Source organism: Syntrophales bacterium (assembly GCA_023229765.1).
In the GTDB taxonomy this organism is placed as follows: Bacteria; Desulfobacterota; Syntrophia; order Syntrophales; family UBA5619; genus DYTH01.
The window spans coordinates 1-57,671 of the sequence record JALNYO010000015.1 but is presented as its reverse complement, the minus strand read 5'-3'; the positions used below and the strand labels follow the sequence as shown (position 1 = coordinate 57,671).

49 protein-coding genes and 1 pseudogene (1 of these 50 running past the window's edge) are annotated in these 57,671 nt (G+C 51.3%); 34 read left to right on the top strand and 16 right to left on the bottom strand.

Features of this window, described 5'->3' with window-relative positions:
- The 9 genes from nuoH to M0P74_09690 form a co-directional block, all read left to right on the top strand.
- Positions 1–313, top strand: partial view of an NADH-quinone oxidoreductase subunit NuoH gene (nuoH, locus tag M0P74_09730; protein MCK9363859.1) — the 3' portion only. The gene continues 680 nt to the left of window position 1, outside the view; 313 of the gene's 993 nt are visible here — the last part of the coding sequence; its start codon lies off the left edge, out of view; its stop codon occupies positions 311–313.
- Positions 310–765 carry an NADH-quinone oxidoreductase subunit I gene (locus tag M0P74_09725; GenBank protein MCK9363858.1) on the top strand — a complete coding sequence of 152 codons (456 nt, stop codon included), beginning with the start codon at positions 310–312 and terminating at the stop codon, positions 763–765. The genes nuoH and M0P74_09725 overlap by 4 nt, the downstream gene beginning before the upstream one ends.
- Positions 762–1,265 (top strand): NADH-quinone oxidoreductase subunit J, encoded by a 504-nt coding sequence (locus tag M0P74_09720; protein MCK9363857.1) that lies wholly within the window; start codon positions 762–764, stop codon positions 1,263–1,265. The genes M0P74_09725 and M0P74_09720 overlap by 4 nt, the downstream gene beginning before the upstream one ends.
- Entirely contained in the window at positions 1,262–1,585 is a 324-nt protein-coding gene (gene nuoK / locus M0P74_09715; GenBank protein MCK9363856.1) for an NADH-quinone oxidoreductase subunit NuoK, read from the top strand. The genes M0P74_09720 and nuoK overlap by 4 nt, the downstream gene beginning before the upstream one ends.
- A gap of 3 nt (positions 1,586–1,588) precedes the next feature.
- On the top strand, positions 1,589–3,058 hold the full coding sequence (locus tag M0P74_09710; GenBank protein MCK9363855.1) for a monovalent cation/H+ antiporter subunit D family protein: 1,470 nt from the start codon (positions 1,589–1,591) through the stop codon (positions 3,056–3,058).
- Positions 3,059–3,133: 75 nt separating this feature from the next.
- A complete protein-coding gene (locus tag M0P74_09705; protein ID MCK9363854.1) occupies positions 3,134–3,382 on the top strand; it encodes a hypothetical protein in 249 nt (82 codons plus the stop codon).
- Positions 3,375–5,132, top strand: coding sequence for a Na(+)/H(+) antiporter subunit D (locus M0P74_09700; protein ID MCK9363853.1), 1,758 nt, complete (start codon positions 3,375–3,377; stop codon positions 5,130–5,132). Before M0P74_09705 ends, M0P74_09700 begins: the two co-directional genes overlap by 8 nt.
- A gap of 53 nt (positions 5,133–5,185) precedes the next feature.
- On the top strand, positions 5,186–6,670 hold the full coding sequence (locus M0P74_09695; GenBank protein MCK9363852.1) for an NADH-quinone oxidoreductase subunit M: 1,485 nt from the start codon (positions 5,186–5,188) through the stop codon (positions 6,668–6,670).
- A 12-nt stretch (positions 6,671–6,682) separates the two neighbouring features.
- Positions 6,683–8,068, top strand: a complete 1,386-nt coding sequence (locus tag M0P74_09690) for an NADH-quinone oxidoreductase subunit N (GenBank protein MCK9363851.1) — start codon at positions 6,683–6,685, stop codon at positions 8,066–8,068.
- Between the two features lie 15 nt (positions 8,069–8,083).
- Here the strand turns inward: M0P74_09690 and M0P74_09685 are convergent, their stop codons facing one another.
- Both M0P74_09685 and M0P74_09680 read right to left on the bottom strand, forming a co-directional pair.
- The gene (locus M0P74_09685) at positions 8,084–8,689 is read right to left on the bottom strand and encodes a TetR/AcrR family transcriptional regulator (protein MCK9363850.1); all 606 of its coding nucleotides are present in this window, start codon (positions 8,687–8,689) and stop codon (positions 8,084–8,086) included.
- Between the two features lie 100 nt (positions 8,690–8,789).
- Positions 8,790–9,095 (bottom strand): annotated as a pseudogene (locus tag M0P74_09680) (ISKra4 family transposase).
- Here M0P74_09680 and M0P74_09675 point away from each other — a divergent pair.
- The 9 genes from M0P74_09675 (at position 9,076) to M0P74_09635 (ending at position 19,757) form a co-directional block, all read left to right on the top strand.
- A complete protein-coding gene (locus M0P74_09675) occupies positions 9,076–9,348 on the top strand; it encodes a hypothetical protein (protein MCK9363849.1) in 273 nt (90 codons plus the stop codon). The pseudogene M0P74_09680 and the gene M0P74_09675 overlap by 20 nt on opposite strands.
- Before the next feature lie 161 nt (positions 9,349–9,509).
- The gene (locus M0P74_09670; protein MCK9363848.1) at positions 9,510–9,872 is read left to right on the top strand and encodes a GAF domain-containing protein; all 363 of its coding nucleotides are present in this window, start codon (positions 9,510–9,512) and stop codon (positions 9,870–9,872) included.
- Between the two features lie 17 nt (positions 9,873–9,889).
- Entirely contained in the window at positions 9,890–10,027 is a 138-nt protein-coding gene (locus tag M0P74_09665) for a hypothetical protein (GenBank protein MCK9363847.1), read from the top strand.
- 11 nt (positions 10,028–10,038) lie between these two features.
- The gene (locus M0P74_09660) at positions 10,039–11,973 is read left to right on the top strand and encodes a response regulator (protein MCK9363846.1); all 1,935 of its coding nucleotides are present in this window, start codon (positions 10,039–10,041) and stop codon (positions 11,971–11,973) included.
- 22 nt (positions 11,974–11,995) lie between these two features.
- Positions 11,996–13,483 carry a PAS domain S-box protein gene (locus M0P74_09655; protein MCK9363845.1) on the top strand — a complete coding sequence of 496 codons (1,488 nt, stop codon included), beginning with the start codon at positions 11,996–11,998 and terminating at the stop codon, positions 13,481–13,483.
- A gap of 38 nt (positions 13,484–13,521) precedes the next feature.
- Positions 13,522–15,033 (top strand): response regulator, encoded by a 1,512-nt coding sequence (locus tag M0P74_09650; GenBank protein ID MCK9363844.1) that lies wholly within the window; start codon positions 13,522–13,524, stop codon positions 15,031–15,033.
- A gap of 407 nt (positions 15,034–15,440) precedes the next feature.
- Entirely contained in the window at positions 15,441–17,039 is a 1,599-nt protein-coding gene (locus M0P74_09645) for an acyl-CoA dehydrogenase family protein (protein MCK9363843.1), read from the top strand.
- 74 nt (positions 17,040–17,113) lie between these two features.
- Positions 17,114–18,328 (top strand): ABC transporter substrate-binding protein, encoded by a 1,215-nt coding sequence (locus tag M0P74_09640; GenBank protein MCK9363842.1) that lies wholly within the window; start codon positions 17,114–17,116, stop codon positions 18,326–18,328.
- A gap of 178 nt (positions 18,329–18,506) precedes the next feature.
- Positions 18,507–19,757 carry an acyl-CoA/acyl-ACP dehydrogenase gene (locus M0P74_09635; protein MCK9363841.1) on the top strand — a complete coding sequence of 417 codons (1,251 nt, stop codon included), beginning with the start codon at positions 18,507–18,509 and terminating at the stop codon, positions 19,755–19,757.
- Between the two features lie 7 nt (positions 19,758–19,764).
- On the opposite strand, the gene M0P74_09630 is transcribed toward M0P74_09635, so the two are convergent.
- The 6 genes from M0P74_09630 to M0P74_09605 all read right to left on the bottom strand — a co-directional run bounded on the left by M0P74_09630 (position 19,765) and on the right by M0P74_09605 (position 28,774).
- Complete coding sequence (locus M0P74_09630; protein ID MCK9363840.1) at positions 19,765–21,183, bottom strand: efflux transporter outer membrane subunit; 1,419 nt, start codon at positions 21,181–21,183, stop codon at positions 19,765–19,767.
- Positions 21,184–21,542: 359 nt separating this feature from the next.
- On the bottom strand, positions 21,543–24,704 hold the full coding sequence (locus M0P74_09625; protein ID MCK9363839.1) for an efflux RND transporter permease subunit: 3,162 nt from the start codon (positions 24,702–24,704) through the stop codon (positions 21,543–21,545).
- Between the two features lie 12 nt (positions 24,705–24,716).
- Entirely contained in the window at positions 24,717–25,904 is a 1,188-nt protein-coding gene (locus tag M0P74_09620; GenBank protein MCK9363838.1) for an efflux RND transporter periplasmic adaptor subunit, read from the bottom strand.
- Between the two features lie 30 nt (positions 25,905–25,934).
- A complete protein-coding gene (locus M0P74_09615) occupies positions 25,935–26,516 on the bottom strand; it encodes a TetR/AcrR family transcriptional regulator (protein MCK9363837.1) in 582 nt (193 codons plus the stop codon).
- 86 nt (positions 26,517–26,602) lie between these two features.
- Positions 26,603–28,183 (bottom strand): ATP-binding cassette domain-containing protein, encoded by a 1,581-nt coding sequence (locus M0P74_09610; protein ID MCK9363836.1) that lies wholly within the window; start codon positions 28,181–28,183, stop codon positions 26,603–26,605.
- A 294-nt stretch (positions 28,184–28,477) separates the two neighbouring features.
- Positions 28,478–28,774: a hypothetical protein gene (locus tag M0P74_09605; GenBank protein ID MCK9363835.1), complete on the bottom strand. Its 297-nt coding sequence runs from the start codon at positions 28,772–28,774 to the stop codon at positions 28,478–28,480.
- A 334-nt stretch (positions 28,775–29,108) separates the two neighbouring features.
- Between M0P74_09605 and M0P74_09600 the strand changes: the two genes are divergently transcribed.
- Genes M0P74_09600 through M0P74_09570 form a run of 7 tightly spaced genes read left to right on the top strand, consistent with a single transcriptional unit; the run spans position 29,109 to position 38,448 of the window.
- Positions 29,109–29,645 carry a hypothetical protein gene (locus M0P74_09600; protein MCK9363834.1) on the top strand — a complete coding sequence of 179 codons (537 nt, stop codon included), beginning with the start codon at positions 29,109–29,111 and terminating at the stop codon, positions 29,643–29,645.
- The gene (locus M0P74_09595; GenBank protein ID MCK9363833.1) at positions 29,642–32,182 is read left to right on the top strand and encodes a hypothetical protein; all 2,541 of its coding nucleotides are present in this window, start codon (positions 29,642–29,644) and stop codon (positions 32,180–32,182) included. The genes M0P74_09600 and M0P74_09595 overlap by 4 nt, the downstream gene beginning before the upstream one ends.
- Positions 32,175–34,292 (top strand): DEAD/DEAH box helicase family protein, encoded by a 2,118-nt coding sequence (locus M0P74_09590; protein ID MCK9363832.1) that lies wholly within the window; start codon positions 32,175–32,177, stop codon positions 34,290–34,292. Before M0P74_09595 ends, M0P74_09590 begins: the two co-directional genes overlap by 8 nt.
- Entirely contained in the window at positions 34,285–34,485 is a 201-nt protein-coding gene (locus M0P74_09585) for a hypothetical protein (GenBank protein MCK9363831.1), read from the top strand. Before M0P74_09590 ends, M0P74_09585 begins: the two co-directional genes overlap by 8 nt.
- Positions 34,482–36,518 carry an AAA family ATPase gene (locus tag M0P74_09580; GenBank protein MCK9363830.1) on the top strand — a complete coding sequence of 679 codons (2,037 nt, stop codon included), beginning with the start codon at positions 34,482–34,484 and terminating at the stop codon, positions 36,516–36,518. The genes M0P74_09585 and M0P74_09580 overlap by 4 nt, the downstream gene beginning before the upstream one ends.
- Positions 36,518–36,982, top strand: coding sequence for a hypothetical protein (locus M0P74_09575; GenBank protein MCK9363829.1), 465 nt, complete (start codon positions 36,518–36,520; stop codon positions 36,980–36,982). The genes M0P74_09580 and M0P74_09575 overlap by 1 nt, the downstream gene beginning before the upstream one ends.
- A gap of 59 nt (positions 36,983–37,041) precedes the next feature.
- A complete protein-coding gene (locus tag M0P74_09570) occupies positions 37,042–38,448 on the top strand; it encodes a hypothetical protein (protein MCK9363828.1) in 1,407 nt (468 codons plus the stop codon).
- 148 nt (positions 38,449–38,596) lie between these two features.
- On the opposite strand, the gene M0P74_09565 is transcribed toward M0P74_09570, so the two are convergent.
- Entirely contained in the window at positions 38,597–38,833 is a 237-nt protein-coding gene (locus tag M0P74_09565) for a hypothetical protein (protein ID MCK9363827.1), read from the bottom strand.
- A 253-nt stretch (positions 38,834–39,086) separates the two neighbouring features.
- Between M0P74_09565 and M0P74_09560 the strand changes: the two genes are divergently transcribed.
- Positions 39,087–39,596, top strand: coding sequence for a DNA-deoxyinosine glycosylase (locus M0P74_09560; protein ID MCK9363826.1), 510 nt, complete (start codon positions 39,087–39,089; stop codon positions 39,594–39,596).
- Positions 39,597–39,635: 39 nt separating this feature from the next.
- On the opposite strand, the gene M0P74_09555 is transcribed toward M0P74_09560, so the two are convergent.
- The 6 genes from M0P74_09555 to M0P74_09530 form a co-directional block, all read right to left on the bottom strand.
- Positions 39,636–40,286, bottom strand: a complete 651-nt coding sequence (locus M0P74_09555; protein ID MCK9363825.1) for a lysophospholipid acyltransferase family protein — start codon at positions 40,284–40,286, stop codon at positions 39,636–39,638.
- A gap of 1 nt (position 40,287) precedes the next feature.
- Complete coding sequence (gene ltaE, locus M0P74_09550) at positions 40,288–41,331, bottom strand: low-specificity L-threonine aldolase (protein MCK9363824.1); 1,044 nt, start codon at positions 41,329–41,331, stop codon at positions 40,288–40,290.
- A 108-nt stretch (positions 41,332–41,439) separates the two neighbouring features.
- Positions 41,440–41,760 carry an AzlD domain-containing protein gene (locus tag M0P74_09545; protein ID MCK9363823.1) on the bottom strand — a complete coding sequence of 107 codons (321 nt, stop codon included), beginning with the start codon at positions 41,758–41,760 and terminating at the stop codon, positions 41,440–41,442.
- On the bottom strand, positions 41,757–42,476 hold the full coding sequence (locus tag M0P74_09540) for an AzlC family ABC transporter permease (GenBank protein ID MCK9363822.1): 720 nt from the start codon (positions 42,474–42,476) through the stop codon (positions 41,757–41,759). Before M0P74_09540 ends, M0P74_09545 begins: the two co-directional genes overlap by 4 nt.
- A 42-nt stretch (positions 42,477–42,518) precedes the next feature.
- Positions 42,519–42,941 carry a ParB N-terminal domain-containing protein gene (locus M0P74_09535; GenBank protein MCK9363821.1) on the bottom strand — a complete coding sequence of 141 codons (423 nt, stop codon included), beginning with the start codon at positions 42,939–42,941 and terminating at the stop codon, positions 42,519–42,521.
- Positions 42,942–43,293: 352 nt separating this feature from the next.
- A complete protein-coding gene (locus M0P74_09530; GenBank protein ID MCK9363820.1) occupies positions 43,294–46,083 on the bottom strand; it encodes an Ig-like domain-containing protein in 2,790 nt (929 codons plus the stop codon).
- 337 nt (positions 46,084–46,420) lie between these two features.
- Here M0P74_09530 and M0P74_09525 point away from each other — a divergent pair, with 337 nt between their 5' ends.
- From M0P74_09525 to M0P74_09510, 4 genes are all read left to right on the top strand, one after another.
- Positions 46,421–47,788 (top strand): CoA-binding protein, encoded by a 1,368-nt coding sequence (locus tag M0P74_09525; GenBank protein MCK9363819.1) that lies wholly within the window; start codon positions 46,421–46,423, stop codon positions 47,786–47,788.
- Positions 47,782–48,456 carry an acetate--CoA ligase family protein gene (locus M0P74_09520; protein ID MCK9363818.1) on the top strand — a complete coding sequence of 225 codons (675 nt, stop codon included), beginning with the start codon at positions 47,782–47,784 and terminating at the stop codon, positions 48,454–48,456. The genes M0P74_09525 and M0P74_09520 overlap by 7 nt, the downstream gene beginning before the upstream one ends.
- 303 nt (positions 48,457–48,759) lie before the next feature.
- Positions 48,760–50,406 carry a peptide-binding protein gene (locus tag M0P74_09515; protein MCK9363817.1) on the top strand — a complete coding sequence of 549 codons (1,647 nt, stop codon included), beginning with the start codon at positions 48,760–48,762 and terminating at the stop codon, positions 50,404–50,406.
- Between the two features lie 91 nt (positions 50,407–50,497).
- On the top strand, positions 50,498–50,800 hold the full coding sequence (locus M0P74_09510) for a hypothetical protein (GenBank protein MCK9363816.1): 303 nt from the start codon (positions 50,498–50,500) through the stop codon (positions 50,798–50,800).
- A gap of 40 nt (positions 50,801–50,840) precedes the next feature.
- Here the strand turns inward: M0P74_09510 and M0P74_09505 are convergent, their stop codons facing one another.
- Positions 50,841–51,866: a phage integrase N-terminal SAM-like domain-containing protein gene (locus M0P74_09505; GenBank protein MCK9363815.1), complete on the bottom strand. Its 1,026-nt coding sequence runs from the start codon at positions 51,864–51,866 to the stop codon at positions 50,841–50,843.
- Between the two features lie 250 nt (positions 51,867–52,116).
- Between M0P74_09505 and M0P74_09500 the strand changes: the two genes are divergently transcribed.
- The 4 genes from M0P74_09500 to M0P74_09485 form a co-directional block, all read left to right on the top strand.
- Positions 52,117–52,773 carry a hypothetical protein gene (locus M0P74_09500; GenBank protein MCK9363814.1) on the top strand — a complete coding sequence of 219 codons (657 nt, stop codon included), beginning with the start codon at positions 52,117–52,119 and terminating at the stop codon, positions 52,771–52,773.
- An 80-nt stretch (positions 52,774–52,853) separates the two neighbouring features.
- Positions 52,854–53,579, top strand: coding sequence for a hypothetical protein (locus M0P74_09495; protein ID MCK9363813.1), 726 nt, complete (start codon positions 52,854–52,856; stop codon positions 53,577–53,579).
- 86 nt (positions 53,580–53,665) lie between these two features.
- Positions 53,666–56,953: an N-6 DNA methylase gene (locus tag M0P74_09490; GenBank protein ID MCK9363812.1), complete on the top strand. Its 3,288-nt coding sequence runs from the start codon at positions 53,666–53,668 to the stop codon at positions 56,951–56,953.
- Between the two features lie 145 nt (positions 56,954–57,098).
- Positions 57,099–57,671, top strand: a 573-nt coding sequence (locus tag M0P74_09485; protein MCK9363811.1) for a DUF1353 domain-containing protein, incomplete at its 3' end; no start/stop codon positions are given.

Below are 57,671 nucleotides of genomic sequence, written 5' to 3'. Positions count from 1 at the left end.
CGAGCTGGTTGCCGGGTATCACACCGAATATTCGGGGATGATGTTTGCGCTTTTTTTCCTCGCGGAATACACGAATATGTTTATCGTCAGCGCGATTACCGTCACCTTTTTTCTGGGCGGCTACCAGGGGCCCTTTCTGCCGGGGATTGTCTGGTTTCTCTTAAAATCATACTTCCTTGTCTTCGTCATGATGTGGTTCAGATGGACGTTTCCCCGGGTCAGGTTTGATCAGTTGTTGAATATATCCTGGAAGGCGCTCATTCCCCTGGCCTTTTTAAATCTGCTCGTAACAGGAGGGCTTTTGAAGCTATGACGGTAACGCCTGCTTCTTTTATAAAGGGTGCGGCCTCGCTGGCCGCGGGGATGGGGGTAACGATCAAGTCCTTCTTTCAGCCGGTGGTGACCTCTCAATATCCGCGTGAGGTTCTTGAGATCACGCCCCGGTTTCGCGGTCATATAAAGCTCCTTGCCAGTCCTGAAAACCCGCTGGAAAATATGTGCATCGCCTGTGGAATCTGCGTCCGCAACTGTCCCTCGGGATCGATAAAAAAGGTGGATGGGGAGAAAAGGGAAGGGGAGAAACGCAAAAGGGCAACTGTGTATATGCTTGATTTTACAACCTGCAGCCAGTGCGGAATCTGTGTCGAGAGCTGCCCGTCGAAGGCCCTCGGTTTTTCAGGCGATTTCAATATCGCGGGATTCAAGAGAGCAGATTTCTATTTCGATCTGGTGAAGGAATTCGATAAAAGGAAAAAGGCATCATGAGCATTGGGGAGAGCATATTCCTTTTTGCCGTCGCGGTGACGATGGCAGGGGCCTTGACGGCCGTCTTTGCAAGTTCCATCGTCTATGCGATGCTGGGTCTGATTACCGCCATGTTCGGCGTGGCCGGGCTTTATATCTATCTTAACAGCGCCTTTCTGGCGATGATGCAGATTCTGATTTATGTCGGGGCAATCTCCATTCTGATTGCCTTTGCAATTATGCTGCTGGGTCAATATTCCAGGAAATCTCACGATTTCAAGGCTATCGGAAAATTGCTTTCTGCGCTTGTCATCGCCGTTGTTTCGGTTGTCATGTTCATCCGGTTTGTTTTGACAAATCTGCCGGGCGGAACGGCGCCGAATTTCCTGATGACGACTAAGGATGTGGGCCGTGCGTTTACCGATAAGCTTATCCTGCCGTTTGAGTTGATCTCGCTTTTGCTGGTTGTTGCCATTATCGGGGCGGTTATGCTTTCCATTAATTCGCGGGGTGACAAATGAGCGATTTGCTTTACAATAACTCCAGCATCTATCTGTTTGTCGCCGTTTTTATGCTGTTTTGCGGGATTGCCGGCCTTGTTTACCGACGAACGCTGATTGGGATGCTGGTTTCGATGGAACTGATCATGAACGGCGCGGGGTTAAATATCGTTGCGATCAATCGGTTTATTGTTCCGGAAAACCCCTATGGATTGGCATTCACGCTTATTATAATGGGGATAGCCGCCGCGGAATCGGCTATTGCGCTGAGCATAATCATCATCATTGCGAAGCGCTATCAGCATATCGAGGGTGGAGATATGAAGGAGCTGAAGTACTGACCTATGGTTATCGATAGCGCATTACCGCTTTTGCCGATCGGCATTGTTTTTGCGTCCGCCATTCTGATCATGGTTTACCGCAAGACCCCGAATATCCGGGAATTCTGGTCGATAGCCGGGGCCGTTCTGACCTTTGCGGCCGTTATGGGAATGGTTCCGATCGTCTGGAACGGCGGGGTGATCACCTACACCCTTTCGGCGATTGCTCCCGGTATTTCCCTGAATTTCCGGGTGGACGCCCTGTCGCTGATCTTCGGCATCATCTCCTCGTTTCTCTGGATCTTCGCCTCCATCTACAACATCGGCTACATGCGAACCCTCAAGGAGCATGCACAGACCCGCTATTACACATGTTTTGCTGCGGCAATCCTGGGCGCCCAGGGGGTATCGTACGCAGGCGGTCTTTTTACCCTCTATCTCTTTTATGAGGTTATCAGCCTCTTTACCTATCCGCTCGTGGCCCATCATCAGGACGCAGAAGGCTATGCCGGGGCGAAGAAATATCTTGTCTATCTCGTCGGCACATCGAAGGGTTTTCTGCTGCCGGCTGTTATTCTCACCTACGTGATGACCGGCACGCTTGATTTTGCCGATAATATCCACACGGGGATATTTCCCGCCGGTTCAGACGGAATCTGGGTTACCGTAACCTATATTCTCTTTATCGCCGGTTTTGCCAAGGCGGCGATCATGCCCCTGCACAACTGGCTCCCCTCCGCGATGGTCGCTCCGACGCCGGTCAGCGCCCTTTTGCATGCGGTTGCCGTGGTGAAGGCCGGGGTGTTCTGCATTTCCCGGGTTATGCTGTCAACGTTCGGGACGAAGATCCTCAACGACTTGGGGATCGGCATTGTCACCGCGTATGTGGTTTCCTTTACGATCCTGGCGGCCTCCATCATCGCCCTTACCAAAGACGACCTCAAGGCGAGGCTCGCCTATTCAACGGTGAGCCAGTTGTCGTACATTATCCTGGGGGTGGCGCTTTTAGACAACACCGGCGTTCTGGGCGGGATTATCCATATTGTCAATCACGGGTTCAGCAAGATTACCCTCTTTTTCTGCGCCGGCGCGATCTTCGTTGCCCATAACAAGAGGAAGATCAGCGATATGGCGGGCATTGGCTATGCCATGCCGTTTACGATGGGCGCCTTCGCCATTGCCTCCCTCAGCATGATCGGCGTGCCGCCGGTGTCCGGATTTGTGACGAAGTGGTATCTCTTGAACGGCGCCTTGGAGATAAGCAACATCCCCATCGTTGTCGTTTTGTTGGCGAGCAGCATTTTGAACGCCGGGTATTTTGTGCCGATTACGATCAAGGCCTTTTTCCAGGGGAAAAAGGAGAACTGGACCACGTCGGGCATCAAGGAAGCGCCGCTGACGATGGTCGTGCCGCTCGTGCTGACAGCGCTGATCTCGGTTCTGCTGGGGTTTTATCCTGATTTTTTTGTTAAACTTATCGGCAATTTGTTTTAGCCTTGTTAGACAGAGCCTGGTCATCAGGCAGCATTTTAAAAAGATTGTCATTCTCAAAGGTGCAAGAGGCGTTTTATGAATATGCTTAAAATAATAGAGTATTTACTGGCAAGGGCCGAACTCCTGAAGAAATTGTTTTTCGGCTTTCTCCTTTTACTGGTTATTTTCGACGCGCTTCTGCCGAGGGAACACGCCCATTTCTTCGTTGACAAAATCCCGGCCTTCTGGACCTTGTTCACAATAATCGGTGGTTATCTGCTGGTCCGCTTCAGCAAGGGACTGGCCCATACGATTCTTGGCAAAAAAGAGGATTTTTATGAATAACTGGATCCATCCGGCAATATTCTATTTTGTTGGGGCCCTGTTCCTGCCGTTTCTCCGGGGCAAGCTCAAGAAGGTCTTTATTCTGTTAATCCCCACTGCGGCAATAATATCCGTTGCCCTGACCAATTACGGCAACTACGGGGCGTATAATTTTCTCGGCGTTGCCGGTCTATTGGGCAGGGTTGACAAACTCAGCATGGTATTTGCCTGGGTTTTCGTGATGATGTCCTTCCTCGGGGCGCTTTACGCCCTGCACCGAAACGAAGATGGTCATCATATCGCGGGATTCTATTATGTGGGCGGTTCGCTCGGGGCGGTCTTTGCCGGCGACTACCTGACCCTTTTCATCTTCTGGGAGGCGATGGCCTTTTCCTCCGTATTTTTGATCTGGTATGGAAAACGTCCGCAATCAGACGCTGCCGGTTATCGTTATCTGCTCTTCCACGTCTTCGGTGGGTTGCTCCTTTTTGCGGGGATGATGTTCTACTACACAAAAACCGGGAGCTTTGCCTTTAACGCCATCCCCCCCGCCGGCGCCTCGTGGCCGGAGTATCTGATCCTTGCCGGCTTTGCCCTTAATGCCGCCGTGATTCCGCTGCATGCCTGGCTGCCGGACGCCTATCCGGAGGCAAGCGTTGAAGGGGCCGTGTTTCTGTGCGCATTTACGACCAAGACCGCGGTTTATGTCCTTGCCCGGGGATTTTCCGGCTTTGAGATTCTCGCTATTCTGGGAACGGCGATGACGGTGTTCGGCGTTATTTACGCAATCATCGAAAACGACATCCGGCGCGTCCTGGCTTACCACATCATAAGCCAGGTCGGGTACATGGTGGCCGGCGTGGGCATCGGAACGATGCTGGCGATAAACGGCGCGGCCGCTCACGCCTTTGCCCATATCCTTTATAAGGCGCTTCTCTTCATGGGCGCCGGCGCGGTTCTCTACATGACGGGAACCTCAAAAATGACCCAACTGGGCGGGATGTACAAGTACATGCCGCTTACCATGATATTTTACGTCATCGGTGCGATCTCGATTTCCGGGTTCCCCTTTTTCAGCGGCTTTGTCAGCAAATCGATGATCATCGCCGCGGCTCATCACGAGGGCAGAATCTGGCTGGTGCTGCTGCTTAATCTTGCCGGGATCGGAACATTCCTCTCGGTGGGGCTGAAGGTCACCTATTTCACCTTTTTCGGGAAGGAATCGGGAAACCACCAGGCTGCCCACGAGCCCCCGGCCAATATGCTCTGGGCGATGGGGCTCACCTCCCTTTTGTGCTTTCTTATCGGAACTTTTCCGCAGACCTTTTATAAGCTGCTGCCGTTTTCCGCAGATTTCAACCCGTACAACGCCTCCCATCTTTCCGAGATGATGCAGATTCTCTCCTTTACCGGTCTTGTTTTCTATCTGCTGGTGAAGAAGCTTTCCCCTGACGCCAAGCTTAACCTCGATATTGATTATTTTTACCGCAAGGCAACGCTTCTTTTCATCAAATTCGACGAGAAGGTAATTGCTCCCATTGATTCCTTCTGGGGTGAGCTTTACCGAACGCTGGGGCTGAGGTCCCTTTTCGGCACGGCCGCCCTGTCTTACACATTTGATCAGAAGGCCATAGACGGGGTAGTTGACGGCACAGCCTACTCCGTCATGGGGGTTGGTTCTCTGGTTAAAAAATTGCAAACCGGGAGGGTGCAGACGTACATTGGTCTTTCCCTTTTACTCTTTTTTGCGATTCTCTGGGCCGTTTTATAGAAAAATAGCCGACGTTATTTTTTAATAAGCTGTTGTTTTAAGGAAGAGAAATTATGTTGCCATACCTGACAATGAATCCGTTTGGATTTCCGGTTTTATCAACCACGATCTTCCTGCCGCTTGTAGGAGTGCTCTTCATCCTTTTTATGCGCAGCGACAGAATGATCAAGGTCGCCTCCTTCATTACGACGCTCTTGACGCTGGCGGTTTCGGTATTTCTCTTTGCCAATTTCGACATCAAGACCCCCATTTTCCAGTTTGGGGAAAATATCTCCTGGATCGCTGCCTACAAGATCAATTACACGCTGGGGATAGACGGCATTTCGATCATGCTGGTTTTGCTTACGACAATTATCTCCCCGATTGCCGTGCTCTCCTCGTGGAAGGCGATTCAGACGCGGGTGAAGGAGTTCATGATTGCAATTTTGATCATGGAGACGGCCCTGATCGGGGTTTTCTGCGCCCTTGATTTCATCCTCTTTTATTTCTTCTGGGAGGCGATGCTGATCCCGATGTATCTGCTCATTGCGATCTGGGGCGGGCCGAACAAGGACTATGCGTCGTTGAAGTTTTTCATCTACACGCTCTTCGGGAGCGTTTTTCTGCTGGTTGCCATCATTGCGATTTATTTAGTGAACGGCAGTTTCAGCATCCCGGAGGCGATGTTCAGGGATTACAGCTTTCAGTTTCAGTTCTGGGTCTTTCTGGCCTTCGGCATCGCCTTCGCGATCAAGGTGCCGATGTTTCCGTTTCATACCTGGCTGCCCGCCGCGCATACCGAGGCCCCGACCGTCGGCAGCGTTTTTCTCGCCAGTATTCTCTTGAAGATGGGCACTTACGGTTTCATGCGTTTCTGTCTGCCGATTGTGCCGCAGGCAAGCTTTTACTTTGCCCCGCTGATGATCGTTTTGTCGCTGATTGGCATCATCTATGGGGGCTTCGTCTGTCTGAGTCAAACCGACATGAAGAAGCTGGTCGCCTATTCCAGCGTTGCCCACATGGGTTTCGTCATCCTCGGGATCTTTACGTTTTCGATTTATGGCTTTATCGGCTCTCTCTTCCAGATGCTCAATCACGGGATCACGACCGGCGGGCTTTTCCTGCTGGTCGGCATTGTCTATGAACGCACCCACAGCCGGCAGATATACGATAACGCGGGGCTCGGAAAGATCATGCCGATTTACATGTTCTTTTTCGGCCTCTTCGCCGTTTCCTCGTTCGCGTTTCCGGGTACCAACAGTTTTGTCGGCGAGCTGTATGTGCTGATCGGAACCTTTGCCACAAACCGAATCGCCGGCTTCTTTGCCATTGTCGGGGCGGTCATTGCCGCTGCCTATATGCTGAAGCTGTTGAAGCAGATAGCCTGGGGGAGGGAAGACAAACGGGATATTAAGGATATGAACTTGCGGGAAATAATCTATATGCTGCCGCTTGCCGTGTTTGTGCTTTGGGTGGGGATTTTTCCCCGTCCTTTCGTCAATGTAATGGAATACACGCTGGTAAATCTTGCCATGCAACTCGATAAAGTTTCCCATTAAGGGGTTGATCCAATGACGCTGCTGCCTGAAATTTACATACTTTCCTTTTCCGTATTGTTTCTTTTCCTGTCGCTGGAAAAGGGGAAGCGATCGCTGTTTGTGCTGGCCAGGGTGCTGGCCGTCGGGGGAGTGGCTGCTGCGCTCTTTTCCCTGAATGCAGAGGGCCTCCTTTTTGTCGGCGCCTACCGGGTAGATGGTTTTTCGCAGATTTTCAAGTTAATTCTGACCATTGGCCTGGCCCTGGTAATCTTCATGTTCAACAAGGAAGATGAAGTGGAAAAAATGCCGGAGTTTTTCATGTTTCTGGGTCTTTCCACCCTCGGCCTCTCCATCCTCGTGAGTTCCGTTGAACTTATCTCGATTCTGATCAGTCTGGAGATATCCTCTTTCAGCCTTTATGCGATCGTGCCGCTGCGCCGCACCAAGACGACAGCTCATCTGGAAGCGGCCATCAAGTACCTGTTTTTCGGCGCTATTTCCACTGGCATCATGCTGTACGGCATGGGGTATCTCTACGGGATGGCTCATTCGACCTATCTTGCCGACATTGTCGCCAAGATGCCGTTTTTCGGCGACAGGCCGCTCGCCATCCTCGCGGTGATCCTGACGATGAGCGCCTTTTTCTTCAAACTTTCGCTGTTTCCCCTCCATTTCTGGGCGCCGGACATCTATGAGGGGGCGTCCGACGCAACGACGGCGTTTATCGCCACCGTGCCGAAGGTTGCCGGCGCCGCGCTCTTGATCAGACTGACGATGCTGGCGGGCCTGCCTTTGGCCCAACTGACCATGCTGCTGATGGTGCTTGCCGCCTTTTCGATGACCCTTGGCAATCTGGTGGGGCTGGTCCAGCAGGACCTCAAAAGGCTGGTTGCCTATTCCGGGATCGCCCATGCCGGCTACCTGATGCTCGGCCTTTTGTCGTTCAATAAAGCGGGAAACGCCGCAGTAGCTTATTATATAACCGTTTATCTGATCATGAATCTGGCTTTGTTCTATGTGATGATGCTGCTTTCCAGAAACGGGGAGAACCTGAAGATTGCCGATCTGGGCGGGCTGGCCCGCCGGGCGCCGCTCTTGGCGTTCACGCTGGCGGTGGCCGCTTTTTCGCTGGCGGGCATTCCGCCGACCGGCGGTTTTACCGGCAAGTTTTTTCTCTTTGTTACGGCATTCAGGGCCGGGCACCTGCCCATCGTCATCATTGCCGCGGTAAATACCGTAATTTCCGTCTTCTATTATCTGAATCTCGTCCGCATCAGCTATTCGCGTGAAATAAAAGACGAAACACCTTTGAGACTGTCCTTTTCTGAAAAAGCGCTTTGCTGGCTCTTCAGCCTTGCCATCATTCTTCTGGGCCTGCTGCCTTTGAATGTTTTAGAGATGTTCAGCCAAGTTATGTAGTCTCAGGCCCCCCGATTATTGCCTGAGAAATTTCCCCGTAATGACTTTTGCCACCTTCTTGATGTGTTCTCGCACCGCATTTTGATCCCGTCCGGGGTAGTTGTTAAACGTAATCAGCACCCCGTGCAGCGCGGCAAAAAAGGCGTGGGATAATATTCTCACCGGCTCCTGCATTTCCATTTTGCGAAACATGACGTCAAACTGATCGAAGATCCCGCGTTCGGCTACGTTCAGCCTTTCGATCATCTCTGCCGTCAGCGACCCGTCGAGCATGAAGTGGGTCATCATACGGAAATACTGATCGTGCGCCAGCAGGTAATCGAGATAGGTTTCGGCAACCTTGTCGATATCGCCCGTTTCGCTTCGGGAGACAATCTCCGTAAGAAACGCGATGATCTCGCCGGCGCCGCGCAGGAAGGCCTCGATGAACAGGGATTGCTGGTCCGGGAAATAGCGGTAAATGGCGGCATGGGAGATTCCGGCCTCCCGGGCGATGTCGCGAATGCTGACCTTATTGAAGGGCTTGACGGCAAAGGCCCGCTCGGCAGCGGTGATGATTACTTCCTGCCGCGCCCGTTTCTCCCCGTTTTTCAAGCCCGCAAAGGCGCTGTTTTCTTTCATATCTTCTCCCCACCCAGTTGATACCATATTTCCCCGGCGGTGTGAATAAATAACTCCAGGAACATGTTGTTGGTGTGCGACAAATTTATGGGTAACAATTTCAAGGGGCGGCTCGATGCTCCCCAAAATCTTCCCAACGGTTGCTAAGAATGCTGCAGCGCAGGGCTACGATACTGTCTGCACTCTTTACGGTCCAGTGCATTCCCGATTGTTTCAAACGCTGTGCTGCCAAGGTTCTACAGCCTGCTTCCATGACTCCAGAGCCTACAAAGAACCCACGTCTCCGAAAATCCGCATACCGCATCCGCTCCTTGTTTTTCTCAAAATAACCAGCTTCCCTTTCACCTGCGGCTTTATCGTATCCCGTCAGGGATGAACAACGACTGATGGCGGCAATAACATCTTCCGGCAGTCTCTTCTTTTACCACAGGCACTCCGGTGCCATCCATACCCACATACATTTTGGGAATCGGTTTAATCGGGATTATATCCCTACAACGATACATAATGTTCAGCCTTGTCTTATGGGCGTTCTGTACGTTCGTGCAAGTGAAGCGGAGGCAATAGGCAAGCCCCGCACCACGATTGCCGACTCCCTTTCACTGACGACCCTGCCCGTAGCGATCCGGGACGAATGCTGCGGCAAACTTTTAAAATAGTCCTGCTGGCCCTCATTGATATGCAATGCTTGTTTTCGATTGCAAATAATACAAAAAAACAATATAAATCAAAGTGCTGACGCGATGTTTTATTTGTCCGGCCACTTTTAACAGAAAGTGGGTTTTACTATTTTGTAGAGCCGGATCAGAAAACCCTTTCCCTGCAAGCTTGGTACACCCGCACACTACAGGAGTACTGCCAGGCCCAGGGAACAGGGATGCATTGTGACGTCGCTCAGGCCGGCGTCTTGGTGGACTGCATCCATCAGAGAAAGCCTGTCATACACAACGATCACGCCGCTCTTTCGCACCGCGGGGGATTGCCCGCAGGCCATGCGGCGCTGGTTCGCGAACTAATTGTTCCCTTCTTTCGCGACGACCTGATTGTCGCCGTTCTCGGCATTGGCAATAAAACCGAGGATTATACTGAAAAGGACATTGATGTTGTGGCCTATTTCGCCGATGTGGCCTGGAGATTGCCGCGGCGCAGCAGCAGAACAATCCCGACCGGCCGGGCGCCGTAGCCATCAAGCCGGGGAGCATGGTTCAGGGCGATCCTTACTTGCTGAAGATCGCCATCGAGAACCTGATGGACAACGCCTTCAAATTTACAGGTAGAAAAGAGGTCGGAAAAGGGGCGACGTTTTATTTTACATTACCGGCGCCCGTTGCAAAGTAAGGAGAGGGAAGATGGGGAAACCCCTGCGGGTATTAATGGTTGAGGACTCTGAAGACGACGTTCTTTTGGCGATCAGGCACCTGAAAAGCGGCGGCTACGAGCCTGAATATGAGCGGATAGAAACGGCCGAGGCCCTGCGAATCGCCCTTCGCGGGAACGCCTGGGATGTTATCGTCTGTAATTACCGGTTGCCGAACTTTGACGGTCTAACGGCCATTTCCTTAGTGAAGGAGGCCGCCATTGACATTCCGCTGATCATTTCGTCGGGCGCCATCGGCGAGGAGACGGCGGCGGATTGCCTGCGTTCGGGCGCGTGCGACTATGTGATGAAGGGCAACATGTCCCGGCTTGTTTCCGCCGTTGATCGGGAATTGAAGGAGGCGGAATCAAGGAAAAGGCGCCGGCAGGCGGAGGCGATGCTTAGGGAAAGCGAGGAAAGATATCGCTCTCTTTTCAACTACTCGCAGGAAGCGATCCTGCTTACCAGGCCGGACGGCGCCATCCTTGACGCCAATCCTGCTGCCTGCGAACTTTTCGGCCGCTCCCTGGAGGAGATCCGCAGCCTCGGGCGGGGCGGGCTGTTGGATGTGACGGACCCGCGTCTGACCGCCGCCCTGGCAGAACGGGCAGGCAGGGGTGGAGGAAGAGCTGAGATTACGATGCTGCGCGCCAATGGCGAAAAATTTCCCGTCGAGATAACCTCGGCGCTCTTTGTCGATGCGAACGGCGAGCAGAAAACCAGCATGATTATCCGCGATCTCAGCGAGCGCAAGCGGGCCGAGGCGGAGGATGCGAGATTGCAGCAGCAATTGCGTCAATCCCAGAAAATGGATTCCGTCGGCCGGCTGGCGGGGGGTATCGCTCACGACTTCAACAACATGCTGGGGGTAATCATCGGGCAGGCGGAGCTGGCCTTGACGCAGGTTGATCCGGCTTTGTCCCTGCATGCCCGCCTGGAGGAAATCCTCAAGGCGGCCAATCGCTCCGCCAATCTTACCCGCCAGCTTTTGGCCTTTGCCCGCAAGCAGATCATTTCCCCGCAGGTGCTCGACCTGAATGAGACTGTTAACGGCATGCTGGAGATGCTGCGGCGGCTCATCGGCGAGGACATCGCTTTTGCCTGGCATCCCGGCGCTGATTTGTGGCTGATCAGATTTGATCCCTCCCAGATAGATCAGATAATGGTAAATTTGTGCGTCAACGCCCGCGACGCCATCGCCGGCGTCGGCCGGATTGCCATCGAAACAAGAAACATCAGCTTGGGGAGTGCATACTGCGCCGCTCACGCCGGGCTTGCCCCCGGGGATTATGTTATCCTGAGTGTGAGCGACAATGGCTGCGGGATGAGCAATGAAGTTCTCGGAAAGCTCTTTGAACCCTTTTTTACCACCAAGGCGCCGGGAAAAGGAGTGGGTTTGGGCCTCGCGACGATCTTCGGCATCGTCAAACAGAACAATGGATTCATTGATGTAGTCAGCGAACTGAATCTTAGAACAACCTTCACAATCTATCTGCCGCGAAGCATGGAAGAGACCGCAGAGACCTGCGTAGAAGCTCCACAGCAACCTTCTGTGCGCGGCTCTCAGACGGTGCTGGCAGTGGAGGACGAGCCGGAGCTCCTGGACCTGATCAAGACAATCCTCGAAGGTAAGGGATATCGGGTTCTTATCGCTGCAACGCCCGGTGAAGCGCTCCAACTGGCAAGCGAGCACACCGGAGAAATTGACTTGCTCATTACCGACGTGGTTATGCCGGAAATTAACGGCAAGGGACTGGCGGAGAAGATGCTTTCTACCTATCAGGACATGAAATGCCTCTTTACATCGGGTTATACGGCCGATGTAATTGCCCACCTTGGCGTACTTGAGGAAGGTGTCAATTTCCTGCCGAAGCCGTTTTCCATAAGTGATCTGACGGCGAAAGTGGCTGAGGTTCTGGCTCGGTAGTTACCGAAGGAGTTAAAATAGTATGGAAAAACGCCTCTCCATTCTTATGATCAGCCTTTCCGAAGACGATACGGAACTTGTTTCCCGCCGGTTTCAAGAAGCGGGCTATGCCATCGTTCATCAGCGCGCCGAGGATGCCGACCAGACGCGTCAGGCCCTTGCCAGTCGCTCCTGGGAGTTTGTCATTGCCGATTCTCCTTCTGCTCTCGTTATTCTGAGGCAAACCGGCTCAGATATCCCGTATCTCGTTGTTTCCGACGAGAGCGATGTGGAGACGGCTATTGCGGCGATGAAGGCGGGGATTGACGACTATATTCTGAAAAGCAACCTCCTGCGGCTGGTTTCCGCCTTTGAACAGGCGCTGGAAAAGGCCGCTATCCGGCGACAGCAAAGAGAAGCCGAGGAAAAAAGCAGGCAGACTGCGCAGGAAAAGGAAGCGCTCTGCCTGACCATGACCCTGAAGACAAGTTCAGGAATTGCGATTCTGCAGCAGGGCAAACTGGTTTTTGTAAACCCCTATCTAATAAAGGATTATGGTTATAAAGAGGAGGATTTTCTCGGCAAAACCATGCTTGAATTCATCCACCCGGAGGATCGTGCGAAGGTCCGGCAAAATGCAATTGCGATGTTAAAGGGAAAATCCGCAACCCCTTACAGATATCGGGTCGTCTGTGCCGATGGACAAATCCGCTGGGTTGTCGAGTCGCTTGCCACCATTTCCTACGGGGGAAGTCCGGCGATTATGGGCAATATTATTGATGTAACCGAAATGACGCAGCTTGAACGGCAGCTTGAGGATGCACGGGCGCTGCTGATCAAGGAGGAAAAACTGTCTTCGCTCGGCATGCTGGCCGTCGGGATCTCTCACGAAATCCTTAATCCGCTCAACATCATCTCGCTGAATATTCAGTTGCTGGAGATCAACGAGTGGCCCCCCGAGAAAACAAAAGAGATGCTCGCCGTCATCAGCCGCCAGGTGGAGAGAATAGAAAAGATAGTTCGTGATCTCAATATGTTCGCCAAGCCATCCCAAGGCGAGTTTATTCCTGTTGACGTCAATAAGCTGATAGAAAGCGTTTTCACCCTGATTAACCCCAAACTCCGTCTGGCCCGGATCAATCTTGAAAAAGAGCTGGGGGCGGATTTGCCTGCCATTTCGCTTGAGCAGAACAAGATGTGGCAGGTGTTCATGAATTTGATCACTAATGCCATCGACGCCATGGCTGAAAAGGAGGAAAAGACGCTGCGGGCGGCAACGAGCAGGGAAACGACGAAGGAAGGAGAGTTTGTCCGCATTGTCTTTGCCGACACGGGAAAGGGCATTGAGAAAGAGAATTCCAGCAAGATATTCGATCCGTTCTTTACGACCAAGGCGCCAGGCGCCGGCACTGGATTGGGACTATCCATAGCGTACAGCGTTATCCAGGAACATAAGGGAAGCATAGTTGTGGAGAATAATAAAGAGGGCGGGGCGTCATTTATCATCCGCTTGCCGGTGAAACATTCATGATGGCGCGCCATCGTAAAACATAAAGGAAAAAATCTTCCATGGCCAATATTCTTATTGTTGATGACGAAATAGAGACGTGCAAAGCCCTGAATATGTTTCTCTCCTTCAAGGGCTATGAATGCCAAATGGCCCATACCGGCGATCAGGCGCTGGAGATTATGCGCGGATACAGGATAGATCTTGTCCTTATGGATGTCATGATGCCGGGAATGAACGGTTTTGAGGCGTGTCGCATAATCAAAAATGATGAGTTGCTGAAGGCAATCCCCGTCATCATGTTAACGGCGCTTTCCGAAAAAAAGGATCGGATCGAGGGGATCGAGGCAGGGGCTGACGACTTTATCAACAAACCGATCGATCATAGCGAAGTGCTTGCCCGCGTCCGCATGCTGCTGAAGCTGAAAGACGCCAACGATCTGCTCAGTCATGCCTTTGCGGATATACAGAGTCTGATCGTTTACGGCGAGCAGACCTTCAACAGCTTCACCTCCGCCGATTTTGACTTTATGTCCAAGATTGACGGGATCGTCGAGCGGATCATCCGCAAAGAATCGAGTATCGCCCATAAACCGGAAAGCGTTGTCGTCGGGTACGAGAACGAACGGGGTTCCTGGTCCTGGTACCACTACGAATCTGTTTCTCATAGTCTCAAACGCAGCGAGCTCGGCGGCAATATCCGCCAGAGTCTTGAATCTGTCTGGAAGGAGGAGTCCCAGATCGGCTTCCTTAACCAGAAGGATATCGCGCTTCCAGAATTCAGTTTATTTATCAAGGAGTTGCAATCACAGAACATCAAGATAAAAAACATCGTTTATTCCTTGAGCAGGGGGCTGTGCATCGTCAACCTCAATCATGACCGGGAGGTTGGGAAGTATGACGCGGCCATCCTCAACAGCATGGTTACTATATGCGATTCGCTGCGTTACCTTGCCCGGCAGGTTCAGGAAACAGAAGAAGCGTTTGCCTACACCATCCAGGCGCTCGCGCGGGCATCGGAAGTGAACGATGAAGATACCGGGCAGCACATTCTGAGGGTGGGCGAGTACGCCGGTTTTATCGCAGTGAGTCTCGGTCTTCCGGAAAGACTGACGCAGATGATTCGTCAGCAGGCGCCGCTGCACGATGTGGGAAAGCTGTACATTCCTGCCTCGATTCTAAAGAAACCGGCTAAACTTACGGATGATGAGATGAAAATTATTGAGCTGCACCCGAGTTACGGCGCAAAAATAATCGGAGAACAACCACGTCTCGAAGTGGCCAGAAGAATTGCCCTTACTCATCACGAAAGGTGGGACGGCAGTGGTTACCCCGGAGGACTCCGCGGCGTGGAAATCCCAATTGAGGGAAGAATCGTTGCCTTGGCCGACCAGTACGACGCCTTGCGCAACCGCCGTGCGTACAAACCCGCATTTACGCATGCCAGGGTATTTGAGATCCTCGACAAAGGGGATGGGCGAACGGCGCCGTCCCATTTCGATCCCGCTGTTCTGGCGATCTTCCTCAAGTTCGACAAGGAATTCGAGGATATCTACGAGCACATGCAGGACTGAGAAACGAGCAATTTCTGACGAAACCTTCTTGACGACGGGTCGTCACAAAGAAAGAGCTTTGAAAATCTATACCCTTTTGTCATTCCCGCGCAGGCGGGAATCTGTAAGTTCCCGAAAAGACCAGATTCCCGTTTTCACGGGAATGACAATTAACAACATTTCGGGAGAAATTCAAAGTTCTCAAAGAATATGGAGGGACGCGCTCCGTCGCGTCCGTAACGGTTCTCTTATGAACGCATTTTATGAACATTAAGCTTCACCCGTGCATTGGCCCTGCTGTTCATTCGCGCGGAACAGCCAGGCTCTTTGAGTCGTAATCGGACAATAAAAGGCTTGACACGAATTACCGTTGGTTTATAATGTTACCATCGGTCACAAATTATAATATTTGCGTGCGGAGGCAGATCATGTCCTTTCCTGACAGAAACAATCCATATAATTTCAATGAATTCCTGGAATGGCGAAAAAGCGTCGATTATTATCGCGACGACCCTTTCGTTAGGCAGACAATAAAAACCTTTGCCGGTGGAGAGTTTGAAAAAAGCGATGCCGAGGCGCGGGCCTTTTCGCCGCAGGTCTCCTTGCGCTGGCGCGATTTGGCGGAGCGGATTGCCTTGCCGGAGAAGCGCCCCTTCATGATGCACTACGATGGCCACCACAACCGGATCGACCGGATTGTCCGCCCGGCAGAAACGGAGATTCTCGAAAAGGAGGTTTTCGCGGAGGCTGTTTTTTCCGATAAAACATTGCCTTGGGTGAAGCTTGTCAAGATGTTTCTGCTCTACCAGAATGGAGAAGCCTGCATCGCCTGCCCCCTTGTCTGCACGGAAGGGCTGGTGATGCTTCTGGAAAAATATGCGGATTCCGAAGAAACAAGAAAAATACTCCAGCACTGCAAGGAGGGGATAAACGGCGATTATGGCATTGGCGCCCAGTATCTTTCCGAAATTCAGGGGGGCTCCGACGTTCCGGCCAATCTGCTTGAGGCTGTAGAAGAAAACGGCGTCTGGAAACTGTACGGGACCAAATTCTTCTGCTCGGCGACGCATGCCGACTACGCGGTGATTACCGCAAAACCGGCCGGTTCGGAAAAGGTCGCGCTGTTTGTTGTCCCGTCCTGGCTGCCTGGAAACAAGGCAAGGGAGATCAGAAACGGCTTTACCATCGACCAGATAAAATGGAAGCTTGGCACCAGCGAGCTTACGACCGGCGAGCTTACCTTCAACGGGGCTGTCGCCTATCCGGTGGGACCGCTCGACAGGGGAGTAGCCAATGTCGTTGGAATTGTTCTTACTTATTCAAGACTTACAGTAGGTTTAGCCGCCGCTGCCTATATGACGAGAGCCGTACGGGAGGCGAAGAAATACGCGGAATTGCGCGAAGCTTTCGGGACGGCAATCGGGAACTTTGCCCTCCAGGCGGAAAATATTGGCAGGCTGGAGAATGCGGCCCGGCGGACAACTGCCGCCGCCTTCAAACTCTATAGTGATTTTTTATCGCTGGAAGACGGGTTAAAACCAGGGATTGCAACCGACGAACCGGAAGTCATTAAAAAGAAACGTTTTGCCGTCCGGGAGCTGATCATGCTGCAGAAAATTACCGCCGCCTGGGATTGTACCGAGGCGCTCCACGAGGCAATGTCCGTTTTCGGCGGTCACGGCGTCATCGAGGATTTTTCGGCGCTGCCCCGCCTTTACCGCGATTCCGCTGTGAATGAGCTCTGGGAAGGCCCGCGCAACGTTCTTTTGACGCAGATATATCGGGACCTCAAGAGGGTCAGGGAGTGGTACGATCCGGCGGAATTCGTTCGAAACATTCTCGGGGGAGGGAGCGAAGATGTCGTCGAAAAACTGGCGGGGGATGCCGTTGAACTGCTCGGTTATCCCGATTCAGCCGAGATAAACGCTGAAACAATTGCGCTGTGGCGGCGCTGGGACCATTTCTGCGCCGACTTTTTTCACGCTTATCAGGAACTGGCCCTTCAGGACGTGGAAACAGGGCTATGAAACCCTCATGGCGGCGTGCCGTCGCAAAGAGGGATGAATGAGTAGTTACAAATTCTTTTAATAAGGAGGGTTCTATGAAACAAAGTAAAATTACATTCACCATGTTGTTGACCATTTCAGTCATTTTTTTATTTGCCGCGACAAATATCTTGGCCGCCCAACCCGGTTTTGACGACAAGGAGATCAGGATCGCCCAGTTCGGCCCGCAAACAGGCCCGGCGGCGCCGTGGGGAGCGGTTGCCCGGGGCTCCGGTCTGCTTTTTCAGATCGTCAACGAGGAAGGCGGCATCAACGGCAGAAAAATCAAATATTTTATGAGGGATGACCAATACAACCCCGCCCAGACCGCGGCGATTGTCAAGGAACTGGTGGAGCGCGAGGGGATTTTTGCCTTTACCGGCGGGGTTTCCAGCGCGGGAGGAAACGCCGTCAAGGGCTTTCTGGCGGAAAACAAGATCCTTTGGGTTACCCCCGGTTCCGCCGGGGTCAATACCGATGCGAAAGGGGATATCGATCCGGTCATGAATCCCTATCGCTATTATTCATATCCGCTTTTTCAGGACGAGGCGAGCATTCTGACAAAATATCTCGTGGAAAAAATGGGATTCAAAAAGATCGGCATCCTCTATCAGAACGACTCTTACGGCAAGAGCGGCCTGGCCGGCTGCGTGCAGCGGCTTGATTCCTACAAAATGAAATTGACGGAGGCGATCCCGGTTGAACCGACTGACAAGGATCTCGCGTCCCAGATACTGAGATTCAAGAATTCCGGCGTTGAGGCAGTCATGATGTGGGTCAGCCCGACCCTCGGGGTGATTGCGATGAAGACGAGCGCGAATGTCGGCTTCAAAACCCAGTGGGTCTCCAGTAACGGGCTTTCCGACTATCCGCTCATGAACAAGATAACCGGCGGCCTCTGGGAAGGGGTGATAACCGGCGCCTTTGTTCCGCCACCCGACTCCACCGATCCCCTGGTCGTCAAGTATCAGAAGGCGGCGCAGAGACTGGCCCCCCAGGAGCGATGGGGCGTTTTCTTCATGGCGGGTATTCAGTTCGCCGAGTCGCTCGTCGAGGCGCTCAGGCTTGCCGGACCGAATCTGAGCACGGAGAAGGTCATTGAAAAGCTGAATACTTTCAAGGACTGGAAAGGAATGGGCGGCAAGATAACCTGGAACAAAAACCGCCATCAGGGCACCGATTCGATCCAGATTCAGAAGTGCGGCCCGGGCGCAAAAGCCATTCTGCTGCAGGACTGGACTGCCAACGAACTGGCCACCTGGAAAAAATAGCAGAGCTGTGAGAGTTTGAATTTCACTGTTCCCATTGAGTAGTTACAAACCCCCATGCCCGGGTTGTGCACAACGAAGGATGAAAATCCCCCCTTGCCCCCCTTTGGCAAAGGGGGGATGGGGGGATTTTCATACAAACAGTTTAAGTTTTCAAGGGTTTTTGTTTTCGGAGGGTTGGATGTTTGATTTTTTGCTGACCAACGAGCAGCTCAAATTCCGGGAGGAGGTGCGGGACTTCGTCCAATGGGTTCCCCGTGAGCTTATCCTTGCCATGGACAAGGATGAAATAAAATTTCCGAAGGAATTTCTCCAGGAGGCGGGACGCCGCAACCTGCTGGGCTGCCGCTATCCCAAGCAGTGGGGCGGGCGCGGGATGGACTGGGTGACGACCGGGATGGTTCTCGAGGAGATCGGAACCTTAAGCTATGAACTTGCGTGCGTTTTTGGAGTCGGAGCGGAGCTTGTCTGCGACGCGCTTATCCAGCACGGAACCGATGAACAGAAGGAGAAATACGTCAGACCCCTGCTGAAAGGGGAAATTTTTGCGGCGGAGGGTTTGACTGAACCAAGGGGCGGATCAGATTTTTTCGGGGCTGTTTCAAAGGCTGAGGATCAGGGTGATTATTTCCTGCTGAACGGTCAGAAGCGCTTCATTGTCGGCGGAGAAGGGGCCGACTATTTTCTGCTGTACGCCAAGACAAATTTTGATCCGGCGACAAAACCGCAGGCCTCCATCACCGCCTTTATCGTGGAGCGCGGTCCCGGCGTCGAAACGAAATATCTTTACAGCCTGATGGGAAGTCGCGGCGGGGGAACTGCCCGGGTAGTATTTACGGACGTCCGGGTGCCGAAGGAAAATGTCGTGGGACGCGTGAACGGCGGCTACGACATCTTCAATACGATGATGATCCCGGAGCGTCTCGGAACGGCGATCATGACGATCGGCTCCGCCCGGGTGGCCCTCGATATTGCGACCCACTACACGACGAGGCGCAAGGCGTTCGGCCAAACCTTGAACTCGTTTCAGGGGGTCAGTTTCCAGATCGCGGAGGCGGCGATGCTGCTCGATGCTGCGCGTTCGCTGGGCTATGCCACCTGCCGGGCGATAGACGCCGGCGTACCGACCGACAAGGCGAGGCGCCTGATCTCCGAATCCAAGCGATTCATTACCGAATCGTGTCAGAAGGCGGCTCATAACTCGCTGCAGGTTCTCGGGGGGATTGGCTATACGAATGTCTTTCCGGTGGAGCGGATTTTCCGCGATATCCGGCTGGCAACGATCTGGACCGGCACAAGCGAGGTCATGTCGATGATTGTCGCCCACGAATGGTACAAAGAAACGGAAATAAACAGGAAAAACTCGCAGAGGCGCGATTACGAGGCGGATGCTGCCGAGGCCTTCGCCGAGGACGAAAAGATCTACGAATAGATTTTCCTTACTCCATCCCGCCGCCCAGCGCCTTGTAGAGTGAAACCAGCGCGTTGACGCGGGCCAGTCGCAAACTGATCAGGCCGCTTTCAGCAGCGTACAGGGAACGCTGCGCGTCGAGCGTCGGCAGGTAGTTGTCCACCCCTTTTTGATAGCGCAACTCGGCGAGGCGGTAAGTCTGCTGAGAGGCTTTGATCAATGATTCCTGAGCCTTAACCTGATTATCGGCGGTTCCCAGGACGGCGAGTGAGTCGGAGACCTCCCGGAAGGCCGTTTGGATGGCCTTTTCGTATTGGGCGGTGGCGATCTTTGTTTCGGCAAGCGCCGCGTCCAGATTATTTTTTCTCCTGCCGAAATCGAAGATCGGCAGATCAATCCGCGGGGCGAAGGCCCACGTTCCCGACCCCGACTTGAAAAGACCAGAGAGTTCGCTGCTGATTGTTCCCACGCCGGTTGTAAGCGTTATCCTGGGGAAAAAGTCCGCCCGCGCCGCCCCGATATTGGCGTTGGCCGCCTGGAGCCTGTTTTCCGCCTGCAAGATATCGGGACGTTGTAAAAGAACGTCTGAAGGCAGACCCGCGGCAATGGTCAGCAATTTACCGGCGGCGGCAAGGGAAGAGGGGAGGGAGTCCGACGGGGTGTTCTGACCGACAAGCAGGTTCAACAGATTCTGGTCAAGCGCAACTGCGCGGGTATTGGAAACCACATCCACCCGCGCCGCTTCCACCCTTGTTTGCGCCTGCCGCAAATCAAGCTCCGAGAAGATGCCCGTTTCGTAACGACGTTTGATTAAATTAAAGCTTGCTGATTGCGTTTGCAGGGTCTTTTCGGAGAACTGCAGCTTCTCCAGATCGCCGGCGAGCAGCAGATAGGCGTTCGCCACTGCGGAAACGAGCGATATTTGGGCGCTTCGTTGCGCCTGCTCGGTGGATAGATAATTTTCCAGCGCCTGCTCCTTGAGGCTTGCCACCCGCCCGAAAAAATCGAGTTCCCAGGAGCTGACGCCAAAGCTGACGCTGTACTGCTCGGCCGTAACCACCTTGCCGGCGCCGGAAACATCCGCGGGCAGCCGCTGCTGTGAGCCGCCGGCGGAAACCCCAACAATGGGAAAAATCTCCGCTTTTTGAATGCCGTACATGGCCCGGGCCTTTTCGATGTTCAATGCTGCAATCCGCAGATCGCGGTTGTTTTGCAGGGCCAGTTCGATTACGCTTTGCATCTTCTCGTCGTTAAAAAAATCCCGCCATTTCAGGGAAGCGGCTGTTGCTGCTCCCGGAAGGGAGTCGGTGTTGTAGGCCGCCCCGCTCGGCCAGGAATCCGGGATAGGCGCTGCCGGGCGGCTGTACTTCGGCGCCATGCTGGAGCAGCCAAAGAGCCCAACGCACCCGAGGCAAAGGATGAAAATAAAGGTTGTTTTTCTGAGCATTTTAAATCTCCTCCATCGGAATGAGCCATATCAGAAGCAGTTCCGACAACATATTAATGTTTATAAAATGCATGTTTGGCCTGCCCGGACGCGACGAAGCGCGTCCCCCCAATTTTAATCAACCTTTATGACGGTGCGCCGTCAGGAGCAGGGTGCGGCAGGGGTCATGCGTAATGCACTAATCTTGCTTATCTGATAAATATTCAGCACTTAAAAAAGATTGTCATCCCCGAGTGTCTCTATCGGGGATACGGTTTTAAAACCGGTACCATATTCCCGATTACACCCTCGGGAATGACAGATTTTATTATCATGCTGAATAGTTACCTTATCTGGTGCATTACACGTAACAGATATCCCTACACATCGTTTGCGGTTCCCCCATTTTGCTTTGGCAGCGGCTGCTTGCCGCGGAAAAGTTTGAAGATTACGACAAAAAGAAGGGGAATATAAAATATCGCGATAAATGTGGCCGAGAGCATCCCTCCGACCACGCCAGTCCCGATCGCGTTCTGCGCTGCCGCTCCGGCCCCGTGGCTGATGGCCAGAGGGAGGACGCCAAGGATAAACGCCAGTGAAGTCATGATGATCGGCCGCAGCCGCAGGCGGGCAGCCTCGAGAGTCGCCTCCACCAGGCCCGCCCCCGCGGTCATCCGCTCGCGGGCGAACTGGACGATCAGGATGGCGTTTTTTGCCGTCAATCCCAACGTAGTCAGAAGACCAATCTGGAAATAGACGTCGCTTTCCATCCCGCGGAGCCAGGTCGCCAGAACCGTTCCAAAGACCCCCAGCGGCAGCACCAGCAAAATCGCAAACGGGATTGACCAGCTCTCGTAAAGGGCGGCGAGGGTGAGGAAAATGACCAGGACGGAAAAGGCGTAGAGCACGGAGGTCTGGGTGCTTGCCTGACGTTCCTGAAAGGAGAGGCCGGTCCACTCAAAGCCGATTCCCGGCGGCAGCTTGTAGGCAATCTCCTCCATCGCCTGCATTGCCTCTCCGGAGCTCTTTCCCGGCTTCGGCTCGCCCCAGATCTCGATTGCGGGAAACGCATTGTATCGTTGCAGACTGGGGGAGCCATATCCCCATTTCCCGGTTGAGAAGGCGGAAAAGGGAACCATGCCGCCGCTCAAGTTGCGTACATGCCACCTGTTCAAGTCCTCGATTTGCATGCGGGACGAGGAGTCTCCCTGCATATACACGCGCTTGATCCGTCCCTGATTTACAAAGTCGTTTACGTAGGTTCCGCCCCAGGCGCTGGAAATGGCGTCGTGGATCTCATTTACGGGAACGCCGAGCGCGCCCGCTCTTTCCCAGTCGATGTTGATGTTGTACTCCGGCAGGTCGTTGAGCCCGTTAGGGCGCACGGCCATCAGGACGGGGTTTTGCGCCGCCATTCCGAGAAGCTGGTTGCGCGCCTCCAGAAGCCTGTCGTGACCAACCCCCCCGCGATCCTGCAACTCAAAGTCAAAGCCGGTCGCATTGCCCAATTCCAGCACCGGCGGCGGGGCAAACGCGAAGACTATCGCATCGCGCCTCCGGGAGAATTCGGCCATCGCCTTGCCGACAACCGCCTTTACCTTCAAATCGGGACGATTCCGCAAATCCCAGTCCTTGAGTTTGACGAATGCCATCCCGTTATTCTGCCCGCGTCCGGAAAAACTGAAGCCATAGACGTACATGATCGATTCAACGGCGTCCTTCTGCTGAACGAGGAAATGGTTTTTGACGTCCTCCAAAACCCGGGCGGTGCGTTCCGCCGTGGCCCCTTCAGGGAGCATCACCTGGGTAAAGAGCACCCCCTGATCCTCGTCGGGCAGAAAAGAGGTCGGCAGTTTCAACAGCAGCAATCCCGTCCCTGCCACGATCAGCAGATAAATGATGAGGTACCGGGTGCGTTTTGCCAGCACCCCGGCCGTCATTGCGAAATAGCGGTCGCGAAAACGGTAAAAAACTTTGTCGAACCACAGCAGAAACGGTCTGGTCAGAAAGAACCCGCTTTCCGCCGCCTCGTGCCCCTTGGCAACCGGCTTCAGCATCGTCGCGCACAGGGCGGGCGTCAAGATCAGGGCGACCAGCACCGAAAGCAGCATCGCTGCGACGATTGTCACGGAAAACTGACGATAGATGATCCCCGTTGAGCCGCCGAAAAACGCCATCGGCCCGAACACAGCCGAAAGGACAAGGCCGATGCCAATCAGCGCCCCGGTGATCTGCTTCATCGACTTGCGGGTTGCCTCTTTCGGGGAAAGGCCTTCGTCGTGCATGATCCGCTCGACGTTTTCGATGACGACGATCGCGTCATCGACCAAAAGCCCGATTGCCAGAACCATCGCAAACATGGTCAGCATGTTTATTGTAAAGCCAAACATTTTCAAGATAAAAAATGTTCCAAGTAAAACCACCGGCACGGCAATCGTTGGGATCAGAGTGGCGCGGAAACTTCCCAAAAAAAGGAACATGACAAGAAAGACAAGGAGGATCGCCTCAAAGAGCGTCTTTACCACCTCTTTGATGGCGACCGAGACAAAAGGCGTTGTTTCATAGGGATAGACTACTTTCAGCCCGGCGGGAAAATACTTGGAGAGTTCTTCCATCTTCGCCTTGACCGCCTTGGAGGTGTCAAGCGCGTTGGCTCCGGAGGCAAGTCTGATTACCAGCCCGCCCGACGGTTTGCCGTTGTAGCGGGTCTCCGCCTCATAGGATTCCGTCCCCAGTTCGGCCCGTGCCACATCCCGCAGCCGGACTGTTGAGCCGTCGGCTTTGATCACAACCGGTATATCCTCAAACTGTTCCGGGGTCTGGAGCAGATCGTGAACGTTGACGGTGACGTTGAGGTTCTGACCCTGGACCGCCGGCAGCCCCCCCAGTTGGCCGGCGGAGACCTGGACGTTGTAAGTTTGCAGCGCCCTTTTGACATCGGCCGGGGTAAGGTTGTAATTGAGGAGCTTTTCCGGGTTAAGCCAGATGCGCATCGCGTACTGGCTGCCGAAGGTCATTACCTCGCCGACCCCTGGTACGCGGCTCAAAATGCTTTCGACGTTCGATGCCATGTAATCGGTCAGGTCGTAGTTATTCATCGAGCCGTCTTCAGAGTAAATGCTGACGATCATGAAGAAGTTCTTCGTGGCCTTGGAAACCTTTATCCCCATCTGCTGGACAACCTGCGGCAAAAGAGGCTTGGCGAGTTCCAGCTTGTTTTGCACCTTTGCCCAGGCGATGTCCGCGTCGGTGCCTGGCGCAAAAAACAGCGTCACGCTTCCACGTCCGGAAGAATCACTGGCGGACGAAAAATAGAGGAGATTGTCGAGCCCGGTCATCTTCTGTTCGACGATCTGCGTCACGGTATTTTCCACCGTCTTTGCCGAGGCGCCGGGATAGAAGGCGTCGATCGAAATGGCCGGCGGGGCGATGGCCGGATACTGCGAGACCGGCATGCTTTTGATAGACAGGGCGCCGGCAATCATGATGATAATCGCGATTACCCAGGCAAAAACAGGGCGGTCAATGAAAAATTGAACCATGAAAATTCTCCTTTACTTGCCGGACGAGGTCAGGGACAGGGGAGTTGCCGGCGTTTTGGAATCAAAGGGGAAAACCTTTACCGGAACACCCGGCCGTATTTTCTGCAGCCCTTCCACAATCACCCGCTCGCCCGCCTGAAGCCCCTCGAAGACCAGCCATTGATTGCCAACGGCCCTGTCTATCTTCAGGAATCTTTGTTGAACCGTGCCTGAGGGATCAACAATCATCGCGAAGGCCCTCCCTTTGGGGTCGCGAGTCACTGCCTGCTGCAAAACGAGTATTGCTTTATTCTTCACGCCCTCCCGGACTACCGCGCGCACATACATGCCGGGCAAAAGGATTTGTTGCGGGTTCGCAAAGGCTATCCTCAAGAGGAAGGAGCCGGTAGCGGGATTGACGGTGACATCGGAAAATTTAAACTCTCCTTCCAGCGGATAAGGTGTACCATCCTCAAGCAGCAGCTTTACCTTTGCCCCCCGAATGTTGTTTTTTTTCATTTGTCCGCCGGCGAGCTCCTGTTTCATCCTCAGCAGGTCGGAGCTGGACTGGGTTGCATCCACAAAGACCCGGTCGATTTTCTGGATTACCGCAAGCGGGGCTGGCTGCCCCGCAGTCGCAAGCGCACCGACAGTAATATTCGATTTGCCAATCCTTCCCGAAATAGGCGCCTTGATGTCGGTGTAAGAAAGGTTGATGCGGGCTGTCTCGATCGCTGTCTTTCCGTACTGGACATCCGCCTCGACCTGTTTGAGCGCAGATGATATATCATCGTATTCTTGAGCGCTTACGGCATTTTCCTGAAGCAGTTCCTGATAGCGGCGCTCTCTTCCCCGCAGAGACGGCAGATTTGCCTCGGCCCGAATCAGGGACGCCTGCGCGCTGTCAAGGGTTGCCTTGTACGGGGTGGGATCGATTTTATACAAGACGTCGCCCGCCTTCACCTCATTTCCTTCCTCAAACAGCCGTTCGCGGATGATGCCGTTTACCTGAGGACGCACCTCGGCCACAAGAGATGCCGACACCCGCCCCGGCAGTTCCCTTGTAATTTCGACTCGTTCTTCTTTTACGGCAACAACGTCAACCTCCGGCAAAACTCCTCCGCCTGGCGCCTTTGCCTCGGGCTTTTGCCCGCAACCGGCAAAAATCATTATCACGCAGGCAGCGAGTATAAATATTTTTGTTTTTTTAGCTATCTCCATGCGGCACCTCGGCAATTTAATTGTTACGGCTTATCTCTTGATGCTGTCCCAACAGGCTTCTATGCATTTGGCAATCAGCTCCTCATCCAGCAGCGCCAGCCCGGTAATATGGTCCCGGGCCAGGAAAATCATCGGTCCAAAGGCCAGGGCAAAAAGCGAGTTGACCGGCAAATCCTTCAAAATCTTGCTCGCAACGCCCTCCTGGAAAATTTCCTGGAACGGATTACGGTTATCGGCTTGTCCCAGGAGCCTGTCCTTGCGGTGGGAAGCCCCGTAAGGGGAGTTGTGATATTGCTCAATATAGCGAAAATCAACAGGATTAGCGATAAAGTACCTTAGCAGTCGGGCGCCTGCAAAGATGAATTGCTCCCTGAGGGGTCGGGATTGATCGTCATTTTCAGCAATGGCGGCGACTACTTTTTTTTCAACTTCCGAGTAAACTTCAGTGATCAGAGCTTCCCTGCTTACGAAATGGCAGTAGATTGTGCCCGCGGCAACCCCCGCCCTTTGGGCGATCATCGCCATCGGCGCGCCATGAAAGCCCTGTTCTGCCATCAACTCCAGCGCCGCGTTAATAATTTCCCTGCGTTTATCGGAAGTTTTCAGGTTCATCTCCCCACTTATGAGTGAACGTTCATTTATTTCGGTGTGCTGATATCCCGTTCGAAAATGGTTGTCAAGGGTATTTTTAGATTAGTTTAACTGGCCTGCAGATATTCCTCGAAGCCCATCGCCCGGTCAATTAACCCGTCGGGGGTGATTTCGACGATGCGGTTTGCCACGGTGGAGACCAGTTCATAATCGCGGGACGCCATTAGAATTACCTCCGGAAAAGCAACGAGGCTGTTGTTCAGGGCCGTGAGCGATTCCAGATCGAGGTGATTTGTGGGCTCGTCGAGAATCAGGGCATTGGCGCCGGCAAGCATCATCCGGGAAAGCATGCAGCGCACCTGCTCTCCGCCTGAAAGCACACTGGTTTTCTTTAGCGCCTCTTCGCCGGAAAAGAGCATCCTCCCGAGGAAACCCCGGGCGAAGCTCTCTCCATCGCAAGGGGGAAACTGACAGAGCCAGTCCACCAGAGTCAGGTTACCCCGGAAATAGGCGCTGTTTTCCTTCGGGAAATAGGCTGGGGTAATCGTTGTTCCCCAGCGGAAACTCCCCCTGTCCGGGGTTATCTCCCCGGCGAGTATCTGGAAGAGGGTAGTTTTGGCCAGTCCATCGCCCCCGACAAAGGCGATCTTGTCCCCTTTGCGCAGGGTGAGGTTCAGGTTGTTCAACACGGACACCCCCTGAATATCCTTGCCGAGACCGGTGATCTCAAGGATGGTGTTTCCGCAGGGGCGCTCCGGTTTAAACTGGATAAACGGGTACTTGCGCGAGGAAACCGGCATATCCTCGATGGTCAGTTTTTCGAGGAGTTTTTTCCGGGAGGTGGCCTGCTTCGACTTGGAGGCGTTGGCGCTGAAGCGCTGGATAAAGGCCTTCAACTCATCCGCCTTTTCCGTGGCCTTGCGGTTTTCGTTTTGCTTCTGTTGGACGACCATCTGACTTGCCTGGTACCAGAAGTCGTAATTGCCCGCATAGACACGGATTTTCCCGAAATCGATATCGGCAATGTGCGTGCAGATCTGGTTCAGAAAATGGCGGTCATGGGAGACGACGATGACGGTGTTGCGGAAGCGGGCGAGAAAATCCTCCAGCCAGGCGATGGAACGAAGGTCCAGGTGGTTTGTCGGTTCGTCGAGCAAAAGTACGTCCGGATTGCCGTAGAGTGCCCGGGCGAGCAGCACGCGCACCTTGTTGCCTCCGTCGAGTTCCTTCATTTTCCGGGAACAGAGCGCTTCGGGGATGCCAAGCCCGTTGAGCAGCACCGCCGCATCAGTTTCAGCTTCATAACCGTTCATTTCGGCGAATTCCGCCTCCAATTCCGCGGCGACAACCCCGTCCGCCTCCGAAAAATCGGGCTTGGCGTAGATCGCCTCGCGCGCGGCCATCACTTCGTAAAGCCTTTTATGCCCCATGATGACGACGTCGATGACCGTTTCTTCATCAAAGGCAAACTGGTCCTGGCTGAGCACCGAGATTCTTTCCCGGGGGCCGATTGCAATCTCGCCTGTGTCCTGCTCCACGTCGCCGGCGAGGATCTTCAGAAAGGTTGATTTCCCCGAGCCGTTGGCGCCGATGACGCCGTAGCAGTTGCCCGGCGTGAACTTGATATTTACCTCTTTGAACAGCGTCTTTTTGCCGTAGGCAAGGGTGACATTGGATACGTTTATCATGTTTTCATTCCTCGTTAGTTTCTCCTGCTCAATTGCCATAAATAAAAAACCACAGGGTCGAGCCCCGTGGTTTTAAGGTCGAAGGCCTCATACAACAAAGCCGTCCCGAAAGCAACGGTTATTTTGCAGCAGAAGAATAGCGGACTGAGGATTGATGATTAGCGAACAGTTAAATGGCCTGTGTTGGATTATCGATTGGCGATAACCAGTTTTTAACGTTGATTAATTGAATCTAAATAAGCTCAGTCTCACGCGGGTTTCATGTCATATATCTTCAGTGATATCGAGGTCTTTTCATGATTTGACGAGACTCATAAACAATGCCGCCGTCAGGCCGAACATCGCGAGCCCCCGTTCAACCTCATCATAGAGGTTATTGCCAAAGCGGATATGGATGCCGACGGACGCGGGGGCCACAAGCCTGGCTGTCTTTAATTCCGGGAAGCCGCCGGTTACGGCTTCCCGCTCTTTGAGTCTACGCCTTATGTTATAAAAAGATGTTGTCGGAATCTGGTTCTCCCGGCAATAGGCGTCGATGGTCATGCCGCTTGTCCGTTGGCCCTCGATATCTCCCGCCAATGGGCGTACCATTCTTCTTTTGTCATATATCCCTCCCGGTCTGGAATTTTATTGCTATCGGGAGGCATATCTCAAAACAGATTGGATAAAAGACGGTGATGATAATGCTGGCGGAAGCGGCAACGTTTTGAACTCAAATATGGGTGAGTACTTTCAACCTGGGCAATGATCATAATTCGTCAGGGATCATGATAATGAAAGTGACCGTGAGGCGGTAAAGTCAGGGAAATGTGTTGAAAAAAAGCAGTGATTGGCCTATGCTCGGCACCAAAATAGGAAATATTCAATATTCCGATCGATTCCGATTATGGTTTAAGTCGAAGGTGGTACAAATATCAAAGAGTGAATGAAGCTCCATGGAACAGGACCTAACTTGAATATAAACATCCCCATAGCAGCCGATTTTATGCGAAAGCTCTCCACAAGGGCACGAAATGTTCTTATTCAAGAGAAAATACTAACTTGTGAACAGTTGATGCGTTGCAATGAAAAAGATTTTTTTAATATTGGTGGAGTTGGCAAAAAAACGGTAAATGACATTAGGCGGTTACAGAAGAAAATTGCCGAACAACATCCCGCCTTTACCAGGTCTTATAAAAACGCCCAGGTCAAATATCCAGTGGGTAATGATAGACAGACTTTCATCCATACGCCCTCTACCTCTCCCCATATTGGTGTTCTTTTATCTCGCACGCTTCCGGAAATATTCCAAATAGTATCGCAACAGTATGATTATTCAAACGATGAAACCCAAGGTAGTATAAGCAGTCTTGAAATTCCTCAAAACGATCTTCAGCGACTCCGAGTGATTGCACTTTTCCCAGATGATCCGGCCACGTTCTGCTCCATGTTACTGTTGGTTATCTCCTGCAATCGGACATGAGCGAGGAAGCATTTTCATGTATCCTTAATTACATAGCGTCAATATTGGGCTTTACTGACCAGTCTCAAATGACAATATCAGTTGGTGCTTTATCAGATGATCCTATTTTTACTGGTATACCGCCCATAGTAATCACCGAGCTGCGGCTATCGCAAGGCTCTATGGGCACCACTATCAATGGTGAAGTCAGAACGATGATATGGGAGAATCTTACCTTATTGTCCGAGAGCAATATTGTCAATCGCTTAGGGTTTTCAATGCAAGGATTACAGGCCATCCGGCAAGTTTGGTATCTCAAAGAGATTGGGTTAGAATTAATGAAAACCCTGTCAAAGGGTATACCAATAGAAGCATATGGAAATTTGGAAAAACTCATAGATGAGTTCATGTGGAATCTGGTGGGGCGCGAGCGTGAAGGTCGGATTTTGAAAGGGCGTTTGGGGTTGCTCGATGGGCGAAAATGGACGCTTGAAGAGTTGGGGGACCGTGAAAAAATTACCCGTGAACGTGTCCGGCAGATTGAAGAAAAATATATTTCAAAACTTCAAAAACCGAAAGCCCTTAGTCGTTTGGATAGGTTTTGGCATGCGGTCGATGATGTTCTTATTCCTGGGGGTGGTGTGTGCTGCGTACAGGAAATTGCTAACGCCCTGGGAAAACGCTGGGAATGGCAAAATCTCCCTTCTGACGCAGAACTGGCCTCTCTGATCGATTTGTCGCCACAATACGAGGTTGTTTGGAGTCTACCGATTCGAGTAATCATGCCCAAACATCCATGTGTGAAATGCCACGCAATCCGACCAGAGATAACAGGATCTGTTGAAAATCAGCCTGATGGGGTTCTGCCATTTGATGTTGCTACTGTCAAGATAAAAGAGTTCTGTAGAGGCAAAGCGTGTTGCAATAAAGTTTCTTCAATTTCTCAGTTTTCGATGGGTTATCTGCATTTTCTAGTTGATGCTATAGAAGAGATCTCGGCAGATGAAAGTGCGTTCTACACACAATACGCATGGACACTTAAATATGGAAAGAATGGAAAGAAACGAACTCTGCTTGTCGAAACAATCCTTTACAATACCGGGCGACCGATGCATTTCACAGAAGTGCATACTGAAGTAAATAAAGACCGTCCTGAACATGAGAAAATATCTGAGCGGAATATCTATGCTTATATCGAGCGTTCGCCAGACCTTCTGCTCTGGGATCGAGGCACATATATTCATCGCGATCATATTTCAATTCCATTTGACGAAATAGCGGAGATAGAACACGACATAATATCCAGACTTGGGGGAGATATTCCATACCTCTCAGTGAGTGGGATTTTTGAGCGATACAAGAACAAATTACTGAAGGAAAATATTCCAAGTGAGAGCGCTCTTTATTCCTGTCTTCGGGAATCAAACAATCCGGCATTAAGGTATCCTGACTACCCATATGTCATCAAAAGCGAGAAGGTCACGCAGCGCCTGCCATTGCCGCTTGTATTGGAAAAATTTGTGTTGGATCAGGAAGGTACAGTTAAATTGGAGCAAATCAGAAAATATGCTTTAGAACAGCTTTGTGTTAACGAAGCTGTGTTTATGGCTAATCATTTACCAAATACCCCCAATATTTTACGCGTGGATCGCGGCGAGTACATACATATACAACAAATAGGCATACAGAAAGAAAGGCTAACGTCTATTATTGAGCACCTTACGACACTCCTCAGTTCATCACGCCACATTTCAGCGATAAGGCTCTTTAACGACAAGAAGATTACCTGCAAGCTGTTGGGGATTGTATCCCCAATGCTTCTGTTTTCAATAATTCAGTTTTTCTACTATGACGAATACGATCTTTCTCTTTATCCCCGTATCCGCCTCTCTGGTGTTATAGAAGAAGGTGGTCGTGCAACTGGTGTAGCTACGGAAATCATCAACTACATTCTCGACAAAGCAGAACCTTGTAGCTTTTCGGAATTATATCAGCATTTTGTGGATGATTTAGGATATAAGCAAAATAGTGTCTATAATGTGTTGCACACGTACAAGGACGTCATCCGTTACAGTGACGGAGTTATTGTGCACATTGAGACTCTCGGGTGGACAGGGAACAGCCAGGCAGCATTGGAATTATTGGCGGCCCATTATCTTTCCAATCGAGACAGTGCCGGAAAACCTTTCGGCCTCATTTCGCATTTCTATGATTATCGACATGATCAATTACCAGCGCTTCCCGATCATTTTCTTTGGACGCAAACTCTTATTGGAGAACTGCTATCACGCGAAGGGAAATATCGTATCATAGGGTCACAGCGTAATGCTTTCGTTTCGATTCCAAACTCATGCGGTATCGAAACTCTTGATGATCTTCTATACTATGTTCTTAACAACGACTACGAAGGTGCTGCAAATATCGATGTTTTTGTTGCTGACATGCGGACAGCGGGTATCTTGAAAAAGGGCCTGACACCCATGATGTTGGGGACAGACAGTCGCGTTGGCATTGATGGAAATGTTGTACAATTAGCGGAGTTACGCGATCGTGCTTAAAGAACTTGAATTGTTACCGGTATATGACAGCGAATACTATGACTTAATTCGTGACCTGCAAGTACCATTGCTCTCTCATGCGAAAGATTACCTGCGTGGCGTAGGGTTTTTTACCTCTGGGTGGTTACGTATTGCCGGGCAGGGCATGTCTACGTTTGTGAAGGGCGGCGGTTTTGCAAGGATTGTTATTTCTCCAATCCTTGAAGGGGCAGACTGGGAGGCTCTCAAGTTTGGCGAAGCTGCACGGTTTGATGCCGCACTCCGTGAAATCCTAACACGGAATGTTGAAGATATTGCCAGGACACTGGAAAATGATACACGTAATGCACTTGCTTGGATGGTTGCCGATGGGACTCTTGAGTTTCGTTTTGCACTGCCGCGTGACCGGATGTCCGCCGGAGATTATCACGATAAGATCGGTATTTTCGTTGATAGCGCTGGTGACCGGGTAGCCATTCATGGATCGCTGAACGATTCCATTAAGGCATCCTTGAATGGGGAAGCATTTTCTGTTTTTAAATCATGGGACTCCGGGCAATCACCATATGTTGAGATGCACCAAAAGCGGCTTGAAGCCTTATGGAATGATAAAAATAAACAATTCCGCGTGTGTCGTATTCCTGAGGCCGTTCGAGAGAAATTCATAAAGTTGCGGGTTTCATCAGAAGCACCGTATAGCAGCCATAATTCGTTATATGATGGCTCATCCTCTCCATATTGCCCTGTGAAACTTCACGATTACCAAAAAATTGCTATTCAAAAGTGGCGCGAGGCGGGTTGTCGTGGAGTCTTTGAAATGGCCACCGGGACAGGCAAAACAATCGCCTCATTGGCGGCTGCAAGCTCTATCTATAAGGAAAATGGTCGACTGGCGTTGCTTATACTCGTTCCCTACCTGCACCTTCTCCAGCAATGGGAAAGAAACTGCCATCAGTTCGGGTTTGATCCTATTCTCTGTAGTGGCGAACATGGTAGATGGCAGATTGCCGTGAAATCGGCTATTCAGGATTTCAATATCGGTGTTAAAAGCAACCTTTGTGTTCTTGCAGTTCACAAAACCGCCGCGACAGACAGATTTGCTGCGGCGATTCGTCGTCTTCCAGCGAGTGATACTTTGCTAATAGGTGATGAAGCGCATGGCCTTGGCGCAGCGCATTTACGCAAAGCGATGACAGAAAAAGCAGATATGCGACTCGGATTATCCGCTACGCCACGCCGCTGGTTTGATGATGAAGGGACCGATACTCTTTTTAGTTATTTCGGTTCAACCTGTTTTGAATTTTCGATAGATCAAGCAATTGGGAAATTCCTTACGCCTTACGAATATTATCCTCAATTGATTAATCTAACGGAGTCAGAGTCCGACCAGTACGATGAGTTAACACAAAAAATTATTGCAATCTCCACTTTGGCGGAACATGATCCCGAATTACGTGATCGCCTGCAAAGACTACTTTTACAGCGTGCACGGATTATTTCGTCGGCGCAACAAAAACTACCGGCATTGCTTCATTTGCTAAGCCGTATGCAGGAGGACTATCGACAACGCGCTGAAGAGCCAGCCGGCATTCTGGTCTATTGTGCACCAGGGGAACATCGTAAAGTATTGCAGGCCGTTGCGGCCCTTGGGTTACGTTGCCATGAGTTTGTTCATGATGTAAATTTATCGGATCGAGAAAAACTCCTGGCCCTGTTTGATACTGGCGACATTCAAGTGCTTGTTGCTATAAAGTGCCTTGATGAAGGAATAGATGTGCCTTCTACAAGGACCGCATTCATTCTCGCCAGCAGTACAAACCCACGCGAGTTTGTCCAGCGTCGCGGGAGAATTCTCCGTCGGGCGCCGGGGAAGACCTTGGCAGTTATCTATGATTTTATAGTTGTACCGCCGACCGACCGCTTAGAATTGAAGCTTAGTTCTGACGTGGGGATACTCCAACGTGAAATGCCAAGATTTGTTGAGTTTGCGTCCTCTGCGATGAACCAATTCAGCGCACGGGCAGTAATACGGGATATTCTTGACCGATTCGAAATGTTGAATCTACTCGATGAGAAACCTTGGGATGTTTATCATACACTTAAACGATGGGATTGGAGTGCGTATGAATGATTTAGAAAAAACCCTGTTACCTGATGTAAATGCGTTGATAATTGAAAAGCTCAACACATATCCCGCTGATGTGCGCGAATTGGCAATACAGGCAATTAGGTTATCAGAATCCTACCCAGAAACAGCGGTTGCTGAGCAACTCCAGGCCATTGTGCGGAAGCTCTCAAAACAACAGGAGGGTAATAACTTATGATATTGCATAAGTTGATAGTGGAGAACTTCCGTCAATTTCGCGGAAGGCAAGAGATTGAATTTTGGTTTCCATCACTACCTCACCACAATGTGACAGTCGTATTTGGCGAGAACGGTCGGGGCAAGACAGGGTTGTTTAGAGCCATCATGTTTTGTCTTTTTGGCGAACGTCGCCTGAGCCAGGATGGAGATGTCCCACGGGAAGAATTACAACTCGTAAATGTATCAGCACTTGAGGCGGATACTGGAGTGCCGGTGCGTACATCTGTTGAGTTGGAATTCGCTCACCTAGGGCAGTCCTATCGTTTGCGTAGAGCCATATTGGGGATGCAGGATGGAAACCGGATAATTGAAGAAGAAGATGAAAAACGCCTTTTTGTGATTACGAGTGATGGGAACACCCAGACCGTTCCGACCACTGAAATTGATGCCGTTATTGACAGCATCCTTGATCGGCGTGTCAAGGATTATTTCTTGTTCGATGGTGAGAAGATTGAACGTTTAACCCGCGCTAGCATTGAACAGCGCCGGGAAATCAGTGCCGGTATTCGGAACCTGCTCAATGTTGATGCACTTGAGACAGCGATAAGGGCGGTAGGGCGCGTTTCTAAGGCTCTTGAAAGAGAATTATCCAATTCATCGCATGAAGAATTGTCGCGGCTCCTCAAGCGCCTTAGCGATAATGAAGATGAGCAGACTCAATTACGTGGGAGGCTCGATAGTCTGGCGGATGAAATGCGCCTTGCGCGGCAAGAGATTGATAAGACTGACAATGAACTTAAAAAATTTAATGAGATACGCCATCTGCTTGATCGGCGTAAAATATTGGAACAGGAATTAAAGGAACAGGAGCAGCTGGTGGACAATACACTTAAAGAGATGCATAGTCTCGTATGTAAAGCTTCATCGCTTATTTTGGCTCCTACCGTCATTACCGTCTTCGAACATATAGAACGTCAAAAACAAAAAGGAGAAATTCCGTCTGAAATTCGCCGTGATTTGATTGAACGAATCCTCACTGATGATGAATGCATCTGCGGTAGAGATATTCTTAAAGATCCGGCAGCCCATTCACACATTCTTGATTGGCAAAAACGCACAAGTGACGTTACTACCCAGGATGCGGCGCTCAATCTTTGGCGATACCTGAGCGAAGTGCGTAATCACTTCAGTGACGATGCGGACCTGGTCGAAAAGCGCTTACAGCAATACGGAAATATTCGAAGTACAATAGCTAATATCAATCGTAGCCTTGAGAACGTGAGCAATCAGATCGGCACGTCAGAACGGCAGGACGCCACAAAATTGGACGAACATCGCAAGAAACTTCAGGATGGCATTATTACGCTCGAGGCTAATGCTCGTAATGCCCAGACTCAGTTGGAACAGCTCAAGCAGGAGGAGGAACGTTTACGAGCATTACTCAAAGAGGAGCGTCTGAAAGTTGGAAGGAATGATGAATTATCAAGACGGTCTATGTTAGCACGTGACACGCAGGACGCACTTAAGGATGTCTATGATCAGTTTACGCGTGAGATAAAACAGTTAATAGGGCAGTCGGCCACGGAACTCTTCGCAAAACTGTTAGATAAAGAAGGAAGGGAAAATCTAAGGACTATAGTCGTCAACAATGATTATTCATTGCAGGTATTGGATCGGTATAAGAAGCCCTTTCTCGCAAACATCTCTGCGGGGCAACGACAAATCATGTCGATTGCATTCATTGCCGCCCTGGCTCGGGCTGCTTCGAGAGGAGGTCAAATCGAAATTCCATTGTTTATGGATACACCATTTGGCAGGTTATCATTTGAGCATCGCCAGAACCTTATAAATTATGTACCTACGTTCGCATCCCAATGGATTCTCCTGGCAACGGATACCGAGTTCCGTCGCCAGGAGGCGCAACTATTGAAAACCAGCGGCAAATGGGGGAAATTCTATATTTTGCGCCCAACACTTGATGGCAATACGGCGATTGTAGAACAGGATATCAATTCTGCCCTGGCTATTCTTCGTGACGAGGAGGAATACTAATGAAGATGGATGGAAAAATTCGCGTTGCCACTGATGCTCATTTTAAAGAGCTTTACAATAACGTGAAAAGCAGTGGTACTGTTGGGGATTTTCATGAATTGTTCTTTGTCTGTGCGTGTCTGGGCTACCAGAAAAAAAAGTCAATACAAATCAAAAAGCGTGATGACCGCTTCTGGTCAAGTACGATTACCCCACCAGAATGGGCTTGCTATTATGCCATGATATTGGAACAGAACGAGTTCGACTATGCAAAAGTTTCAGAAGACAAGGATCTGCTCGCTGTTATTGAAGGCTATGCCAACGCCGGTATTGACATCCTGATTGAGGAATTCTTGAAGGATTACCTGCTTCCAATTTCCAATGGTTCTGACCCACAACTCGACCCAACTTGCTGTACGGAACTTCCCAAACAATTTGTCCACTTTATTTTTGAGCAGTCTGAATCGGAGACTTGGGATAACTGATGCGAAATATTTTATTGGTTGAACCATCCTATAAGAGTAAGTACCCCCCGCTAGGGTTAATGAAGATTGCGGCATATCACAAGCGATTGAATGACCGAGTGGTCTTTGTGAAAGGATGCATTCCTGAAAAGCGTGTCGAACGCTGGGATCGCGTATATGTGAGTTCTCTTTTTACCTATTATTGGCGGGAAACTGTCAAAACGATAAAGTATTATCAGAACAGTGTCCCGCGAAGATCAGATGTTATAGTGGGAGGGGTGTTAGCAACCCTCCTTTGCGATGATTTGGAGTTAGAAACAGGTGCCACTGTGATATCAGGGCTTCTGGATAATTCAGGAATTCTTGATCCAGGTGATAAGATCAGAATTGATACACTAACACCGGACTATAGCATCCTTGACGAGGCAAATTATACTTATGCATTGCAAAACTGTTATATTGGGTATGCAACCCGAGGGTGCCCAAATAGGTGCGCATTTTGTGCAGTTCATCGAATAGAACCAGAATTCAATGGCTATTTACCTCTCCGCCGGCAGATTCAACTCATCGAAGAACTGTATGGAGAGAAACGTGATTTGATCTTATTAGACAACAATGTTCTGGCATCGGAACGATTTAGGGAAATTGTAAAAGATATCAAGGCGTTGGGATTTGGAAAGGGCGCAACTTATTCCTATCGAAATAAATCAGGGCGCACTAGCACGGTGAACCGTTACATTGACTTTAATCAGGGATTGGATTCTCGCTTGCTGACAGAAGAGAAAATGGCGCTGTTGAGTGAGATCGCAATTCGGCCTGTCAGAATCGCGTTTGACGATATTAGCATGCGTGACTTGTATGAAGAAAGGGTAAGATTAGCAGCCAAGTATGGTCTTCAATACCTGTCGAATTATATTCTGTACAATTTTCATGATCATCCCGACGAGTTCTACGACCGATTGAAGATTAACCTTGATCTTAACGAAGAGCTAAGGCTGCAGATATTTTCATTCCCAATGCGATATGTGAATTTGCAGAGCAAGGATCGTCTGTCAAAGACAGCCGGTAATATAGGTGAGCACTGGAATGCAAAGTACCTTAGGGCGATTCAATGTGTCTTAATACGCACGCGTGGACTTGTAGGCACCAAACGGGATTACTTCTTGAAGGCATTCGGTAAAGATCATGAGGAGTTCCATAAAATTCTGCTTATGCCCGAATCTTATATTATTTACCGATTTAAACATGAGGGTAATGGTTCCACCGAAAAATGGTGGTCACAATTATGTTCACTATCGGATTGGGAACAAGATATTTTTAAATATATCGTTCACAATCATCTTTTCCGTACTGTCAATCGTGCTGAATTAACGCGTGCAGTGAAAGAGGTCCTTGATCATTATATGGAACAAGATGTCCGAGAAAAATCTTTAGTAGACGTTGCCCCGGTACGTTGGGAAATGGCTTCCGGTGTAAGCGTCCGATGAACCCGTCTTGTAAAGTATTTGCAGTCGCGGTAGAAGACAGCCACCAGCAATGGACAACTCCAGTGACGGCATGATCTTTGACAGTCTGTATAGGGGTGGTTTTAAAAAGCAAGGTGCAGTGAGGCGAGGAACGCTACCGGCGCACATCTCAGGCATTTTCCGTAAGCAGCAGGCCGCGCTTATCCTTGGGAAGCGGTTTCCAGACATCAGGCAGCAACTCCCGCAGACGACTGACCGGATGGCTCATAATTCTCCGCAGCATGTCGTCAAAATACTCCCGCGCGCCGATGACGCCGTAGCAGTTGCCCGGCGTGAACTTGATATTTACCTCTTTGAACAGCGTCTTTTTGCCGTAGGCAAGGGTGACATTGGATACGTTTATCATGTTTTCATTCCTCTTTGGTTTCTCCTGCTCAATTGCCATAAATAAAAAACCACAGGGTCGAGCCCCGTGGTTTTAAGGTCAAAGGCCTTGTACAACAAAGCTGGCCTTAAGGCAACGGTTATTTTGCAAATTAATGACAAACTGAAAGATCCGGGGTGAGTTAGCCGAAATTGCTTGTTTTTCATTACTGATGGGTGTATCAGTCTAAAGACGCAATATTATAAGAGATATAACGGTTGGGTCTGAGATGATAATGCTTCACTCTTTTTTGCCGGTTGCCGACGGCGCTGCCAAGGCGCTTGTGCTGGGAAGCATGCCGGGCCGGGCGTCCCTTGCCGCCGGCCAGTACTACGCCCACCCCCGCAACCATTTCTGGCCGATCATGGGGGAACTCTTCGGCGCCATTCCGGATCTTCCCTATCAAGAGCGGCTGAGCATTCTGAAATTCAGCAGAATCGCCCTGTGGGATGTGCTTGCGTCCTGCACGCGGGAAAGCAGCCTTGACGCAGGCATCGCCAAAGATTCAGAAATTATTAATGATTTTGAATTATTTTTTGCAAAACATCCTCAGATAACTGCGGTTTTCTTTAACGGCAGGAAGGCCGAACTGACCTTTTTAAAGCGGGTCAAACCACTGTTGAAATCCCGGGCGTTGGCCTGCCATCTGCTACCTTCGACCAGCCCGGCCTACGCGACAATTTCGTACGAGCGCAAGCTGGAAGCCTGGAGGATTCTGGCACTGAAAATATGCAGGCAGCCATGAATAAACATTATTGATCCCGCTTGTGAAAGCGGTTCGAGATCATCGGTGCAGATGCGGCAGCATCCTTTTTTCGACAGACTCCCGCTGCGCTTCGAATTCCGCTTCATTTTCCGCCGGCGTCAGATGAATCATCTCATCGAACCGGATCGTCACCCGGGAGAAGGGTTTCGGGAGAAAAAAGCGGTCCCAACTGTTGAAATGCCAGGCCCGGTCGGCAAAGACGTAAAAGGGGACGATCACCGCGTCGGCGTATTGGGCGATGGCGATCAGTCCGTTTTTGACGACTCCGGCCGGCCCCTGCGGTCCGTCAACGATGTGGGCGGCCAGGCCTGTTTCTTTAAGCTTATTGACAATTTCCTTCATCGCCTCCCGTCCGCCCCGGGAGGAGGAGCCGCGGATCGGCGCCCAGCCGCTGCGGAGGGCCACCCCGGCAATGATTTCCCCGTCCTTGCTTTTGGAGATCATCAATCCCGGTTTTAAAGCGCGGTAGTTCTGAAAATGACGGATGGCCCCGAAAAACTGTTGATGCCAGACACACAAAAGAACGCGCCCGCCCTGTTCGAGATGTTTCTGCCACGGGGATTCGTTTTCAACCTTCAGCCGCAGCGTGCTCGAATAGAGGCGGATAAAATGGTATAAAAAACCGATAAAAGGCTGTGAAGTCAAAATGATGTCGATCTTCTTCGCCATTTCAGCTCGCTTTTCTCATTACATTGCCAAGCGCAGTCAATGCCCTCGCGATAGCATCCCGGTCGATGCCGTAGTGGGTGACCATCCGGAAGCGGGCCGGGCCGGTGTGCAGCAGCCTGACGCCGTTTGTGGCCAGTTGTTGCATGAATTCATCATCAGTGAAATCTGGAGCAAGAAGGTCGAGATAGACAATGTTGGTCTGTACCCGCGCCGGTTCCGCGGCCAGTCCCGGAATGTTCGCGATTCCCTCTGCAAGAATGCGTGCATTTTCATGGTCTTGGGCCAGGCGAGCGACCATTGTTTCCAGGGCGACAATTCCTGCCGCGGCGATAACCCCCGCCTGGCGCATCCCGCCGCCCACCATTTTTCTGATCCGCCGCGCCCGTGCGATAAAATCCCTGCCGCCGCAGATAAGCGAGCCTACCGGTGCGGATAATCCCTTGGAAAGGCAGACATTTACCGAGTCAACCCCTTTCGTCAGTTCCCGGACATCAATGCCGAGGGCGCAGGCCGCATTAAAGATGCGCGAGCCATCGAGGTGAACATGAAGGCCGCGGCGCCGGGCCAGCGCGACAACCAAGGCCGTGTATTGCGGCGTCAAGGCGGCGCCGTAGCAGCGGTTGTGGGTGTTTTCCAGGCAGATCAGGCGGGTATGGGGAAAATGGATGTTCTCGGCGCGGATGGCGTTTTCGATATCCTCCAGCCTTAGTGTTCCGTCGGGCTGATTGGGCAGGGTATGGGGAAAAACGCCGCCGAGCGCTGATATTCCGCCTGCCTCGTTCAGAAAAATATGAGAGATGTCGCCGAGGATGATCTCCTCGCCGCGGGCGCAGTGGGCAAGTACGGAGACCAGGTTCCCCATTGTGCCGCTGGCGACCAAAAGGGCGTCTTCCATCCCGAGGCGCTGGGCCGCCAGCTCCTGAAGTTTGTTCACCGTTCTATCCTCGGTGAAAACATCGTCGCCCAGGTCGGCATCAAAGATTGCCTTTCGCATTTCCGGTGTCGGCAGCGTTACCGTATCGCTTCTTAAATCAACATAATTCATAACTAAGACCTCTTATTTGATAAAAACTCTGTCCGGGCGAAGCTTTTTGAGATGCTGCTCAATGGCGCTGGCCATAACATTTCCCTGCATTTTAAGCAATAATCAACTTCATGGAAATTTCTGGACGAGCCAGAACAAGCCCATGCCGGCAAGAACCGTTCCTGCCAGCGATCTGGTTTTGACGGCTACGAAAAGGGTAGGAAGTGCCAGAAGAAACTCCGGGGTCAGAGCATCCAAATGCCTTGGTTCGCCGACTGTCAGGATGGACGGGAGGATAAGCGCGCTGAGGATTGCTGCGGGAATGAAATCGAGCCACTCGATAAACCAGGACGGCAGCTTGCGGCGAGACAGCAGATAAAGCGGCGCCCAGCGGGGGATATACGTGACGGCGCCCATGCAGAGGATGATTATCAAAATCTCAATGTTCATGACTTTTCACGCGCCTTTTTTCTTCTCCGGAGTATCAGGCCGATGGTCGCCGCGAAAAATGAGGCAAGGATAACATGGTAATTGCCCGGAACAAAAAACGCAATGGCGACGGCAAGGATTCCGGAAAGCAGGGCTGCAAATGCATGCAGCGAATCCCTGACCTGAAATACCAGAAGACAGATGAACATGGCTGTCAGCGCATAGTCGAGCCCCAAAGCACCATCCGGCACAAAGCTGCCGATCAGGCTGCCGGCAATCGTGCTTGCCACCCAGGCCAGGTTGCTTATCTGATTGACAACAAGCGCTGTCTGCCAGTTCCAGTTGCCTTGACGAAAAAGGGCGGAGTTCACTGCAAAGCTCTCGTCGGTAACGCCATAGGCGAAAAGCGCCGTCTGGGGGCCACTCAATTCGCGCAGATGGAGCGATAAAGCCGAGCTCATCAGCAAATGGCGAAGATTGACGACAAATGTGGTGAGAACGATTGGCAATAATCCGGCGCCGCTGCCGATCATCGCGGCGGCGATAAACTGGGAGCTGCCGGCGTAAACAAGGAGCGACATCAAGCCGACCTCCAGCGGCTGGAGGCCCGCCTTCCGGGCAATTACGCCAAAGGCTAATCCGACCGCAATATAGCCAAGGCAGACGGGCCAGGCGGCGGCGAATCCTTTTCTGAAAGTGCTGATCGAAAAATTCTTATCTGAAGAACCAGAATTCATATTATTAGTAAATTAAACCGCATGTTGCTTAAAATACTCTGCCTACGCCTCCGGCAGCGTGCTGGCTGAAGCAAGCGCCTGTTGCGCCTCCTCCGGGAGCCGCAGAGTGGAAAATAAATGCGGATGACGCGCCTGAAAATAGCAGAGAATCCCCTTCGCCTGAGCAAGCGGATTGAGGTCTTCCCGGAGCATGTTTTCGATGAGCTGGAGCGCCGTCACGTCATATTCTTCAAAAACGTTGGCCAGAATCCGCGCCGGAATCGTTTCCCCGTTCAAGGCGCGACAGGCCAGAAGCCTTCTCTCGCCGGCGACGAGGCGGTATTCGCCCCCATTCTGGGTAACGAGAATCAGTTCCAGCCCCCCTTTTTCGGCGATCGACTCCTTCAGCGCGACAAACGCCTCGGTCGTCTGGTCGATAACACAACAGAAATAATGAAAACAAGTGGTTATTGACTTCACAAGCATGCAATAGCCTGAACCATTTAAAAACAACTATTACTGTTTGTACTGGTGAATATGCTGTCATCTATTTTTATACAACTCATATATCTGGGTTAACTCGCGCTGCAACCCTCAGCTTGACTCGACTCCCTTCAGGAGCCTTTGTTAGGGATTTTAATACTTCAGGTTACCCTTTACACCGCCCTCTATCTACGTGGGTGAACTACCAAACTCCCAAGGTCGGACTTTAATCGAATAGTCATACGTTTTACAAAGCGGAACCTGCAGATTTAAAATTTGGAATCTGTAGGTTCCGCCCCGTAATGCTTTCCATGTGCCTTGTAGCCATGTCGGAGAATCAATTTCTCCGGCAGGATTAATTCGTTACACCACTTCCGCTTTGTCTTTGCGCTGTCCAATTTCCGTAAATGGGAGGGGGCCAATCCGGGTTTTGAAAGCTTATCGTAGAGGTGCCGCTCCCTTGTCCAGCACTCATCGTTCCGGTTAGCGACAAGGTGAAAAAAGATGTATTAAAACCAGAGGGTATGTAAGGATTAGTATTTGTTGCGGTTCCCGTCATGGTTAAGGTTACGTTAGTTCCTGTTACTGCCATATTACCCGACGAAATTAGGCATGTCACAGGGTACCCTCCGTAATTGTATGTCCATTGTCCCGTAGTTGTTATTGTTCCGCTTGAGTTCTTGGTAAGGGTAGTAGTACTTGTATTACCTTGCCCGTCAGAACCTACCCATACTTCGGTCCAACTCGATGGTGCGGCGGTCACGGTCAAGGTTGCTGAGCCGGACTTGCCGCCGGATGTTGCAGTGATCGTTGCTGTACCGGTTGACACACCGGTGGCGACGCCGGGCGACACGACTGTCGCAACCGCGATGGCACCCGAAGTCCAGGTAGCGATATTGCTGATGTCATGGGTGGTGCCATCAGAGTAGGTGCCGGTTGCAACAAAACTTTGTGTTAGGCCCATTGGTATCGAGGCCATTGTTGGCGTCACCGCGATCGACACCAATGTTGCGGAGGACACGAACAAGGTTGCTGAGCCGGACGCGTAGCCGGATGTTGCAGTGATCATTGCCATACCGACCGACAGGCCAGTGGTGATGCCGGGCGACACGACTGTCGCAACCCCGATGGTGCCCGAAGTCCAGGTCGCAATATTGCTGATGTCATGGCTGGTGCCATCAGAGTAAGTGCCGGTTGCAATAAAAGCTTGTGTGCCGCCCATTGGTATTGAGGCCATTGTTGGCGTCACCGCGATCGACACCAATGTTGCGGGAGGCACGGTCAAGGTTGCTGCACAGGCGGCTGTTGTGCCGCCATTGGCACCCGTGCAGCTCCAAGACCAGGAACCGTTTCCAGTGACCGAAGTCGCTGATCCCGCACTACAAAGGTAGGCCGAAGGCGCCGTTGTAAATATCCCGCCGTTGGCTGACCCGCAGACGCCATCAACAGGGGGGGCTTCGAGGGTTGCTGCACAGGCGGCTGTTGTGCCGCCATTGGCACCCGTGCAGCTCCAAGACCAGGAACCGTTTCCAGTGACCGAAGTCGCTGATCCCGCACCGCAAAGGTCAGATGAAGGCGCCGTTGTAAATATCCCGCCGCTGGCTGACCCGCAGACACCATCAACAGGTGGTACTTCGAGGGTTGCTGCACAAATGGCTGTCGCACCGCCGTTGGCCCCTGTACAGCTCCAGGACCAGGGACCGTCTCCGGTGACCGAAGTCGCTGATCCCGCACTACAAAGGTAAGCCGAAGGCGCCGTTGTAAATACACCGCCGTTGGACGATCCGCAGACACCGTCAACAGGGGAGGCCTGGAGGGTTGCACAACTGGCTGTCGCACCGCCGTTGGACCCCGCACAGCTCCAAGACCAGGGACCGGTTCCGGTGACCGAAGTCGCTGATCCCGCACCGCAAAGGCCAGCCGAAGGCGCCGTTGTAAATACACCGCCGTTGGACGACCCGCAGACGCCGTCAAGAGGCGGCGCCTGATTGCATACAGAAAGTCTCAATCCGGATAAGACCTGCAAAGCACTGATTGCCTCGGCAAATCCGATCTTGCCGTCACCGTTGACGTCGCCTATACATGATGTCATACCTGTCAATGGGGTGAACGCCTCGAGGGTGGCTGACCCCGCAGCCCCATCATATCCTCCCGCCACGTAGAGCTTGCCGTTGATCACTCCTCCGGCTGCATATTGCCGGGTGATGGCCATGGGTGAAAGAAAGGCCCAAGTATCGGTTGCGGGATCGTAAACCTCAGTCGCTGCGGACTTCGCCGCATAAATCTTCCCGTTAATAGTCCCCGCCGTGTCGCCCACTCCAACGAGATGCTGAGTCTCGGTGGTCCAGGTGTCGGTTATTGGGTTATACGTCTCTATGGTTTTGGCCATCAGGTCGCTTTGCGAACTAACCGCGCCACAGCAGCCGCCCATGACATAAAAGAGGCCGTTTACCGCCTCAACATCTGTGCCGCCGCGCGCAGTAGGCAGTGGGGATCTCGTAGTCCAGGTGTCGGTGGCGGGGTCGTAAACCTCGAGTGCATTTGTCACAGGCGCACAGAATCCCAGGCAGCCTCCTGCTACATACAGCTTACCATCAATCGCGACAGCCCCTGGACCCGAACGCGGAGTATGCATGGAAGCTTTCGTGGTCCAGGTGTCATTGGCTGGGTCGTAGACCTCGAGGGTGGCCAGCTTTTGGTTCTGGGCAATATTGCCTCCCACCACGTATAGCTTGCCGTTGATCACCCCTCCGCCCACGCTGTTCCGTGCAGTAGGCATGGAGGCTTTCGTGGCCCAGGCGTTGGTGGCCGGGTCGTAGACCTCAAGAGTGGCTAATGAGTTAGCCCCAGTCCCAGTCCCGCCCGCCACGTAGAGCTTGCTGTTGATCACTCCGCTGGCTGCGTTCCACCGGACGGTGGGCATTGGGGCCTTAGTCTCCCAGGTACCGCTTTGGGCAAATGCCTGATTGCTGACAGTAATTACTATCAGACCGAGAAGCATGGCAAAAATGGTGTTGATCATTTTCCTTGCGTTTTTCATGGCAATCTCCTTTATCAGATTGACGTACAGTTCCAAGGTTTCTAAGATATCCTCATATAGAACAAAAAGCCCCATCGCATCATAAGGACAGGGCTCGGAAGCCATTTTTCAATCCCCTATATGGGAAGTATAATTCAATTTTCTCAGTCGTTCATTATGTTAATTAAACAATATGCTCATTCGCACCTAAGTCAAGATATATTATGAGGCGGTAATGACATCAAATAATGGCAGCAATATGGTGCGGGACTCTGGCGATTCTAATCCACTGAAACTATGTACAGTGCATTGATTTCCCCATGAAAGGTTGCAGGAGATAGTAAAAGTGGTTCGATGACATGGGGATTATTGTTCAATGGACAATCCGCGTCTTCTGGGGTATGCTTCCAAATTGTCAGGCGTTATCGTTTTACGGTGAAAAGGACAATTAAGAGGGATAATTATGGATTTTCGATACCTGTTTCAACCAAAGACTATGGCGGTAATCGGCGTTTCACTGCAGAACGACCAAAATCCGGCCAACGTGATTTTCAGAAAAAACCTGCTGCGCTATCCGGTGAAGGTCTATCCGGTCAATCCCAAGGGGGGAGTCCTGCAGGGGGAAACTGTCTTCAAGCAAATATCAGATATTCCTGAAAGAATTGATTTGGCGGTGATTGCCGCGCGCGCCGAACAGGTGCCCGCTATCCTTTCTCAGTGCATCGAGGCCAAGGTTGGCGGCGCCGTGATCATCTCGGGAGGGTTTTCCGAAATCGGTCGCCATGACCTCCAGGAACAACTCGCGGTTCTGGCGAAAAAAGCCGATTTCCCCTTTGTCGGCCCGAATTGCCTTGGCATTTACGCCCCTGCCATCGTGGATACTTTCTTTCTGCCGATCGAGCGCATGATCAGGCCGGAGTCGGGGAATGTGGCGGTGGTAAGTCAGAGCGGGGGAATCCTTGTGGACGTCATGCTCAAATTCAAGGAAGAGGGGATAGGGCTCTCCCTCGGGGTAAGTATCGGGAACAAGGCGCTGATCAGGGAAATAGATCTGCTTCGGTATCTCGAAGGCGACCCGGCAACGAAGGTTATCGCCTTTTATGTCGAAGGTTTTGCCAAGGGTGAGGGGCGGGACTTTGTCCTTGCCGCGAAAGCATGCACGAAACCGGTTATTATGATCAAATCCGGAAAGAGCCCGGGTGGGAGCAGGGCGGTCTCGAGCCATACCGCCTCCCTGGCCGGCGATTATGAGGTATTTTCTCAGGTAATGGCGCAAATGGGCGTCGTGGAAGCGAAAAATGAATTGGAGCTAATCTCCTTTTGTGAAGCCCTGAGTTGTTATCAAACGCCCATTGACGGCAACGTCGCCATTGTTACCTGCAGCGGCGGGCATGGCGCCATCACCGTCGATGTCTGCGCGGCCCAGGGACTGCAAGTGCCGCAGCTCGCTCCCAAGGAGCAGGAACTGCTTAAGGAAGGGATCTCCGACAGCATCAAGAACATCGCTTCGCTCTCCAACCCCATTGATTTGACGGGCAGCGGCGTGGACGAAGACTTTATCGCCGTTGCCAGCCATCTGAGCGCCATGCCGGGAATTGACTGCGCATTGATGCTGCTTCTTCCCTATACCCCCGGAATCACCTCCGATCTGGGGGCGAGGCTGAGTTCCATCTTTCAAAAGGCGGGGAAGGCGTTAATCGCCTATGTGCCGCATGTGGAAAAATATGAGATGATGATCGAGGGATTTGAGCTCAATGGAGTTCCGGTGGCTCACTCGATTGAAGCGGCGGTGCTGATGGCCGCGGCCTTGAAGAGGTGCAAACCATGCTGAAAAATGAAATCAGGGAGATACTGGAGAAGTCAAAGGGCAGTGGGTGGGTGCTGGAACCGGATGCAAAGAATATCCTGCGTCTTTCGGGGATCGACGTTCCCCGTTTTACGATGGCCGCAAGCTTCGAAGAAGCGACCCGCTTTGTCCGGGAAAAGGGCTATCCGGTGGCTGCAAAAGTCGTCTCGCCCGACATCATGCATAAATCCGATGCGGGAGGGGTTGTTATCGGAATCAATAACGAAGATTCGCTTTTTGCGACCTTTGAGCGGTTCCGCAAGATGAAGGGTTTTACCGGGATGCTGGTTGAAGAAATGGTCTCCGGTCTGGAAATGATGGCCGGCGCCAAGGTGGATAGCCAGTTCGGACCGGTCATTCTTTTCGGGATGGGGGGTACGGAAGTGGAGCTCTACAAGGATACGGGTATCCGGATGGCTCCCCTGCAAAAAAACGACGTTAATTCAATGATTAAATGTCTTAAAGCTCATCCCTTGCTGGAAGGTTACCGGGGCGCCCCGCCGGTTAACCGGGAGGCATTGACCCGGACGCTTATGGCATTTTCCGAGCTGGTTATGGAAATCAGTGAATTTATTGAATCCATTGACCTAAATCCGCTCTTTTGTTCCCCGGAGCGCTGCATAGTAGGGGATGCACGCTTCGTGCTGAAGTAAAAACCGGACAAGGCAAATGGGGCGGCGGGGTAGTTTCCCGCCAGATAAACCCTCACGATGGCGCGCCGTCACAAAGCAGGATTAACCCGCCGTTTAATGTCCATCAAACCGGAGGGCCGCTCTTCGTCGAGACCTTTGAATTTTGTCATTTCGAGGAGCGTTAGCGACGAGAAATCTTAATGCTCGTGCATAGTTAAAGATTTCTCCCTTCGGTCGAAATGACAATATTGGCAGTTATTCAAAGGTCTCTCGTCGTGTCCGTAGCGGTTCCGTGAATGATAAACCATTATAGATCAATGAAATATGAACGCATTTTCGAGTGAAAAGGCAAAAATCATTATTCTTTCTTCATTGTGTCTGCTTGCTTTGGCTTGCGGCAGCCAGGAAAAGGCGCCTCTTGCGGAACCAACTGCTTCGCCAGCGCCGGCCTATGGCGACATTATCGTTGAGGGTTCGATCGGCGACGCCTCCAATCTCATCCCGTTGCTTGCTTCTGATTCAACCTCCCACGAAATTGCCGGCCTCATCTACAACGGCCTTGTCAAGTACGACAAGGATTTAAAGGTTGTCGGCGATTTAGCCGAGGCATGGGAGATATCCCCCGACGGGCTCGTCATAACCTTCCACCTGCGCCGCGGGGTTCGCTGGCACGACGGCGCCCCTTTCACTGCGGCGGATGTGCTCTACACCTATCAGGTTACCATTGATCCCCGCACGCCGACCGCTTATGCGGGCGACTTTCTGAAGGTGAAGAAGACGGAAGTTATTGATGATTATACCTTCAGAGCGACGTACGACAAACCGTTCGCGCCCGCCTTGATGAGCTGGGCGATAGGCATCCTGCCAAAACATCTCCTTGCCGGAAAAGACATCACCCGCTCCGCGCTCGGCCGTCACCCAGTCGGCACCGGGCCTTATAAATTCAAGGAGTGGGCAGGCGGCCAGAAGATAGTCCTTATTTCCAATCACGACTATTTCGAAGGTAGACCCTATATCGATGGGTATATCCTGCGGATTATCCCGGATTCTGCAACGATGTTTCTGGAATTGCGGGCGGGCGGCATTGACCGGATGGGGCTGACCCCACTTCAGTACAAAAGGCAGACGGAGAACAATCTTTTCAAAAAAAACTATCATAAATATCGTTATCTTTCCAATTCATACACCTATCTGGGATACAACTTGAAAAACCCCCTTTTTGCCGACAAACGGGTTCGCCAGGCGATTGCATATTCGATAAACCGGCAGGAGATAATCGACGGGATTATTCTGGGACTGGGCAAAATTGCCACCGGGCCGTTTAAGCCGGGGACCTGGGTATATAACCCGAAGGTGCGCGATTATCCGTACGATCCGCAAAAGGCGAAGGCGCTCCTGGCCGAGGCCGGCTGGATTGACCGCAACGGCGACGGCATCCTGGATAAAGAGGGACATCCCTTCGAGTTTGAGATAATCACGAACCAGGGAAACGAGGTGCGGGCCAAGACTGCCGAAATTATTCAGCAACGTCTGGCCGAGGTCGGCATCAAGGCCAAGCTGCGGGTTATCGAGTGGGCCGCTTTTGTTAATGATTTCATCAACAAAAGGAAGTTTGACGCGACGCTTCTCGGCTGGACGATTCCACTTGATCCGGACATCTACGACGTCTGGCACTCCAGCAAGACGGGGCCGGAGGAACTGAATTTTATCTCGTACAAAAACAGCGAGGTTGATTCGCTGATCGAAAAGGCGCGGAGCACCTTCGATCAGCCCCCCCGGAAGCACTATTATGACCGAATCCAGGAGATCCTCGCCGAAGAACAGCCCTACCTTTTTCTCTATGTTCCCGACGCCCTGCCGATCATCAGCGCCCGCTTCCGCGGGGTCGAAGTCGCCCCGCTCGGGATCGGCCACAATTTCATCAAGTGGTACGCGCCCAAGGCGGAGCAGAAATTTGTCATGACAAAATAGAGAGGTTCTTGGGCATTGCCGGCTCCTCTTTACTGGATGATTCGCAGGTTGAATTCACGCAGGGGGATAATGGTCAGGGAGGAAAGAATCGATGAATATTTCTGAATGGTTGGATGAAAAGGAAGAAGAAAAATTGGATGTATCTCAAATCGCATTACCTAAAGACTTGTCCTATGACAGCGTTCCCGACGAAACTATTTTTTTCGAGGAGGTTAATACTTGTGGAATCTTCTGTGCAGACAATCATCCGTTTTCTACTGTCGAGCGCTTTGGGCACTGGTATTATTGCAGAGGTCGAGGCAAGGAGGCCGATATTCAATCAGCAGGAACGGAATGGAGCTTTTTTACAAAAGATAGAGAGCTTGCCATCAAAATAGCTAAATCACACATTTAATAAATTATTGGGCATAGCTCAATTGAAGACAACGGGATGATTAACTGTGTCCCGTGCCGTCGTGAACGGTTACGATACCTGCATCGAAATTCATGCATTGAACGCGAAGCCCCAGGCATTCGAAAAGCCGAAGCCCGCACCCATAAAGCAATTTTACAACGAGGTTATATGGAGACTCCAGATGCTTCAGAATTTCATTGATCTCATCACGGGATAAAACGACGGGGATATAAGGCTTTTGTTTTGCCCTGACGACGCCTTCAACCTTGCCGAATTCCTTATTAAAAACATGGCGGTAAAAGAATAACAGGGAATTGAACGCCTGATTTTGAGTGCTCGCCGCCACCTTTTTTTTCACCGCTAAAAACGTTAAAAATTCTTTTACATCATTCGTTGAGAGCAATTCCGGCTTCTTGCTCTGTGTAAAAGTTTGGAACTTTCTTGTCCATCCTTGATAGGTCTGCAATGTTTTCTTGGAATAATGGCGAACGGATATTTCATCCGCCAGTCGGGAATATTCCGACTTCCAGGAAGCCCCGGATCCTTGCTTCACTTGCACTTGAGACGAGGTCGCGTTATTCGTTCCGGTTGGTGCGACGGGCGGCATGCCGGAAACCTTTACGGTTTTTGAGAGACTGTAGGCGCCAGACGATGATACAGCTTCGCGAGAGGATGATGGTGCGACTCTTTGAGGTTGAGCAGATGAAACCGGCGACTCGCGGATGAGTTCGGGTTTGCCGGCTTCAAGGGGGATGGCCTTTTGATGGGGAATAGGTTGGGGTTGCGGTGCTTTTGGCGGCATGCCCTCTTGGCCGAGGATCTCGTAATAGAGATTTATTGACTCAGCGGCCTGTCTTTGTTGTTGGACTGTTTGCTTTTTTTCATTCAACTTTCTAACAAATCGAGGCAGACTGCTTCTATCTTGAGGAGAAAAATGATATTTCTCGCAGTAGTCCAGATAATAACGGAGCCATTTCTTATAGGACCATACAAGATGATCCGGAATGGCTTTAGTCCGTAAATGCTCTTCAAATCTTGTCTGTAATGCTGATGGGGTAGTTTGCATGTGATATCCTCCGTGTGTCTGATAACATTACAATTGACATGATATACGACAAGGTAAAATAAATGCTTGAGATTAAATTTTCAAGGTATTATATACTATTTCCTATGGTTAAGTAGGTTATCGGTTTTCTTAAGGCCATAGGCGGCAAAGACGATAAACTCACTTTGCTGCTGTCATAACTTTCAAAAATTGTATGGATAGCGGAGATATACAGAACTACAGAATAACTTGTTAGATATTTGGAGGAGATATGACTGCAACTGAAGACCCTACGATAAAAGCTCGTATTGAACGTATTCGCTATCTAGCAAGGGAAAACAATGGCCCAGTCGAGTTCTTCGAAGCAGCTTCGCTTGCTCAGTCAGTAGTCCATGATACAGTCGGTGGTAGTCATCCATTGATGGCAGATATTAAAAGAGCGATTGATTCTCAAGAGTGGACTAGAATAGTTGGTGTTTGCAAAAGTGCTCTTCTCCTTTATGACCAAGGAGCACTAAAAAGTCCTCGATTAACTATTGCAAGAGAAATTGAGACCGATTTCCTAGACATTGCCCAGGCTCAAGCGCAAATTGCAGAACAGAGCAAGAACGATACTCAAAAGCAATTACACCTCGGGATTGCAGCCTTTCTTGCTGGTGCTACACTTGAAGATGCACTTCGGCGACTATGTGATGAAAACACTTTACCCTATGATCCACAACATTCATCTATTTCGAAGCATCAATCCTGTTTATATCAACCATCAAAACAGATTGAACATATTTCCCAATCAGAGAATAAACAGATAACTGTATGGGGAGATACACGAAATAAAGCGGATCATGGTAAGTTTGATGAAATTACTCAAACTGAAGTAGTAACTATGATTATGGGGATAAGAAGCTTTATCGACAAGCATCTTCCCTAATAGCATGAAGTAATATCTAACCCGCAAATGCAGCGGACGGCTTTCAGCCGCCACTGATCAGCACGTTGGAAGTAAATAAAATGGATAAAGCTATTAATAAAATAACTAAATATTTACCAGCCTTTGACTCTCAATATCTGCAAAAACAATTTCTTGTTATGAATCAACTTTCTGGGGCACAACGAATATTTAAAAGAATCTTTTCTACCGCAGATAAAGAGGAAATTAAAGATTATATAATTGAAGTTTGGTATTCCTTAGTTTTCATAGCCCTTGCTTTTCATGTGGAAATAGAACCCTTAGGTAAACAAGGTCCTGATTTAAAAGTATCAAGGGATGGTAATCATGCTTTTGTAGAAATAATGCGTTTTCGAAAAATATATCCGGGTCCGCCTGAATTTAATTTATCTGATGGTCGAGAAACACTGTCAGATTATGGCAATATCAAGAGGGATGTTGAAAAAGCTTTTGGAAAAATACTAAATAAATTTTCTCAAGTTGGAAATGGAAATTCAATTATCGCTATTTGGAATGACGATGGAGATATGGATGAGATTCATGTAAAGACAGCCGTAATGAAATTAGTAGAGGACGCAAATAAAAAAATAATTTTATTACCTGAAGGTTTATTCGCAGTAATCTATGGTTCAGAGTGGGTACATATAGGTGATAAAAAACAACTTTATTGCTTTCCATTAAAACGATCACAACATTCTTATCAGGCAACTTGGCAAAAAGAATTAGAATCAATGACAATAAGGGAGTTCATTAATAAAGCATTGAATAAGCTTCAAGAAGACTTCTAATAAGGCGTTTAAGATGGGCGGTAAATACTGTGCGCAGTATTTACCGCCACTTAACTTCCCGATGGGACGGCACGAATAGTGACAAGATGAGCGATAAACCGGTATTCACCAAGTATCTCAAAGAGCTTTCCGCCGTGGCCCTGCAAGGGGACGCGAGAGAGGAAAGTTTCTACCCGACGCTTGCCGAAATGCTGGCGGCTATAGCCAAGTCAACTGGGCGGGCGAATGTGCGCGTCACCACCCTTCCCAAACCCACCGATGCCGGGAACCCCGATTTTCGTCTGTGGAATGGTACGGACCGCATCATCGGCTATGTCGAAGCCAAGAAGCCGACGGAAGATAGGCTGGACGTTGTCGAGGAGTCTGAACAACTCACGCGCTATCGCTCCACGTTCCCCAATCTCATTCTGACCAACTTCCTTGAATTTCGGTTATACCGGAACGGCGAGCGCGTGGAGACGGTTCTTGCCGCCCGGCCCTTGATTCTTAACCGGTTGCGCACGATGCCGCCGGTGGAAAAGGTCGACGAACTGTATGCCCTCCTTGACCGCTTTCTCGGTTTCTCGCTGCCCAAGGCGTTTACGGCCGAGTCTCTCGCCGTCGAACTGGCTAAACGAACTCGCTTCCTTCGGGATGTTGTCGCTCAGCAGCTTGGGCAGGAAAAGGATGCGCCGGGCGTGCTTTCCGGATTCTTTGAAGCTTTCCAGACCTATCTCATCGGCACGTTGACACCGGAGGACTTCGCCGATCTCTTTGCCCAAACCATTACCTATGGCCTCTTTGCCGCACGAACTCGGGCCGGTGACAACTTCAGCCGACGGGCCGCTTTCGATAGCATCCCGCACACGATCGGTGTCCTGCGCGACATCTTCCGCTTTATTTCGCTCGGCGATCTGTCCGAACAGCTTGCCTGGTGCGTGGACGACATTGCCGAAGTCCTGGCCGTGGCCGATGCGCCCGGCATCCTTGACCGCTACTACCAGGAAGGCAAGGGTAGTGATCCCATCGTTCACTTTTACGAGACTTTTCTCGCTCAATACGATCCCGCTGAGCGCGAGCGGCGCGGCGTTTACTACACGCCCGAACCGGTAGTCGGCTACATCGTGCGCTCGCTGCATGGCCTCCTCAAAACCGAGTTCGGCAAATGCGACGGTCTGGCCTCAGAGGGCGTCACGCTGCTCGATCCGGCGGCGGGTACCATGACCTTCATCGCCCGCGCTGCGCAACAGGCCGTCGCGGAATTCGAGGCCAAGTACGGCAGCGGTGGGCGCGAGGATTTCATCCGGCGGCACGTCCTCAAGAACTTCTACGCCTTTGAGTTGATGATGGCACCCTACGCCGTGGGCCACCTCAAGATGAGCTTCTTCCTCGAAGAACTGGGCCACCGTCTGACGGACCAAGAGCGCGTTCCCTTCTACCTCACGAACACCCTTGACAACGAGATACTGGAAGAGAGCCACCTGCCCGGCTTCTTTGCCCTGGCCGAGGAATCCCGCCTCGCCGGTATCGTCAAGAAGCAAACCCCGATTCTTGTAATCCTTGGTAATCCCCCGTATTCCGGGCATTCGAGCAATCCAAGTGAACGGATGAGTAAGCTCCAGAAAGGCGACAAATATGTCATCGGATGGAATCCCAAGGCGGGCGGTGGCGCAGAGGCCATTATTCGCACACTCAAGATTGAAACAGACGACATTTTGCAGCCAACGTTTATAGGTCATCTGATAAAGGATTATTTCTTTGTGGATGAAAGGCCCTTGGGCGAGAAGAATCCCAAGTGGCTGCAGGACGACTACGTGAAGTTTCTGCGCTTCGCCCAATGGAAAATTGAAAAGGCTGGATGCGGGGTTGTCGGCATGATCACCAACCACGGCTACATCGACAACCCGACCTTCCGGGGCATGCGCCAAAGCTTGATGCACACCTTCGACGAGATTTACATCCTCGACCTGCACGGCAACTCCCTGAAGAAGGAGATCTGCCCCGATGGGAGTCCCGACAAGAACGTCTTCGACATCCGACAGGGTGTGGCCATCGCCTTCTTCATCAAGCAAGGCGGCAAACGAAAGGCCGATGCCGTCATCCGACATGCCAATCTCTGGGGTTCGAGAGAGTCAAAGTATGGCTGGCTCAACAGCAACGACCTGAGGAAAACCGATTGGCAGGAGTTGAAGCCCATATCGCCGTTCCATCTGTTCGTTCCGCGCGATAACGCGCTGGACGCCGGGTATCGGCGGTTTATTTCCATCCTTGAGGTATTTCCCGTGAATAGCGTTGGCATCGTGACGGCAAGGGACGGACTGACCATTCACTGGTCGGAGGAGGAGGCATGGAAAACCGTCACTGTTTTCTCGCGCATGGAACCGGAAATGGCGCGGCAAGGCTACCAACTCGGCAAGGATTCGCAAGACTGGAAGGTGTCATTGGCTCAGAAGGATTTGCATGATTCAGGGCCAAATCGCGACAACGTGGTTCCAATCCTCTATCGCCCTTTCGACGTACGCCACACATACTATACCGGTCGCTCTGGGGGTTTCATATGCAGACCACGCCCCGAGGTCATGCACCACATGTTGGCGACTCAGAACTTGGCTATGCTCATGCCAAAGCGTGTCGAATATGTGGGTTCTTGGCAACACGCTTTTGTCGCCAGTACAATATCAGACCATGTTGCCGTCTCGCTCAAGACAATTGACTACTTTTTCCCTCTCTACATCTATCCCTCTACCGACAGCACAGACCTCTTCGCCCACCACGAACCGTCGGGAAACCCGCCGAACCTGAATCCGACTTTGGTTCAGGCATTAGTTCGGGCATACGGCGCGGAACCCTCGCCCGAGGAGATTTTCCATTACATTTATGCCGTACTGTACGCTCCTGCGTACCGAGAAAAATACGCCGAGTTCCTGCGGACGGATTTTCCGCGCGTGCCGATCACGTCAGACGCGAAGCTGTTCTCGAAACTCGCTGCCCTGGGCGCAAGGCTGACTACGCTGCATCTGCTCACATCCCGGGAACTCGACCCGCCTACCTGCCGGTTCGATGGCGAAGGCAACAGTTGCATCGGCAAGGGGCGAAAAGCTGGGTTTCGCTACGAACCGGGCGAACAGCGTGTGTACATCAACGCAACTCAATATTTCGCTCCTGTGGCCGAAGCCGTGTGGAGCTACCAAGTGGGCGGCTACCAAGTCTGCGAGAAGTGGCTGAAAGACCGTCAGGAACGTCGCCTTGATCTTGACGGCATACGTACCTATTGCCGCATTGTTACGGCGCTCGGACGCACCCTCGCCACCCAGACCGAAATTGACGCCCTGTATCCTGGCATTGAGAAGAGTGTCGTGGTCATACCAGGACACAAGTCGGAAGTGGAATCATGAAGCCCAACAATCGGGTCCACGCGACGGCGTACCCGTCGCGCGTGACCCGTAACGTTATGAAATTTATCGTCTCACGTGTGTAAATTGATAGTTTTGGCTGGTTACCTAAAGACTTCTATGAAATCCCCAGAAAGGAGATCAAAAGATGAAAAAGCTAGTGTGGCTCCAAATTGCAATTGTATGTGTCATAGTAGTATCGTTGTGCCAAATGTCTTATTCGCAATCACACATCGCGCCATTCCCCGCCTCATCATCAGCGGAATTCGGCAACAATAAAGCAGCCCCCCCATCACCGGGAGTGCGCGCAGACGGCGCCAACAAATTTTGGATAACCATCGAAGACATGACTTACGTTATTGGGAATACAAATGAACGAATTGTCGTACCTAAGGGTTTTGTCACAGACTTCGCCTCTATTCCGGAAAAACTCTGGTCATGGGGGCTTAGCCCACACGGACGGTACAGCCGAGCAGCCATAGTGCACGACTATTTATATTGGTCCCAAGGATGCGCTAGGGCTCAGGCGGACAGGCTCTTAGTCATTGCAATGAAAGAGAGTATCGTTGACGATTTCGACGAGTCTGTGATTTATCTAGTACCATGTAACATTTTATCTTTCGTATTTAGAGAAAGTATGATATTCTGGCGACAACTCAATGAAGGAGGTCGCCATGCAACCAAGATATCGAGTAACACTGACGGAGGAGGAACGCAGAGA

Bases quoted from the DNA above. Each gene is read 5' to 3' on its own strand.
- M0P74_09725 (MCK9363858.1), top strand. From the start codon at position 310: ATGACGGTAACGCCTGCTTCTTTTATAAAGGGTGCGGCCTCGCTGGCC.
- M0P74_09720 (MCK9363857.1), top strand. From the start codon at position 762: ATGAGCATTGGGGAGAGCATATTCCTTTTTGCCGTCGCGGTGACGATG.
- nuoK (MCK9363856.1), top strand. From the start codon at position 1,262: ATGAGCGATTTGCTTTACAATAACTCCAGCATCTATCTGTTTGTCGCC.
- M0P74_09710 (MCK9363855.1), top strand. From the start codon at position 1,589: ATGGTTATCGATAGCGCATTACCGCTTTTGCCGATCGGCATTGTTTTT.
- M0P74_09705 (MCK9363854.1), top strand. From the start codon at position 3,134: ATGAATATGCTTAAAATAATAGAGTATTTACTGGCAAGGGCCGAACTC.
- M0P74_09700 (MCK9363853.1), top strand. From the start codon at position 3,375: ATGAATAACTGGATCCATCCGGCAATATTCTATTTTGTTGGGGCCCTG.
- M0P74_09695 (MCK9363852.1), top strand. From the start codon at position 5,186: ATGTTGCCATACCTGACAATGAATCCGTTTGGATTTCCGGTTTTATCA.
- M0P74_09690 (MCK9363851.1), top strand. From the start codon at position 6,683: ATGACGCTGCTGCCTGAAATTTACATACTTTCCTTTTCCGTATTGTTT.
- M0P74_09685 (MCK9363850.1), bottom strand. From the start codon at position 8,689: ATGAAAGAAAACAGCGCCTTTGCGGGCTTGAAAAACGGGGAGAAACGG.
- M0P74_09675 (MCK9363849.1), top strand. From the start codon at position 9,076: ATGGCGGCAATAACATCTTCCGGCAGTCTCTTCTTTTACCACAGGCAC.
- M0P74_09665 (MCK9363847.1), top strand. From the start codon at position 9,890: ATGGTTCAGGGCGATCCTTACTTGCTGAAGATCGCCATCGAGAACCTG.
- M0P74_09660 (MCK9363846.1), top strand. From the start codon at position 10,039: ATGGGGAAACCCCTGCGGGTATTAATGGTTGAGGACTCTGAAGACGAC.
- M0P74_09655 (MCK9363845.1), top strand. From the start codon at position 11,996: ATGGAAAAACGCCTCTCCATTCTTATGATCAGCCTTTCCGAAGACGAT.
- M0P74_09650 (MCK9363844.1), top strand. From the start codon at position 13,522: ATGGCCAATATTCTTATTGTTGATGACGAAATAGAGACGTGCAAAGCC.
- M0P74_09645 (MCK9363843.1), top strand. From the start codon at position 15,441: ATGTCCTTTCCTGACAGAAACAATCCATATAATTTCAATGAATTCCTG.
- M0P74_09640 (MCK9363842.1), top strand. From the start codon at position 17,114: ATGAAACAAAGTAAAATTACATTCACCATGTTGTTGACCATTTCAGTC.
- M0P74_09635 (MCK9363841.1), top strand. From the start codon at position 18,507: ATGTTTGATTTTTTGCTGACCAACGAGCAGCTCAAATTCCGGGAGGAG.
- M0P74_09630 (MCK9363840.1), bottom strand. From the start codon at position 21,183: ATGCTCAGAAAAACAACCTTTATTTTCATCCTTTGCCTCGGGTGCGTT.
- M0P74_09625 (MCK9363839.1), bottom strand. From the start codon at position 24,704: ATGGTTCAATTTTTCATTGACCGCCCTGTTTTTGCCTGGGTAATCGCG.
- M0P74_09620 (MCK9363838.1), bottom strand. From the start codon at position 25,904: ATGGAGATAGCTAAAAAAACAAAAATATTTATACTCGCTGCCTGCGTG.
- M0P74_09615 (MCK9363837.1), bottom strand. From the start codon at position 26,516: ATGAACCTGAAAACTTCCGATAAACGCAGGGAAATTATTAACGCGGCG.
- M0P74_09610 (MCK9363836.1), bottom strand. From the start codon at position 28,183: ATGATAAACGTATCCAATGTCACCCTTGCCTACGGCAAAAAGACGCTG.
- M0P74_09605 (MCK9363835.1), bottom strand. From the start codon at position 28,774: ATGGTACGCCCATTGGCGGGAGATATCGAGGGCCAACGGACAAGCGGC.
- M0P74_09600 (MCK9363834.1), top strand. From the start codon at position 29,109: ATGAAGCTCCATGGAACAGGACCTAACTTGAATATAAACATCCCCATA.
- M0P74_09595 (MCK9363833.1), top strand. From the start codon at position 29,642: ATGAGCGAGGAAGCATTTTCATGTATCCTTAATTACATAGCGTCAATA.
- M0P74_09585 (MCK9363831.1), top strand. From the start codon at position 34,285: ATGAATGATTTAGAAAAAACCCTGTTACCTGATGTAAATGCGTTGATA.
- M0P74_09580 (MCK9363830.1), top strand. From the start codon at position 34,482: ATGATATTGCATAAGTTGATAGTGGAGAACTTCCGTCAATTTCGCGGA.
- M0P74_09575 (MCK9363829.1), top strand. From the start codon at position 36,518: ATGAAGATGGATGGAAAAATTCGCGTTGCCACTGATGCTCATTTTAAA.
- M0P74_09570 (MCK9363828.1), top strand. From the start codon at position 37,042: ATGAAGATTGCGGCATATCACAAGCGATTGAATGACCGAGTGGTCTTT.
- M0P74_09565 (MCK9363827.1), bottom strand. From the start codon at position 38,833: ATGATAAACGTATCCAATGTCACCCTTGCCTACGGCAAAAAGACGCTG.
- M0P74_09560 (MCK9363826.1), top strand. From the start codon at position 39,087: ATGCTTCACTCTTTTTTGCCGGTTGCCGACGGCGCTGCCAAGGCGCTT.
- M0P74_09555 (MCK9363825.1), bottom strand. From the start codon at position 40,286: ATGGCGAAGAAGATCGACATCATTTTGACTTCACAGCCTTTTATCGGT.
- ltaE (MCK9363824.1), bottom strand. From the start codon at position 41,331: ATGAATTATGTTGATTTAAGAAGCGATACGGTAACGCTGCCGACACCG.
- M0P74_09545 (MCK9363823.1), bottom strand. From the start codon at position 41,760: ATGAACATTGAGATTTTGATAATCATCCTCTGCATGGGCGCCGTCACG.
- M0P74_09540 (MCK9363822.1), bottom strand. From the start codon at position 42,476: ATGAATTCTGGTTCTTCAGATAAGAATTTTTCGATCAGCACTTTCAGA.
- M0P74_09535 (MCK9363821.1), bottom strand. From the start codon at position 42,941: ATGCTTGTGAAGTCAATAACCACTTGTTTTCATTATTTCTGTTGTGTT.
- M0P74_09530 (MCK9363820.1), bottom strand. From the start codon at position 46,083: ATGGCTTCCGAGCCCTGTCCTTATGATGCGATGGGGCTTTTTGTTCTA.
- M0P74_09525 (MCK9363819.1), top strand. From the start codon at position 46,421: ATGGATTTTCGATACCTGTTTCAACCAAAGACTATGGCGGTAATCGGC.
- M0P74_09520 (MCK9363818.1), top strand. From the start codon at position 47,782: ATGCTGAAAAATGAAATCAGGGAGATACTGGAGAAGTCAAAGGGCAGT.
- M0P74_09515 (MCK9363817.1), top strand. From the start codon at position 48,760: ATGAACGCATTTTCGAGTGAAAAGGCAAAAATCATTATTCTTTCTTCA.
- M0P74_09510 (MCK9363816.1), top strand. From the start codon at position 50,498: ATGAATATTTCTGAATGGTTGGATGAAAAGGAAGAAGAAAAATTGGAT.
- M0P74_09505 (MCK9363815.1), bottom strand. From the start codon at position 51,866: ATGCAAACTACCCCATCAGCATTACAGACAAGATTTGAAGAGCATTTA.
- M0P74_09500 (MCK9363814.1), top strand. From the start codon at position 52,117: ATGACTGCAACTGAAGACCCTACGATAAAAGCTCGTATTGAACGTATT.
- M0P74_09495 (MCK9363813.1), top strand. From the start codon at position 52,854: ATGGATAAAGCTATTAATAAAATAACTAAATATTTACCAGCCTTTGAC.
- M0P74_09490 (MCK9363812.1), top strand. From the start codon at position 53,666: ATGAGCGATAAACCGGTATTCACCAAGTATCTCAAAGAGCTTTCCGCC.